This window comes from Pantoea sp. alder81 (genome assembly GCF_020179835.1).
GTDB lineage: Bacteria > Pseudomonadota > Gammaproteobacteria > Enterobacterales > Enterobacteriaceae > Pantoea.
Genome location: NZ_JAIUDA010000003.1, coordinates 173015 through 230685, shown reverse-complemented (window position 1 = coordinate 230685; position 57671 = coordinate 173015). Strand labels below are relative to the sequence as shown.

At 56.3% G+C, this 57671-nt stretch carries 50 protein-coding genes, 3 tRNA genes and 1 other annotated feature (2 of these 54 running past the window's edge); of the genes, 32 read left to right on the top strand and 21 right to left on the bottom strand.

The annotated features are described in order from the left end of the window. From LBW88_RS10585 to LBW88_RS10575, 3 genes are all read left to right on the top strand, one after another. Positions 1-575, top strand: the 3' portion of a protein-coding gene (locus LBW88_RS10585; RefSeq protein WP_224932553.1) for a LacI family DNA-binding transcriptional regulator. It extends 448 nt beyond the left edge of the window; the window shows 575 of its 1023 coding nt (coding positions 449-1023); its start codon lies beyond the left edge, outside the window; its stop codon occupies positions 573-575. A 12-nt stretch (positions 576-587) separates the two neighbouring features. Beyond that, positions 588-1571, top strand: coding sequence for a nucleoside hydrolase (locus tag LBW88_RS10580; RefSeq protein WP_224932391.1), 984 nt, complete (start codon positions 588-590; stop codon positions 1569-1571). Between the two features lie 253 nt (positions 1572-1824). Next, entirely contained in the window at positions 1825-3078 is a 1254-nt protein-coding gene (locus LBW88_RS10575) for an MFS transporter (protein ID WP_224932392.1), read from the top strand. On the opposite strand, the gene LBW88_RS10570 is transcribed toward LBW88_RS10575, so the two are convergent. The 3 genes from LBW88_RS10570 to LBW88_RS10560 form a co-directional block, all read right to left on the bottom strand. Then, positions 3075-3539: a YbaK/EbsC family protein gene (locus LBW88_RS10570; RefSeq protein WP_224932393.1), complete on the bottom strand. Its 465-nt coding sequence runs from the start codon at positions 3537-3539 to the stop codon at positions 3075-3077. The genes LBW88_RS10575 and LBW88_RS10570 overlap by 4 nt on opposite strands. A 95-nt stretch (positions 3540-3634) precedes the next feature. Continuing rightward, positions 3635-4429, bottom strand: coding sequence for a siderophore-iron reductase FhuF (fhuF, locus tag LBW88_RS10565; protein ID WP_224932394.1), 795 nt, complete (start codon positions 4427-4429; stop codon positions 3635-3637). A gap of 153 nt (positions 4430-4582) precedes the next feature. Further along, positions 4583-5677, bottom strand: coding sequence for a GGDEF domain-containing protein (locus LBW88_RS10560; protein WP_224932395.1), 1095 nt, complete (start codon positions 5675-5677; stop codon positions 4583-4585). Between the two features lie 229 nt (positions 5678-5906). Here LBW88_RS10560 and LBW88_RS10555 point away from each other — a divergent pair, with 229 nt between their 5' ends. After that, positions 5907-6191: a DUF1435 domain-containing protein gene (locus LBW88_RS10555; RefSeq protein ID WP_224932396.1), complete on the top strand. Its 285-nt coding sequence runs from the start codon at positions 5907-5909 to the stop codon at positions 6189-6191. A gap of 109 nt (positions 6192-6300) precedes the next feature. Here the strand turns inward: LBW88_RS10555 and LBW88_RS10550 are convergent. From LBW88_RS10550 to rsmC, 4 genes are all read right to left on the bottom strand, one after another. Next, positions 6301-6387 (bottom strand) — tRNA-Leu (locus LBW88_RS10550). A 39-nt stretch (positions 6388-6426) separates the two neighbouring features. Next, positions 6427-6513 (bottom strand) — tRNA-Leu (locus LBW88_RS10545). Positions 6514-6543: 30 nt separating this feature from the next. Then, positions 6544-6630, bottom strand: a tRNA-Leu gene (locus LBW88_RS10540). A gap of 141 nt (positions 6631-6771) precedes the next feature. After that, complete coding sequence (rsmC, locus tag LBW88_RS10535; protein WP_224932397.1) at positions 6772-7806, bottom strand: 16S rRNA (guanine(1207)-N(2))-methyltransferase RsmC; 1035 nt, start codon at positions 7804-7806, stop codon at positions 6772-6774. 106 nt (positions 7807-7912) lie between these two features. On the opposite strand from rsmC, the gene LBW88_RS10530 reads away from it, so the two are divergent. From LBW88_RS10530 to yjjJ, 4 genes are all read left to right on the top strand, one after another. After that, positions 7913-8323, top strand: coding sequence for a DNA polymerase III subunit psi (locus tag LBW88_RS10530; protein ID WP_224932398.1), 411 nt, complete (start codon positions 7913-7915; stop codon positions 8321-8323). After that, positions 8295-8735, top strand: a complete 441-nt coding sequence (rimI, locus tag LBW88_RS10525; RefSeq protein WP_224932399.1) for a ribosomal protein S18-alanine N-acetyltransferase — start codon at positions 8295-8297, stop codon at positions 8733-8735. The genes LBW88_RS10530 and rimI overlap by 29 nt, the downstream gene beginning before the upstream one ends. 11 nt (positions 8736-8746) lie before the next feature. Then, positions 8747-9430, top strand: coding sequence for a pyrimidine 5'-nucleotidase (yjjG, locus tag LBW88_RS10520; RefSeq protein ID WP_224932400.1), 684 nt, complete (start codon positions 8747-8749; stop codon positions 9428-9430). A gap of 128 nt (positions 9431-9558) precedes the next feature. Then, positions 9559-10881, top strand: a complete 1323-nt coding sequence (gene yjjJ / locus LBW88_RS10515) for a type II toxin-antitoxin system HipA family toxin YjjJ (protein ID WP_224932401.1) — start codon at positions 9559-9561, stop codon at positions 10879-10881. Here yjjJ and LBW88_RS10510 read toward each other — a convergent pair. Continuing rightward, complete coding sequence (locus LBW88_RS10510; RefSeq protein WP_224932402.1) at positions 10878-11555, bottom strand: YtjB family periplasmic protein; 678 nt, start codon at positions 11553-11555, stop codon at positions 10878-10880. The two genes, yjjJ and LBW88_RS10510, sit on opposite strands and share 4 nt — an antisense overlap. Positions 11556-11662: 107 nt before the next feature. Between LBW88_RS10510 and serB the strand changes: the two genes are divergently transcribed. The 3 genes from serB to nadR are packed head-to-tail and all read left to right on the top strand — an operon-like array spanning position 11663 to position 15300. Then, entirely contained in the window at positions 11663-12640 is a 978-nt protein-coding gene (gene serB / locus LBW88_RS10505) for a phosphoserine phosphatase (RefSeq protein WP_224932403.1), read from the top strand. Positions 12641-12653: 13 nt separating this feature from the next. Then, positions 12654-14036: a DNA repair protein RadA gene (radA, locus tag LBW88_RS10500; RefSeq protein ID WP_224932404.1), complete on the top strand. Its 1383-nt coding sequence runs from the start codon at positions 12654-12656 to the stop codon at positions 14034-14036. Positions 14037-14073: 37 nt separating this feature from the next. After that, the gene (gene nadR, locus LBW88_RS10495) at positions 14074-15300 is read left to right on the top strand and encodes a multifunctional transcriptional regulator/nicotinamide-nucleotide adenylyltransferase/ribosylnicotinamide kinase NadR (protein WP_224932405.1); all 1227 of its coding nucleotides are present in this window, start codon (positions 14074-14076) and stop codon (positions 15298-15300) included. A 51-nt stretch (positions 15301-15351) separates the two neighbouring features. Here the strand turns inward: nadR and ettA are convergent, their stop codons facing one another. Beyond that, positions 15352-17019 (bottom strand): energy-dependent translational throttle protein EttA, encoded by a 1668-nt coding sequence (ettA, locus tag LBW88_RS10490; RefSeq protein ID WP_224932406.1) that lies wholly within the window; start codon positions 17017-17019, stop codon positions 15352-15354. Between the two features lie 185 nt (positions 17020-17204). Here ettA and LBW88_RS10485 point away from each other — a divergent pair, with 185 nt between their 5' ends. Then, positions 17205-18152 carry a 2-hydroxyacid dehydrogenase gene (locus LBW88_RS10485; RefSeq protein WP_224932407.1) on the top strand — a complete coding sequence of 316 codons (948 nt, stop codon included), beginning with the start codon at positions 17205-17207 and terminating at the stop codon, positions 18150-18152. A 2-nt stretch (positions 18153-18154) separates the two neighbouring features. Here LBW88_RS10485 and deoR read toward each other — a convergent pair whose 3' ends face one another. Then, complete coding sequence (deoR, locus tag LBW88_RS10480; protein WP_224932408.1) at positions 18155-18919, bottom strand: DNA-binding transcriptional repressor DeoR; 765 nt, start codon at positions 18917-18919, stop codon at positions 18155-18157. A gap of 362 nt (positions 18920-19281) precedes the next feature. Here deoR and rbsK point away from each other — a divergent pair, with 362 nt between their 5' ends. From rbsK to LBW88_RS10460, 4 genes are all read left to right on the top strand, one after another. Continuing rightward, complete coding sequence (gene rbsK, locus LBW88_RS10475) at positions 19282-20199, top strand: ribokinase (RefSeq protein ID WP_224932409.1); 918 nt, start codon at positions 19282-19284, stop codon at positions 20197-20199. 9 nt (positions 20200-20208) lie between these two features. Beyond that, entirely contained in the window at positions 20209-21534 is a 1326-nt protein-coding gene (fucP, locus tag LBW88_RS10470) for an L-fucose:H+ symporter permease (protein WP_224932410.1), read from the top strand. After that, a complete protein-coding gene (locus LBW88_RS10465) occupies positions 21531-22544 on the top strand; it encodes an aldose 1-epimerase family protein (RefSeq protein WP_224932411.1) in 1014 nt (337 codons plus the stop codon). Before fucP ends, LBW88_RS10465 begins: the two co-directional genes overlap by 4 nt. Before the next feature lie 164 nt (positions 22545-22708). Continuing rightward, entirely contained in the window at positions 22709-24295 is a 1587-nt protein-coding gene (locus tag LBW88_RS10460) for a methyl-accepting chemotaxis protein (RefSeq protein WP_224932412.1), read from the top strand. 673 nt (positions 24296-24968) lie between these two features. Here LBW88_RS10460 and urtE read toward each other — a convergent pair. From urtE to atzF, 8 genes are all read right to left on the bottom strand, one after another. Next, positions 24969-25667: an urea ABC transporter ATP-binding subunit UrtE gene (gene urtE / locus LBW88_RS10455; protein WP_224932413.1), complete on the bottom strand. Its 699-nt coding sequence runs from the start codon at positions 25665-25667 to the stop codon at positions 24969-24971. A 1-nt stretch (position 25668) separates the two neighbouring features. Then, positions 25669-26460, bottom strand: coding sequence for an urea ABC transporter ATP-binding protein UrtD (gene urtD / locus LBW88_RS10450; protein WP_224932414.1), 792 nt, complete (start codon positions 26458-26460; stop codon positions 25669-25671). Beyond that, positions 26453-27529, bottom strand: coding sequence for an urea ABC transporter permease subunit UrtC (urtC, locus tag LBW88_RS10445; protein ID WP_224932415.1), 1077 nt, complete (start codon positions 27527-27529; stop codon positions 26453-26455). The genes urtD and urtC overlap by 8 nt, the downstream gene beginning before the upstream one ends. After that, positions 27529-29094 (bottom strand): urea ABC transporter permease subunit UrtB, encoded by a 1566-nt coding sequence (gene urtB / locus LBW88_RS10440; RefSeq protein WP_224932416.1) that lies wholly within the window; start codon positions 29092-29094, stop codon positions 27529-27531. Before urtB ends, urtC begins: the two co-directional genes overlap by 1 nt. Positions 29095-29308: 214 nt before the next feature. Then, complete coding sequence (gene urtA, locus LBW88_RS10435; protein ID WP_224932417.1) at positions 29309-30577, bottom strand: urea ABC transporter substrate-binding protein; 1269 nt, start codon at positions 30575-30577, stop codon at positions 29309-29311. 28 nt (positions 30578-30605) lie between these two features. Next, positions 30606-31304 (bottom strand): GntR family transcriptional regulator, encoded by a 699-nt coding sequence (locus LBW88_RS10430; protein ID WP_224932418.1) that lies wholly within the window; start codon positions 31302-31304, stop codon positions 30606-30608. Positions 31305-31313: 9 nt separating this feature from the next. Further along, positions 31314-34931: an urea carboxylase gene (gene uca / locus LBW88_RS10425; protein WP_224932419.1), complete on the bottom strand. Its 3618-nt coding sequence runs from the start codon at positions 34929-34931 to the stop codon at positions 31314-31316. Between the two features lie 2 nt (positions 34932-34933). Beyond that, positions 34934-36730 (bottom strand): allophanate hydrolase, encoded by a 1797-nt coding sequence (gene atzF, locus LBW88_RS10420; protein WP_224932420.1) that lies wholly within the window; start codon positions 36728-36730, stop codon positions 34934-34936. Between the two features lie 256 nt (positions 36731-36986). On the opposite strand from atzF, the gene sltY reads away from it, so the two are divergent. Together sltY and trpR are read left to right on the top strand one after the other, a co-directional pair. Next, positions 36987-38906 carry a murein transglycosylase gene (gene sltY, locus LBW88_RS10415; RefSeq protein WP_224932421.1) on the top strand — a complete coding sequence of 640 codons (1920 nt, stop codon included), beginning with the start codon at positions 36987-36989 and terminating at the stop codon, positions 38904-38906. A gap of 44 nt (positions 38907-38950) precedes the next feature. Beyond that, complete coding sequence (trpR, locus tag LBW88_RS10410) at positions 38951-39274, top strand: trp operon repressor (protein WP_224932422.1); 324 nt, start codon at positions 38951-38953, stop codon at positions 39272-39274. Here trpR and yjjX read toward each other — a convergent pair whose 3' ends face one another. After that, positions 39275-39793: an inosine/xanthosine triphosphatase gene (yjjX, locus tag LBW88_RS10405; protein WP_224932423.1), complete on the bottom strand. Its 519-nt coding sequence runs from the start codon at positions 39791-39793 to the stop codon at positions 39275-39277. A 51-nt stretch (positions 39794-39844) separates the two neighbouring features. On the opposite strand from yjjX, the gene gpmB reads away from it, so the two are divergent. Further along, positions 39845-40492: a 2,3-diphosphoglycerate-dependent phosphoglycerate mutase GpmB gene (gene gpmB / locus LBW88_RS10400; protein ID WP_224932424.1), complete on the top strand. Its 648-nt coding sequence runs from the start codon at positions 39845-39847 to the stop codon at positions 40490-40492. A gap of 187 nt (positions 40493-40679) precedes the next feature. Here the strand turns inward: gpmB and robA are convergent, their stop codons facing one another. Continuing rightward, positions 40680-41561, bottom strand: a complete 882-nt coding sequence (gene robA, locus LBW88_RS10395; protein WP_038649179.1) for an MDR efflux pump AcrAB transcriptional activator RobA — start codon at positions 41559-41561, stop codon at positions 40680-40682. A gap of 194 nt (positions 41562-41755) precedes the next feature. Between robA and creA the strand changes: the two genes are divergently transcribed. Further along, complete coding sequence (gene creA / locus LBW88_RS10390) at positions 41756-42229, top strand: protein CreA (protein WP_224932425.1); 474 nt, start codon at positions 41756-41758, stop codon at positions 42227-42229. 49 nt (positions 42230-42278) lie between these two features. Here creA and arcA read toward each other — a convergent pair whose 3' ends face one another. Continuing rightward, the gene (gene arcA / locus LBW88_RS10385; RefSeq protein WP_224932426.1) at positions 42279-42995 is read right to left on the bottom strand and encodes a two-component system response regulator ArcA; all 717 of its coding nucleotides are present in this window, start codon (positions 42993-42995) and stop codon (positions 42279-42281) included. 609 nt (positions 42996-43604) lie between these two features. Here arcA and LBW88_RS10380 point away from each other — a divergent pair. The 12 genes from LBW88_RS10380 to tssH all read left to right on the top strand — a co-directional run. Then, on the top strand, positions 43605-44294 hold the full coding sequence (locus LBW88_RS10380) for a tRNA/rRNA methyltransferase (RefSeq protein WP_224932427.1): 690 nt from the start codon (positions 43605-43607) through the stop codon (positions 44292-44294). Between the two features lie 201 nt (positions 44295-44495). Beyond that, positions 44496-44567, top strand: coding sequence for a thr operon leader peptide (thrL, locus tag LBW88_RS26610; RefSeq protein ID WP_200537469.1), 72 nt, complete (start codon positions 44496-44498; stop codon positions 44565-44567). Next, positions 44503-44625: a sequence feature (Thr leader region), on the top strand. (Overlaps the previous gene by 65 nt.) A 26-nt stretch (positions 44626-44651) precedes the next feature. Next, complete coding sequence (thrA, locus tag LBW88_RS10370; RefSeq protein WP_224932428.1) at positions 44652-47114, top strand: bifunctional aspartate kinase/homoserine dehydrogenase I; 2463 nt, start codon at positions 44652-44654, stop codon at positions 47112-47114. A gap of 2 nt (positions 47115-47116) precedes the next feature. Further along, on the top strand, positions 47117-48046 hold the full coding sequence (thrB, locus tag LBW88_RS10365; protein ID WP_224932554.1) for a homoserine kinase: 930 nt from the start codon (positions 47117-47119) through the stop codon (positions 48044-48046). Between the two features lie 3 nt (positions 48047-48049). Further along, the gene (gene thrC / locus LBW88_RS10360; protein WP_224932429.1) at positions 48050-49336 is read left to right on the top strand and encodes a threonine synthase; all 1287 of its coding nucleotides are present in this window, start codon (positions 48050-48052) and stop codon (positions 49334-49336) included. A gap of 768 nt (positions 49337-50104) precedes the next feature. Then, positions 50105-50599 (top strand): type VI secretion system contractile sheath small subunit, encoded by a 495-nt coding sequence (tssB, locus tag LBW88_RS10355; protein WP_034826176.1) that lies wholly within the window; start codon positions 50105-50107, stop codon positions 50597-50599. Positions 50600-50626: 27 nt separating this feature from the next. Further along, complete coding sequence (gene tssC, locus LBW88_RS10350) at positions 50627-52159, top strand: type VI secretion system contractile sheath large subunit (RefSeq protein ID WP_224932430.1); 1533 nt, start codon at positions 50627-50629, stop codon at positions 52157-52159. Between the two features lie 14 nt (positions 52160-52173). Then, positions 52174-53523: a type VI secretion system baseplate subunit TssK gene (gene tssK / locus LBW88_RS10345; protein WP_224932431.1), complete on the top strand. Its 1350-nt coding sequence runs from the start codon at positions 52174-52176 to the stop codon at positions 53521-53523. Next, positions 53520-54182 carry a type VI secretion system protein TssL, short form gene (gene tssL / locus LBW88_RS10340; protein WP_200574640.1) on the top strand — a complete coding sequence of 221 codons (663 nt, stop codon included), beginning with the start codon at positions 53520-53522 and terminating at the stop codon, positions 54180-54182. Before tssK ends, tssL begins: the two co-directional genes overlap by 4 nt. 10 nt (positions 54183-54192) lie before the next feature. Further along, positions 54193-55890: an OmpA family protein gene (locus tag LBW88_RS10335; protein ID WP_224932432.1), complete on the top strand. Its 1698-nt coding sequence runs from the start codon at positions 54193-54195 to the stop codon at positions 55888-55890. 16 nt (positions 55891-55906) lie between these two features. Then, positions 55907-56398 carry an Hcp family type VI secretion system effector gene (locus LBW88_RS10330; RefSeq protein WP_034826164.1) on the top strand — a complete coding sequence of 164 codons (492 nt, stop codon included), beginning with the start codon at positions 55907-55909 and terminating at the stop codon, positions 56396-56398. Between the two features lie 199 nt (positions 56399-56597). Then, on the top strand, positions 56598-57671 hold the 5' end (the start) of the coding sequence (gene tssH, locus LBW88_RS10325; RefSeq protein ID WP_224932433.1) for a type VI secretion system ATPase TssH. 1572 nt of this gene lie beyond the right edge of the window; the window shows 1074 of its 2646 coding nt (coding positions 1-1074); it begins with the start codon at positions 56598-56600; its stop codon lies beyond the right edge, outside the window.

The following is a 57671-nucleotide window of genomic DNA, read 5'->3' as shown; positions in this document are numbered from 1 at the left end:
TGCTGGATCGCGTTGAACCGCGTCCTGGCGTGAGCATGTTGCGGGTGAATGAGCGCGAGGCGTCGCGTCAGGTTACCGAACATCTGCTCAGCCACGGTTATCAGCAGGTTGGCATGATTAGCGGTCCGCTGGAGATGCTGAATGCGCAGGATCGTATTCAGGGCTGGCGCGATGCCATGGCAGAGAAAGGTTTACCGGTAGATGAAGCTCTGATTTTCCCTGCCAGCTACTCGCGACAAGGCGGTTATGACGCCGCAAAACGTATGCTTGTCAGCGGAAAGGTGCCTCGCGCGCTGTTTACCAGCAATGAAGGCCAGGCAATTGGCTGTATCCGTGCGTTCTCTGAGCACGGCTTACGTGTGCCGCAGGATGTCGCACTGGTGTGTTTTAACGGCACCGATCAATCCGCATTCCATGTGCCGACATTAACCACGGTACGTCAACCGCTGCGTGAAATGGCACATAGCGCTATCGCCATGCTGAAAAATTGGGATGGCGAAGCCCAACTGGCGGAGTTTCCTCACCATCTTGAAATCGGTGAGTCCTGTGGCTGCCCGCTTACTCAACAAAAATAAACCTATAACATTATGAAAAGACTGATTATTGATTGTGATCCGGGAAATGGAATTGCAGGGGCGAACACCGATGACGGCCTGGCGCTGGCACTGGCGTTGGCATCACCTTCGCTGTCGGTTGAACTGATTACCACCGTCACCGGCAACACGCCGAGTGCGGTAGGGGCGCAGGTTGCCAAAGATTTACTCCAGCGATTAGGCCTCAATATTCCCGTGGTACAGGGCGCGTTGCAGGCGCTCCGCGAAGATCCTGCCCCCTGGCGCGCGCGCCTTGATGGTGTGAAGGACGCAACCCTCGGTGAGCTGTGGCGGGGCGTGCGGAAACCGCAACTGCTGGCTGCAGATGGTAACGATGCCGCTGGCGTGATGGGCCAATTGATTTGCGATAATCCCGGCGAGTTTACCCTGGTGGCGATCGGCCCCCTGACCAATGTGGCGCAGGCGCTGCAGCGTTATCCGCAAATGGCCGAGTCCGTGGCGGAGATTGTGATCATGGGCGGGGTATTCGCTTTGGATGATTACATTAAAGACACCAACTTTGGTCTGGATCCCGAAGCCGCGCATCAGGTGCTGCACAGCGGAGCGGCCATCACGCTGGTGCCGATGGACGCCACCACACAAACATTGATGACCCATCAGGATCTCAATCGTTTGACAACCAACGACCATCCACTGCCTCAATTTGTCCGCGAAACGCTGCGGCCCTGGATTGATTACTCGATCCGCACCCGTCATCTGCCTGGCTGCTGGATCCATGATGCGCTGGTGGTTGCCTGGTTATTGAATCAGCGCGTGGCGGATGGGGTGGATTACTTTGTCGATATTGAGTTACGTGCGGGCGCGACACGCGGCAAGAGCTGGCGTTATCGTTCGCCACTGCGTCTGGATATTGGCGTGCCGGAGCATACCGGGGCGCTGGTGCATGTGATGCAGAACGTCAACAATCCATTGCTGCTGGAGATGATGGAGAAGGCGTTTAATCAGTTGCAGCGCTGATTGCTTATCACGGAGTGCGGCCCAGATTGTCACACCGGCCGTCCTTCAATGGCACATTCATCACGCCGCATGACATTGCACTGCTGCTCAGCGGTGCAATGTTTCACTTCACGACACGCTTCCTTACACCGCGAATCACTCCCTGACAATTCCCCGCCGCAGCCCGCCTTTCTGACATGCTATATACAAATAGTTAACACAATAATAACCAGCGAAATCATTCGCTGGATAACGTTCCAATAAATTCTGGTCAATGAACCGGAAGTTAATCAGACAGGATACCCCTATGTTCAACTGGACTGCGACCCAGCGAAACGTGGCGTTTGCCAGTTTCGCCAGCTGGACGCTGGATGCGTTCGACTTCTTTATCCTGGTGTTTGTACTCAGCGATCTTGCCCAGTATTTCAACACCAGCGTCTCCGATGTTTCTGTTGCCATCATGCTCACCCTGGCGGTTCGACCGATTGGCGCACTGATATTTGGTCGTCTGGCTGAGAAGTATGGCCGCCGCCCGATTCTGATGCTCAATATCGTGATGTTCTCGCTGTTTGAGCTGCTCTCAGCCTGGTCACCGAACTTCACCGCGTTCCTCGCTTTCCGCGTGATTTACGGCGTGGCGATGGGCGGTATCTGGGGCGTGGCCTCGTCGCTGGCGATGGAAACCATCCCGGATCGTTCGCGCGGGCTAATGTCCGGCATCTTCCAGGCGGGCTACCCTTGCGGCTACCTGCTGGCATCGATCATTTTCGGGCTGTTTTTCGAGACGGTGGGCTGGCGCGGCATGTTCCTGATTGGGGCATTGCCGATTCTGCTGCTGCCATTTATCTATTTTAAAGTGCCGGAATCCCCGGTCTGGCTGGCCGCGCGTGAGCGCAAAGAGAGTACGGCGCTGCTGCCGATTATTCGTCAGCACTGGAAAATCTGTATCTATATGGTGCTGCTGATGGCGTGCTTTAACTTCTTCAGCCATGGCACCCAGGATCTCTATCCCACCTTCCTGAAAGTGCAGCATCAGTTCGATCCGCGCACCGTCAGCATTATCGCGATTAGCTATAACATTGCGGCAATGCTGGGCGGGATTACCTTTGGTGCGCTGTCAGAACGGATTGGCCGTAAGAAAGCGATCATCCTCGCTTCGTTCCTTGCGCTGCCGATCTTGCCGCTGTGGGCATTCTCCAGCGGATCCTGGATGATTGGGATTGGCGCGTTCCTGATGCAGTTTATGGTGCAGGGCGCGTGGGGCGTGGTGCCGACCTATCTCACCGAACTGGTGCCTTCGAATGCGCGCGCAGTGTTGCCAGGCTTTGTTTATCAGTTGGGTAATCTGATTGCCTCGGTCAATGCGACGTTGCAGTCACGCATTGCCGAGGCGCACGGCGGCAACTACGGCCTGGGGATGGCGATTGTTGCCGGTACGGTGGCGGTGCTGATTTGCGTGTTTGTCGCCTTTGGGCGAGAGACGCGGGGTATTGAAATATCCGGTGCCGTGGCGCGCGAACAGCGTTAAAGCGCCTCGCAGACGTCGACCCATTTCGCCGCAGTCAGTTCAGCCATGCGCTGCGGCGAAATGCGCACTGCGCTGTGAATCGAACCTGCCGCGGGCAGCACTTCTTCAAAGCCGCGCAGGGTGACATCACAATAAACAGTCAGCGGATTTTCCAGTCCAAAGGGGCAGACGCCGCCCACCGGATGTCCGGTCCAGTTCACTACCTCATCGACACTTAACATGCGTGCCTTGGCGCCGAGCGCGGCTTTCAGCTTGCGGTTGTCGAGGCGGGCATCACCACGTGTGACGATCAGCACAATGGCATCTTTCACTTTCAGCGACAGGGTTTTGGCGATTTGTCCCGGCGTCACGCCATGTACGCGTGCGGCCAGTTCTACCGTGGCGGTGCTCTCCGGCATCTCGATGATGTCGATATCCGGTGCATGTTCGGCAAAGAAGTGCCGTACCGACTCCAGGCTCATTTTTTTCTCCGGTAAAAACAGAGCCTAAAAGCTGCCACAAGGGGGGGAAAGTGTAAACGGGATAAAAAGAGAATCTGTAACAGAATGCGCGCAGGTTAAACCACTTTTAACGTGCAGTTACCGCAGCGCTCGACGTCCGGAATGCGATAGCGCTGGCAGCAGCTGCGGCGTTCCATCTCGCCATTTCGCGGGATCATGGTGCGATAAAGCGGGTTGTCGCTGCCATCCAGCAGTGTCTGGGTGAAGAACAGCGCCTGTTCCAGCTGAGAGATGACGGGTGCGGGCAACTGGCTTTTCAGTTCACCGAGGAACCAGTAAAACGAATACCCCATGTTGTTCCAGATGAGTTTGGCGTTGATATCACCATGTTGCGTCATGCCGTTGACGGCAGGGATCAGGCATTGCTGAACCAGGCGGTCAATACGCTGCTGTGCGCTGAGATGGCGCGCCTCTTCATCTTCCTGCACATCAATCCAGAAAGCACAGGGATGGCCGTTCTCATGAAATTCTACATGGATTAGATGTGGCACACATTTCAGCGCCCGCGGTTCCTGCAGCAACATCAACATCAGCGGGGCTAACAGCAAACCAAAATACCATTGCGCCCACAGTGACTGCAGCGGTTTGGCTTCTTGCTGCATATCAGGGTGATTGCGATAAAGGTAATCGCTGTAGCGCTGCGTCAGGCGACGATAGTGCAGCGGTGTGGACCAATCTGCCAGCGTTAACGTCCCTGCTGGTGCGGCCTGGCCAAGCTTGACGTTATCCAGCATGTAGCTGCGTTGCTCACGCATCAGATCTTCCAGTGCGTTCGCTAAGCTGCGGTCGCTCTGCATAAAGATCAGAGGATGGTCGCTAAAGCGATGATCCTGACGCGTGATGATGGGCATGCCAATCCTGAGTGATAACGGGAATCGTGAAGCAAATGATAATCGTTACCGTCAGTGTGAACAAGATGTCATCAAGTTGAGAAGGGGGCGGCGGCATTTTTCGGCCCTGCACCGCCATTGGAAAGCGTGAAAATCGCGTCGCGACGACATCCGCTAGATCAAGTCATTGGTGACTTGCGTCAGCTTCGGCAAATCTTCCCAGGCGAGGATGGTGTTACGCCCCTGATTCTTCGCGACGTATAGCGCGCGGTCTGCATTGGCCACCGCCTGGTCAAAGTCATCGCCAAAAATGGGGGCGATACCGGCACTGATGGTGACGTGGGTGGAGACCTTTTCATTAAAGCGATGCGGAATTTCAAGATCCACCACGTACTGACGGATGCGCTCCGCCAGTTTCATAGCAATCGACGCGTTAACGTTGGTCATCAGCACCAGAAACTCTTCACCACCATAACGCGTGACCACATCGCGCGAACGCACCGCATCACGAATCGCGACCGATACCCGCGCCAGTGCCTGATCGCCCATCGCGTGACCGTAGTTGTCGTTATAGGCTTTGAAATGGTCGATATCCAGCAGCAGCACGTAATGACTGCCTGCATGGTTTTCCAGAATAGTGTCGAGGCGATTTTTCAGGCCGCGGCGGTTATACAAACCGGTAAGCGGATCCAGCATACTCAAATCGCTAAAACTCTCCTTTTCCTCATACAGCTGGCTCACCAGCCGCCGGGTAAAGGTATCAAAACGGCGCCGCATTAAATGATGCAGCGAGAAACCAATCAACGGCAAAGTAATCGTAAAAATGATCATCATTAAATGCTGACCATCATCTAATAACAGTACGGTTAATACTGGCGGCGTGATGTGTAAACAAAATGCGATCAAATAATCACTCAGTGCAATAGCACTCACAAAGAATACGCTTAACAGACTGATTATTAAAAAACTGCCATCAAAATAAAAAACCTGATGGTATCTGTGGTTAATGTGCCATGCCCACAGTGCGCCTAATATCATGGCGACAGGATTTAATAGCGGTAATTTCCGTTTTGGCATCATCAGGCAAACAGTCAGCAAAGTCAGGCTGAAAGCCGCGACAATCCCCACTGGCAGCGAGCTTACCGGGCTATCTGTGCCTAAAAAAGGTAACAGGCAAAAAAGCGAAACGGCGACATTTAAAAACAAAAAGAGCATCAGCGAAAGCCGATATTTGCTGTGTTTCAACTCATCATAAGATTGTAATTTCATTATTATTACTCTTCACAGCCCTGAAATATCAAAGCGCTACCCGTGGGAAATACTCCCGCAAATCGGATAGTGAGCACGTTATTGACGTGTTATCGAAATAGTTATCGGCGGCAATTTAGCATTTTCCAGTAAATCTGTCATCCAACGCGTCCCGCAATAAAAAATTCGCTGCAAGATGAGAAATATTGTCATATGATAATACGAATATTTATCATTTGAGGGTTGCGCGATGATCATGGCGATGTTGGCTGCCTGCGGCTTGTGGGGTGTGAGCTGGATGATGGGTAAACGTCTGGACAGTGGCTGGGGGGTATTGCTGCCCTGTGCCGCCTTACCGATATTTGCGCTGTGGGAACCGAGTTTCAGCCAGTGGCGCGTCGTGATGATTGTTGCGCTGTTAATGACCGTGGTGATGTTGTTCCATCATCGTCTGCGTCACTACTTGCTGCTGCCTTCATGTCTGGCATTGGCGGGTGGGGCGGCGGCGGTCACCGTGAATTTCCATATCGTCTGATCCTGTTTTCAGGATGACAGAAACGACAACATCACGCTGAGTGCGTGATATTTTCTTTTGGTTCAAATTGGGATTTTACAACCAGAAGGGTCAGGCAATTCAGACAACGTGGTGCGAAGGGAGGGACTTGAACCCTCACGTCCGTAAGAACACTAACACCTGAAGCTAGCGCGTCTACCAATTCCGCCACCATCGCATTGTGTTGTCTTTACTTGTCTTGTTTATACCATCGCATTGGTGCGAAGGGAGGGACTTGAACCCTCACGTCCGTAAGAACACTAACACCTGAAGCTAGCGCGTCTACCAATTCCGCCACCATCGCTCAGTGCTATGATATAAACTTTGTGATTATTGGTGCGAGGGGAGGGACTTGAACCCTCACGTCCGTAAGGACACTAACACCTGAAGCTAGCGCGTCTACCAATTCCGCCACCGTCGCGTACCATGCAACACCCTAAAGTATTGCTAACCACGGAGGCGCATTCTAGAGATTTTACTCTTTGCGTCAATACATATTTCACGACGATGAAACGATTGCTGCAAAAAACAACATTTTCACCGTCATGAAGATCAAAATGCATTATTTACGCGTTTTAGCACCGCGACCGTACACCGCACGGTACACCTTAAAGCGCCCGGTCTGTGCCAGCACTTCGTGGTTACCGAAGGTTTCATCCAGAATCTGCGGATAAGGCAGGAAGGCGTTGGCGACAATACGCAATTCGCCGCCGCTGTTCAGATGCTTCAGCGCGCCACGGATCAGCGTGTTGGCTGCATCGAGGCTGGTTTGCAGACCATCATGGAACGGCGGGTTAGAGATGATCATATCGAAGCGGCCGGTGACATCGGAGAAGACGTTACTGGCAAACACTTCACCTTCCAGTTCGTTAGCGGCCAGCGTCAGTTTACTGGCTTCAATTGCTGCGGCATGCACATCACACAGCCACAAACGGATGCGTGGGGAAATTTGCGCCATCACGGTGGCGAGCACGCCGCTGCCACAGCCGATATCCAGCACTTTGCCACGGAAGTGCGGCTCCAGCGTGGAGAGCAGCAGATCGCTACCGATATCCAGTCCATCGCGGCTGAAGACGCCCGGCAGCGTGTGGATGGTGAGATGTTCGATCATGTAAGTATTGCCGTAGCTGCTGGCATCAAAGGTTGGCTGTGTATCCAGACGACCATGATAAAGACCGCAACGACGAGCGCTGTCGACTTTTTCCAGTTTAGCCCACTCTTCCAGCATGCCTTCTGCACTGCGCACGCCGCTGCGGTTTTCACCGACCACGAAGATATCGCAGCCAACCGGCATCAGTGACAGCAGGTTTTGCAGCTGATACTGCGCTTCCGGCTTGTTCTTCGACCAGAAGTAAACCAGCGTATCGCAGCCTTCAACATCAGCGGCAGTGGCCACCATGCTGTAAACCGCACGTTCACCGAGGCGACGGCTCAGGTTCTGCCAGTGATGGTACTGCTGGGTGTGCACGCGCGTTGATGCGGTTTCCAGCTGGGCGGGCAGGTCATCCTGCAGGTCGCCAGCAAACAAAACATGGCGGGCGGTAAATTCATCACTGTGGCGCAGAATGACTTCGCTGGCCGGGGTAAAAGCAGACATGGAACGCTCCTGTTAAATCAGAGCGGGGATTATAGTGCTTTGTTGGCGCATGTTCGATGGGTTTGCTAGCATAGCGTCGCATTCTGGCAGCATAACGGGTAATAGCATGAGTACAAGGCGCGACTGGCTTCTACAGCAAATGGGGATTACGCAGTATCAATTGCGGCGCCCGCGCGTGCTGCAGGGCGAAATAGCCGTTACGCTGGCACCGGATACCCGTCTGGTGATGGTGGCGGAACATGCCCCCGCGCTGCAGGAACCTTTGATTCGCGATGTGCTGCGTGCCCTGAGTATTCAGCCTTCGCAGGTGATGACGCTAACACCTGAACAGCTGCCGATGCTGCCCGAACAGGTCGATTGTGCGGGCTGGCTACTGGGCGTCGAGAGCGAATACACCTTTAACGGCATTACCTTTTCCACCGCCGTTTTCAACGAATTAATCAGCAGCGGCGCCGCAAAACGCGCCCTGTGGCAACAGATGTGTAACCATGACAGCCATCTCTTTAGTCACCCCTGAAGACCAGCCGCAGCTGCTGGCCATTGAACGTCGCAGCCACGCGTTTCCGTGGAGCGAGCAGACGTTTGCCAGCAATCAGGGCGAACGTTTTGTGAATTATCGTCTGGAAGCCGAGGGTAAACTGGCGGGATTCGCCATTACACAGGTGGTATTGGACGAAGCCTCGCTGTTCAACATTGCGGTCGACCCGGATTTCCAGCGCCGCGGATTTGCGCGTCAGCTGTTGCAACATTTGATTGCAGAGCTGGAAAAGCGCGATGTGATGACATTGTGGCTGGAAGTGCGTGCCTCGAATCACCCGGCGATTGCCCTGTACGAACAGCTCGATTTTCATCAGGTCAGCGTTCGTCCTAACTACTATCCCACCGCCAACGGCCGTGAAGATGCCATTATCATGGCGCTAACACTGTAAAAAGGGACACTATGTTAAACGACTGGGACTGCATCCTGTTCGATGCAGATGACACACTTTTCCATTTTGATGCCTATGCTGGCCTTCAGCGCATGTTTGCCAGTTATGACGTGCACTTTAACGATCAGGATTACGCTGACTACCAGGCGATCAACAAACCGCTGTGGGTCGATTATCAAAACGGCACCATTTCGGCATTACAGCTGCAGACGCGTCGTTTCACCTTGTGGGGTGAGAAACTCAGCGTAGCGCCTGAAGTGCTGAACAGCGATTTCCTCAGCGCGATGGCGGAGATCTGCCTGCCGCTGGAGGGCGCTGCTGAGCTGCTGAATACGCTAAAAGGCAAAGTGAAGATCGCCATCATCACCAACGGTTTTACCGCCTTGCAGCAGGCGCGTCTGGAACGTACCGGTTTCCGCGAGTTTTTTGATGAGCTGGTGATCTCTGAGCAGGTCGGCGTACCGAAGCCGGACGTGGCGATTTTCGACCACACGCTGGCGTTGCTCGGCAATCCGGATCGCAGCCGCGTGTTAATGGTCGGCGATACGCCTGAATCTGACATTCTTGGCGGAATGAACGCGGGAGTGAAAACCTGCTGGATTGATCACGGTACACGCCCGTTGCCGGAACACATTACGCCAACCTGGCAGGTGAAGACGCTGGCAGAGCTGCAAGCATTGCTGACTGAACGCTAAAAGTATCTATTCACCGTTGCCGTTGTAATGATATGAAGAAGCCCGCTGCGCGGGCTTTTTTTATGATAAAATCTATGCATAAATCTATTCACGAATCTATTCATCAGGCGCTGATAGGGTGAACGACAATGGTCGATCTGCAAAGTTTGCTGCTGGCGGGACCGCTCAGTGCAGCCGATTTACTGCAACGCTCTGGCATCAGTCAGGCGACGTTGTCGCGGCAATTACGGCAGCAGCCTCAAATCGAGAAATGGGGCAGAGCACGCGCAACGCGTTATGCCTTACTCCGTCCGATTCGCGGCGAAGACCGCTTTCCACTGTATCGCATTTCAGCACAAGGGCAGGCACAGCCCGCTGGCACGCTGTTACCCACCTGGCCGCAGGGCAGTTGCCTGCATCAGGATGAGCAAGGGCGAGGGCTCTTTTACGAAGGGTTGCCGTGGTTTTTACAGGATATGCGCCCGCAAGGCTTTATTGGCCGCCAATGGGGCAGAGAGAATGCCCACCCATTGGGTTTGCATGATGACATTCGCCTGTGGAGTGACGATCAGTGCTTAATGGCGCTGGCAAGCGGTGGCGTCGACATGCCGGGCGCGTTCATTATCGGCGAGCGCACGTATCAGCGCTGGTTACAGCAGGAAGCACCGCGCGCCATCGGCGAAGAAGAGAAAGCGTTAACCTATCCGCAGCGAGCACAGCATGCGCTAAGTGGCGATGAGCCCGGGTCATCAGCGGGTGGCGAGCAACCTAAATTCCTCTGCTATGCCACAACATCCAATGGCGATCGTCACTGTCTGGTGAAATTCACTGTGGCGCGCCACAGTGATAATGCGCAGCGCTGGCGCGATTTGCTACGTGCTGAACATCTGGCATTAAAGCATCTGCACGCTACAGGCGTGGCTGCGGCACAAAGCCAACTGATTGAAGGTGCAGAGCAGTTATTTCTCGAAGTGCAGCGTTTTGATCGCATTGGTGAGCGTGGCCGACGTGAGATGAGTTCGCTTGAGGCCGTCAGCGCAGAGTTTGTTGGTCATCAACAACACTGGCCTGCTGCGCTGCGTGAACTGCGCCATCAGCAGCGCATTGATGATGTCACGCTACAGCGTGGCACCTTGCAATGGGCATTTGGTCGCCTGATTGGTAACAGTGATATGCATGCAGGAAATTTATCTTTCTTCACCGACCAGGAAAAATTCATTCTGACACCTGCCTACGACATGCTGCCGATGGCACTGGCACCTAACTCGCAAGGGCATATGCGTGATGAACTGGCATTAATGCTGGATATCTCAGTACAGGGTGAAGTGTGGCGAACAGCTTGTGGAATGGCGAAAACATACTGGCAGGCGATTGCGGATGACGAAACGTTCAGCGCAAACTTCCAGCGTATCGCCACGCAATCATTGCAGCAGTTGGATACGCTGGATGAGACCATCCGCAAAATGGCTTAGCGGCTTTTTTCATTCTCTGAGGTGGTGGCCGCTTCTTCTTCCTCACGTTCCTTATCCTCTTTCACCGCGCGACTGGCGGTGAGCAGGAACGGCGATTGCTGCCAGCGGGTGCGGCGGTCGCGCAGCAGGGTGCGGGTCAGGATGATGCCAATCGCCAGCGCCAGCAGCATCATCAAGCGCAAGATGTTGGTGGTGTTGTCCACCTGGCGCGATTCGGTGACCAATACGTGGGTGTCCAGCGTCACGCGCAAGAAACCTTGCGGTCCCTCTTTGCCTTCCAGCGGCTGCACGATTTGGTGGTTGAAGTAGCTGCCGGCGCGTTTGCCATCCAGCGCCAGCCGATCGCGCACGTTGATACTCTCACCACTGTGCGCCACCAGGCTGCCGTCGTCGGCATACACCGAGGCATCGAGGATGCGGCTGTTGTCCGTCATCTGATTGAGGATGGCAGCGATTTGCGTGCGGTTATCGTCGCTGTTATCCATCAGCGGTTTCAGGCTAAACGCTACCTGACGCGTCAAGGTATGCGCGAGTTCTTCCACCTGTTCAGAACGGGCCATTTGATGGCCGAGACTGAACCAGGATGCCCCTTGCATCAGCACCACTAACAGGGCCAGCGAGATAAGAACAATCACCGTGCGATGCAGGCGAAATTTCAGTGCGGTTTTAACCATCAGAAACCCGTGTGACGTAACAGCAGAAAGGCTGGCAATTATGTTGCCAGAACCCGCGCAGACAAGGTAGCCTCTTGCGTGGTTTTGTTGTCCCTACAGGAGCTGTAATGCCAAATCGTCTTACCTGGTGCGATCTGCCCGCCGATGTTTCACTCTGGCCGGGTCTACCCCTTTCTCTCAGCGGTGATGAAGTGATGCCGCTGGATTACCGTGCCGGTCGGACTGGCTGGTTGCTGTATGGGCGCGGACTCGATAAACAAAAACTGACCGATTATCAGCATCTGCTGGGTGCGGCGATGGTGATCGTGAGTGCCTGGAATGTCGATGAGTATCAGGTGGTTCGTCTGGCCGGTTCACTGACGCCGCGTGCGACCAAACTGGCGCACGACGCGGGATTTGACGTGGCGCCGCTCGGCAAGATCCCGCATCTGAAAACTCCGGGATTGCTGGTGATGGACATGGATTCCACCGCCATTCAGATCGAATGCATCGATGAGATCGCCAAACTGGCGGGCTGCGGCGAGCAGGTTTCAGAAGTGACCGAACGCGCCATGCGCGGCGAGCTGGACTTCAAAGCCAGCCTGCGTGAGCGCGTAGGTAAATTGGCGGGTGCCGACGCTAACATCCTTAAGCAGGTGCGCGACACGCTGCCGCTGATGCCGGGTCTGACCACGCTGGTGCATAAATTACAGGCGCTGGGCTGGCAGGTGGCGATTGCCTCCGGTGGATTTACTTACTACGCCGATTATCTGCGTCAGACACTGCATCTGGCCGCGGCCGTCGCCAACGAGCTGGAAATGCGCGATGGTAAGCTGACGGGCGAAGTGATAGGGCAGATTGTTGATGCGCAATTTAAAGCCGATACCCTGAAAAATCTCGCTGAACGTCATGAAATCGCGCCAGAACAAACGGTTGCGATCGGCGATGGTGCCAACGATCTGCCGATGATTAAGGCAGCAGGATTAGGCATCGCTTACCATGCTAAACCGAAAGTGAATGAGCAGGCGTCGATCATTATCCGCCATGCCGATTTGATGGGTGTGTTCTGCATCCTGACCGGTAGCCTGATTCACGAAGAGCGTTAACAGAGGATTTGATTTGGCCAAAGCGGCAAAGCGCGCCTTCGTTTGTAACGAGTGCGGCGCAGATTATCCACGCTGGCAGGGGCAATGCAGCGCCTGCAACGCGTGGAACACCATCACCGAGGTGCGGATTGCCGCCTCGCCTGCGGCAGCGCGTAACGAGCGTCTGAGTGGTTATGCGGGCAGCGCTGGACCCAGCCGGGTGCAGAAGCTGTCCGAAATCAGCCTCGAAGCCGTGCCGCGTTTCTCCACCAGTTTCAAAGAGTTCGATCGCGTGCTCGGCGGCGGTGTGGTGCCAGGCAGTGCGATTTTGATCGGTGGTAACCCCGGTGCCGGTAAATCGACGCTGCTGTTACAGGTGATGTGTCAGCTGGCGGAAGGGATGAAAACCCTGTACGTCACTGGCGAAGAATCACTGCAACAGGTCGCGATGCGCGCCCACCGTCTGGGATTACCCACTGAAAACCTGAATATGTTGTCGGAAACCAGCATCGAGCAGATCTGCCTGATCGCCGAGCAGGAACAGCCGAAATTGATGGTGATCGACTCGATCCAGGTGATGCACATGGCGGATATTCAATCTTCGCCCGGCAGTGTGGCGCAGGTGCGTGAAACCGCCGCTTACCTGACGCGCTTCGCTAAAACGCGCGGCGTGGCGATTGTGATGGTGGGTCACGTCACCAAAGACGGCTCGCTGGCGGGGCCCAAAGTACTGGAGCACTGCATCGACTGTTCAGTGATGCTGGATGGCGATGCCGATTCGCGCTTCCGCACGCTGCGCAGCCACAAAAACCGCTTTGGTGCGGTGAATGAGCTGGGCGTGTTCGCCATGACCGAGCAGGGCATGCGTGAGATCAGTAACCCATCGGCGATTTTCCTGTCGCGCGGTGATGAAGTCACTGCCGGTAGTTCGGTGATGGTGGTGTGGGAAGGTTCGCGACCGCTGCTGGTAGAGATTCAGGCGCTGGTGGATCACTCGATGATGGGCAACCCGCGTCGTGTGGCCGTGGGTCTGGAGCAGAACCGCCTGGCGATTCTGCTGGCCGTGCTGCACCGTCACGGTGGCTTGCAGATGGCGGATCAGGATGTGTTCGTCAACGTGGTGGGTGGCGTCAAAGTCACTGAGACCAGTGCTGACTTGGCGCTGCTGCTGGCGATGGTCTCCAGCTTGCGTAATCGTCCGCTGCCGCAGGATTTAGTGATCTTCGGTGAAGTGGGACTGGCGGGGGAGATTCGTCCGGTGCCGAGCGGGCAGGAACGTATTTCAGAAGCAGCCAAGCACGGTTTCAAACGCGCGATTGTGCCCGCGGGCAATGCACCGAAGAAGGCCATTGAGGGCATGAAGGTGTATAGCGCGAAAAAGCTGTCGGATGCGTTGGCGATTTTTGACGAGCTGTAATACCGCACCCCATTATTTCCCATGCAGGAGGCACTAAATGTCATCGTTCGACTACCTGAAAACTGCCATACGCCAGCAGGGCCATACGCTGCAGCAGGTTGCAGATGCCAGCGGGATGACCAAAGGCTACTTAAGCCAGTTGCTGAATGCCAAAATCAAAAGCCCGAGCGCGCAGAAGCTGGAAGCGCTGCACCGTTTTCTTGGGCTGGAATTTCCGCGCCGCAACAAAACCGTTGGCGTGGTGTTTGGTAAGTTTTACCCTCTGCACACCGGCCATATCTATCTGATCCAGCGCGCCTGTAGCCAGGTGGATGAGCTGCACATCATCATGGGCCATGACGATCCGCGCGATCGTGAACTGTTTGAAAACAGTGCCATGTCGCAGCAGCCGACTGTCAGCGATCGTCTGCGCTGGTTATTGCAGACTTTCAAATATCAGAAAAACATCCGCATCCACTCGTTTGATGAAGAAGGGATCGAACCTTATCCGCACGGCTGGGATGTGTGGAGCGAAGGGGTAAAGAAATTCCTTTCAGAGCAGGGCATTGAGCCGGATTGCATTTACACCAGCGAAGAGCCTGATGCGGCGATGTACCAACAGCATCTCGGCATTTCGACGGTGGTGATCGATCCTAATCGATCCTTTATGAACATCAGCGGCGGGCAGATTCGTCAGGATCCGTTCCGTTACTGGGAATACATTCCCACCGAAGTGAAGCCGTTCTTTGTGCGCACCGTGGCGATCCTTGGCGGGGAATCGAGCGGAAAATCGACGCTGGTCAATAAGCTGGCGAATATCTTCAACACCACCAGTGCGTGGGAGTATGGCCGCGATTATGTCTTCTCGCACCTCGGTGGCGATGAGATGGCGCTGCAGTATTCCGACTACGACAAGATTGCCTTGGGGCAGGCGCAGTACATCGATTTTGCCGTCAAATACGCCAGTAAAGTGGCCTTTATCGATACCGACTTTGTCACCACGCAGGCGTTTTGCCTCAAGTATGAGGGGCGCGAGCACCCGTTTGTTCAGGCGCTAATCGACGAGTATCGTTTTGATTTGGTGATCCTGCTGGAGAACAACGTGCCATGGGTGGCCGACGGCTTGCGCAGTCTCGGCAGCTCAATGGATCGTCGTGAGTTTCAGTCGATGCTGGTGACGATGCTGCGTGAGAACAATATCGAGTTCGTGCACGTGAAAGAGGATGACTACGATACGCGCTTCCTGCGCTGCGTTGAGTTAGTGAAAGAGATGTTGGGCGCCTGATCGCCAGACATAAAAAAGGCGCCGATTGGCGCCTTTTTCACGTAATGGCAATTACTTCGTCATACGCTTGTACTTGATACGCTTCGGCTCCAGCGCGTCTGCGCCGAGGGTGCGTTTCTTGTACTCTTCGTACTCAGTAAAGTTACCTTCGAAGAACTCCACCTTACCTTCATCCTGATAATCGATGATGTGGGTGGCGATACGGTCGAGGAACCAACGGTCATGCGAGATCACCATGGCACAGCCAGGGAATTCCAGCAGGGCGTTTTCCAGCGCGCGCAGGGTTTCGATGTCGAGGTCGTTGGTTGGTTCATCGAGCAGCAACAGGTTGCCGCCAACCTGCAGCAGTTTCGCGAGGTGCAGACGACCACGCTCACCACCGGACAGCTCGCCAACGCGTTTGCCCTGATCGGTGCCTTTGAAGTTGAAGCGACCGACATAGGCACGGCTTGGCATCTCAGTGTTGCCGACGCGCATAATGTCCTGGCCGCCAGACACTTCTTCGAACACGGTTTTGGAGTTATCCATCGCATCACGGAACTGATCCACTGACGCCAGCTTGACGGTTTCGCCCACCTCGATGGTGCCGGAATCCGGCTGCTCCTGACCTGACATCATGCGGAACAGCGTGGATTTACCCGCACCGTTCGGACCGATGATGCCGACAATCGCGCCCTTCGGTACCGAGAAGGTTAGATCGTCGATCAGCACACGATCGCCATACGATTTGCTCAGGTTGGTGACTTCCAACACTTTGTCACCGAGGCGTGCGCCTGGTGGAATGAACAATTCGTTGGTTTCGTTACGCTTCTGGTAATCGGTACTGTTCAGCTCTTCAAAGCGTGCCAGACGGGCTTTGCCCTTGGACTGACGGCCTTTCGCGCCCTGACGTACCCATTCCAGCTCTTTTTCAATCGACTTGCGACGCGCTGCTTCAGATGAAGCTTCCTGCGCCAGACGCTGATCTTTCTGCTCCAGCCAGGAAGAGTAGTTACCTTCCCACGGAATACCTTCGCCACGGTCCAGCTCCAGAATCCAACCGGCAACGTTGTCGAGGAAGTAACGGTCATGCGTGATCGCCACTACCGTGCCTTCGAAGTCGTGCAGGAAGCGTTCCAGCCAGGCCACGGATTCTGCATCCAGGTGGTTGGTTGGTTCATCGAGCAGCAGCATGTCTGGCTTTTCCAGCAGCAGACGGCACAGCGCGACGCGGCGGCGTTCACCACCGGACAGGGTCTCGATTTTGGCATCCCAGTCTGGCAGACGCATGGCATCAGCAGCACGGTTCAGCTGGGTATCGAGGTTGTGACCGTCGTGGGCCTGGATCACTTCTTCCAGACGGCCCTGCTCGGCAGCCAGCTTGTCGAAATCGGCATCCGGATCGGCATACAGTGCGTACACTTCGTCGAGACGCTTGAGCGCGCCAACCACTTCAAATACCGCTTCTTCCACAGATTCACGCACGGTGTGCTCTGGGTTCAGTTTTGGTTCCTGTGGCAGGTAGCCGACTTTAATGCCCGGCTGCGGACGTGCTTCCCCTTCGATATCGGTGTCGATGCCCGCCATGATGCGCAGCAAAGTGGATTTACCCGAGCCGTTCAGGCCGAGTACGCCGATTTTGGCACCAGGGAAGAAGCTAAGAGAGATATTCTTCAGGATGTGACGCTTCGGCGGAACGACTTTGCCGACGCGATGCATGCTATAGACGAATTGAGCCACGTTGTATTGAGCCTCTTGGTCAGTGAGTGGTGAACGTCAGATGCTGAAGTTTAGCCGTTTTCACCCTGCAATCACAGCCACATGGCGTTGAATCTTCTGAAGCCGGGCTCACAAACCGATAACTGATTGATTCTCACTCAACGGCCGGACTATGCTGCCTTTTTGCCTGAAACGGGAGGGGTTCGATGAGAGTGCTGATTGCGGCCGATGAACATGCCTGGGGCGGATTGATTCCTTCAATTCGTCAGACGTTACCCGATGTGGAGTTTGTCGCCTCTGCGGGTCATGCGGCGGAAAGCCTGGCGGGATTCGATGCGCTGATCCCCGGTATGTGCCGTGTGGATGCGCGCTTGCTGGCCACCGCCGATCGCCTGAAGCTGGTACAGCAGGCGGGCGTAGGACTGGAAGGCGTGGATATTGATGCCGCCAGAAAGGCTGGGATCATGGTCGCAAACGTGCCTTCCGATCATTCAGGTAATGCGGATTCGGTTGCCGAGTTGGGCATCTGGATGATGATTGGCCTGGCGCGGCGCCAGCATGAGATCGCGGATTGCCTGGCGCAGCAGAAACTCGGTCAACCGATTGGCATGGGCTTGATGGGCAAAACGGTTGGGCTGGTAGGGTTAGGCGGTATCGGCAAAGCCTTAGCCAAACGTCTGACGCCTTTTGGCATGCGCATGATCGGCGTAAAGCGCGAAGCGGATGAGGCTTTTGCACGTCAGCATCAGCTCGACTGGCTGGGAACCATGGCGCAGTTGCCCGAACTTTTGCAGCAGTCCGACTTTGTGGTGCTGAGCCTGCCGGACAACCCAGACACCCATAACATTATTGATGCCGTTGCACTGGCGCAGATGAAGCAGAACAGCTTTCTGATTAACCTCGGACGCGGTGGATTAATTGAGAAGCAGGCATTTCTCGCGGCGCTGGAAAGCAAAAAACTGGCCGGTGCCGGGCTGGATGTGTTCTGGCAGGAGCCACCCAATCCGCAGGATCCGGTGTTCGACTATAACGTGATCGCCACGCCACACATTGGCGGCGTAACGGATATCTCACTGGCGGGCAATATCAAAGGGATCTGTGATAACCTGCGGCGTCTGCGCGATGGCGAAGCGGTTATCGATCGCTGGGCCTAACGTTACGGCAGGCGCAGCGGAATCTTCTGTTGCGTCAGCCAATCCTTCAGCGCCGCATCCGGCGCGCTGTCACTCACCAGCATGTCAAAACGACGCAGCTCGCCAATACGCGCGGGCAGTACTTTGCCATATTTGCTGCTGTCGGCCACCAATACCCGAGTACGCGCCCGCAGCATCGCGTGGTGCTTCATCGCCAACTCATTAAGGTTATAGCAGGTTGCGCCCTGTTCCTGATCGATACCGGCCGCCGAGATAAACGCCAGCGTCGGGCAGAGATCGTCGAGGATCGAGTGCGCGCCAATCGGCGTGAACAGGGCGTTATCAGCATGAAACTCGCCGCCGCTGAGGATCACATTGCAGGCCGGTTTCTCTTTCAGTGCGAGGAAGGTGTTCATGGCACAGCAAATGGCGGTAAACGTCAGCGTTTCGGGAATCGCATCCACGATATAGGGCAGCGTCGTGCCGCAGTCGAAAAACACCGTGTCGTTTTCGCTAATCAAGCTTGCGGCAGCCTGTGCCAGGCGTTGCTTGCGTGCGGCATTTTGCCCGTGCTGATCGGAGACGAAATAGTGTCCGGCATGGCTTTTCGGATCGCTGACGATGTAGCCCCCGAGCAGGACCACCGTAGAGGCGGGTTCAGTCAGATCGCGACGAATAGTCATCTCTGAGACGCCCAACAGTTGCGCCGCATCTTTCAGGTGCAGCTTATCGGTGCGCTTCAGTGCTTGCGCCAGCTTGTGAATGCGTTCTTCGCGCCGGGTTTCCATGAGCATCTCTGTGTAATGGCTATCCTGAGGGTGAAAGGTTTTACCCATCGGCGCAGCAGAAGCGCTACCGAAAAATCGTGGTAAATCTCTCATATTTTAATGATTTGCGACTTATCCAGCCGGCAATTTTTCAATCTTACCCGTAATGAGATCGCCCCGCAAACTTCCCACACCGCGCTGAAAGCGTCAACAGCGCTGATGTTGTTTTGTTAAAATAATAACATCCAGGCTGGCCTTATTGTCAGATAAATCGTTTTCATACGCTGCTCAGGATGTGAATTTTGTCACATCGATCACTTTGTATACCTGCTAGTGTGATTTAAATAACATTTAAATGCTAAAAATTCACCGGGGAGTAAACAATGGATATCGCGGTTATTGGGTCAAATATGGTGGACCTCATTACCTACACTAACCAAATGCCGAAGGCGGGCGAAACGCTGGAAGCGCCTGATTTCGCCATCGGCTGTGGTGGCAAAGGCGCAAATCAGGCGGTGGCCGCGGCGAAAATGGGCGGCAGCGTGATGATGGTGAGTAAAGTGGGTGACGATCTGTTTGCGCCGAACACCGTGGCGAACCTGAAACAGCAGGGCGTCGATACCCAATTTGTCACCACCGCGCCGGGCACTTCCAGCGGCGTGGCACCGATCTTCGTTGATGACCAATCGCAGAACCGCATTCTGATCATTAAAGGCGCCAACCAGCAGCTCAAACCGGCCGATATTGATGCGGCTGCCGAGGCGCTGAAAGCGTGCCAGTTGATTATCCTGCAGCTCGAGATCCCGCTGGAAACGGTCTATTACGCGATTGATTTTGCCCGTCAGCACGACATCAAAGTGATCCTCAATCCGGCACCGGCGGTGGCGAATCTGGATATCGATTACGCCTGCAAGTGCGACTTCTTTATGCCCAACGAAACCGAACTGGAGATCCTCACCGGCATGCCGGTCGGAACCGATGATGAGGTAAAACGGGCGGGCCAGACGCTGCTTAAGCGTGGCCTCAAAAACCTGATTATCACTTTGGGTGCACGCGGTTCACTGTGGATGGCGGGCGATGCGCTGCATCAGGTCGCGCCTACCTCAGTAAAAGCCGTCGATACCAGCGGTGCCGGTGATGCCTTCATCGGTTGCTTTGCACATGTGCTGGTGAAGACCGGCGATATCCCCACGGCGATGGCGCAAGCCTCGGCCTATGCCGCTTGCAGCGTCACTGGACGCGGCACGCAACGTTCCTACCCGGACGCGGACACCTTCCAGCGTTTTCTCAACGTAAACTGAGGTCGAGCTATGCAACCGAACATTGTTCAGCAACCTGACGGCTATCTGAATAAGACGCCGCTGTTCCAGTTCATTCTGCTCTCATGCCTGTTCCCGTTGTGGGGCTGCGCAGCGAGCTTGAACGACATCTTGATCACCCAGTTTAAAAGTGTGTTTGCGTTGAGTGACTTCGCCAGTGCGCTGGTACAGAGTGCGTTTTATGGCGGTTACTTCCTGATTGCCATTCCGGCTTCGCTGGTGATCCGCAAAGCCACCTACAAGCTGGCGATCCTGATGGGATTGGTGTTGTACATCGTGGGCTGCGTGCTGTTCTATCCCGCTTCGCACATGGCGACTTACACCATGTTCCTCGCGGCAATTTTTGCCATCGCGATTGGTTTAAGCTTCCTCGAAACCGCTGCGAATACCTATAGCTCGATGATAGGTCATCGCGATCACGCCACGCTGCGTCTTAACATCAGCCAGACGTTCTACCCGATCGGCGCGCTGATGGGCATCGTGCTGGGCAAATATCTGGTGTTCCAGGACGGTGAAAGTCTGCATACGCAGATGGCGACCATGAACGCCGAGCAGGCGCATGCCTTCCGCCTCACCATGCTGGAACACACGCTGGAGCCGTACAAATATCTGGTGATGGTGTTAGTGGTGGTGATGCTGCTGTTCCTGTTTACCCGTTATCCGCGTTGCAAACCGGCGTCGAGCGAAAAGTCGCTGCCATCGCTTGGGGAAACCTTCCGCTATCTGGCCGGTAACCGCCACTTCAAACGCGGCATCGTGGCGCAGTTCCTGTATGTCGGCATGCAGGTGGCGGTGTGGTCCTTCACCATTCGTCTGGCACTGACGCTGGGCGCGACGAATGAGCGTCACGCCTCTAACTTTATGATTTACAGCTTTATCTGCTTCTTTATCGGCAAGTTTGTCGCCAACTTCCTGATGACACGCTTCCGCGCGGAAAAAGTGCTGATTGCCTACTCGGTACTGGGCGTGATCACTCTGGCGTGGGTGATGTTTGTGCCTAACTTTACCGCCGTGTACGCGGCAGTGTTTGTCAGCGTGCTGTTCGGACCCTGCTGGGCGACGATTTACGCGGGTACGCTGGCCACGGTGGATAACAAGTACACTGAAGTGGCAGGCGCGTTTATCGTCATGTCGATTGTTGGCGCGGCGTTTATCCCGGCGATTCAGGGCTTCGTCTCCGATCATCTGGGATCAATGCAGCTGGCCTTTGGTGTATCGCTGTTGTGCTTCGCCTGGGTCGGATTCTACTTCTGGGGCGAGCTGCGCCATAAAAATCAGGCGGTGCAGGCTGGTCGTCTGGTTGAGGAGATGCCATGAAAACCCGATTACCGTTACGTCGTGAACAGTTTCAGGAAACGCCCAGTACGCTGCTGCACAATGACTATTTCCACGTTGAGTTGTTTCGCTATCCGGCGGGCGTGGAAGCGGTGCGCATCCGTAACCAACGCGGCACGGTGATTGTGCTGCCGTTTTACGGTCAGATGGTGTGGGACGCCACGTTCGATGGCCACTCGCTGACCATGGGGCACAGCTTCAAACAGCCGCTGCTGGGCAGTTCGATTATCGATACTTACGGCTGTTTTGCCTTCCACTCCGGCCTGCTGGCGAACGGCTGTCCGGCACCGGATGACGACCATCCGCTACACGGTGAAATGGCCTGTGCGCGTATGGACAGCGCATGGATCGTGCTGGAGCAGGATCGCGTGTCGCTGGAAGGAGAGACCGAGTATGTGAAAGGTTTTGGCCATCACTATCTGGCCTCTCCAGCGGTGCGTTTGCACGCTAACTCGCCGCGTCTGCACATCGAAATGAACGTCACCAATCTGGCGGGCGCGCCAATGCCGCTGCAGTACATGTGCCATTTGAACAGTGCCTGGCTGGCCAATGGCCGCTTTAAGCAGTCGATCCCGCAGGATGCTTTCAAGCTGCGTACTTCGATCCCGGCGCATGTGAAACCGACGCCGCAGTGGACCGCGTATACCGATCAGCTGGCACGCGATCCGCAGCCCTTGCAGCAGTTGGATCAGCCAGAAATGTGCGATCCGGAGATCGTGTTCTTTGCCGACGATCTGCCGCAGTACGGCAACGAAGTGCAGTTCGAACTGCATGCACCGGAAGGCTATGCGTTGATGACGCGCTTCGACAGTCGACAGTTCCCGCACGCCACGCGCTGGCTGCTGCACAATCACGATCAGCAGGTGGCGGCTTATGTGCTGCCCTCTACCTGTCGGCCGGAAGGGTTTAAGGCGGCGCAGCGCGCTGGCACCCTGGTTGAGCTGGCACCCGGCGAGAAACGCCACTTCAGCGTGGAGACCGGCATTCTGTAAATACCGGCGGCCCTTGTGCCGCCTGGATTCCTACCGCTTCGCTATTCACAAAACTGTCACGTAATCTCCTCGCCAATCGTATAAAGCTCAACGCCCTGTTGGACGATAACCCCTGCGACATTCGTCACATTGGTTCTCCTCTCTCTTTACCAGGGTTCAGATTTATGAAGCTCAATCAGTTTAAAATTGGCCAGCGGCTGGGTTTTCTCGCCACGCTGCTGTTGCTTGCCACATTGTTGATGGGACTGCACGGACTGCAAGTCAATATGCAGGCGCTGGACAACAATCAGGACGTGATGGCGCGTGAAGTCCTGATTGCCGACAGCATCGACACCGCGCGCAGTGCGCAGGTGCAGTTCAAGATTCAGGTGCAGGAGTGGAAAAATACTCTGCTGCGTGGCACCCAAGGGCAGGAGACCTTCGATAAGTACAAAAAGGCGTTTTTGAAAGAGAGCCAGCAGACGCAGGCGTTGCTGAGCAAGTTGAGCCAGATTCAGACGGCGCTAGGGTTACCTGTTGCACCGGTTGAACAGGCGCGTGCGGTGCATGCCGGGCTGGAGAGTAAGTATCTGGCGGCCCTGGAAAACTACAGCATCAGTGATATCAACAGCGCGGCGCGCGTTGACCACCTGGTCACCGGTATTGACCGCGCCCCGACGCAGCAAATCGACGATCTGGTGGCTGCCACGCTGAAGCGCGCGCAGCAGATGCATCAGGAGATCGAAGCGAATAACCTCGCGCACTACCAGAAAACCCGCACGCTGTTGTTAATCGCCATGAGCTGTATTTTGCTGGTGGGTATCTGCATTACCGCCTGGCTGATCCAGAGTATTACGCGTCCGCTGAAGCAGGCGATCAACGTAGCGAAAACCGTGGCAGCGGGTGACCTGCGCACGCAGATTGAGGTTTCAGGACGCGACGAAACGGCGCAGCTGATGGCCGCACTGCGTGATATGAACCACAACCTGACGCGCATTGTCACCGGCGTGCGCAGCGGCACTGAAGCCATTGCTGATACCACCGACCAGGTGGCGCACGGCAGCCGTGAACTCTCGGCGCGTAACGAGGCGCAGGCCAGCGCGCTGGAAGAGACCGCCGCCTCAATGGAACAGCTGACGTCAGTGGTGAAAAACAACGCCGAAAACGCGCGTCATGCGAGTGATATCGCGCGTGATACTCGCCAGCGCGCCGGAGACGGCGGCGAGGTGGTAGACAAAGTGGTAGTGGCGATGAGCGAGATCCATCAGTTCTCCCGTGAGATCAATGAGATCGTCACGGTGATTGATGGCATTGCGTTCCAGACCAACATTCTGGCACTGAATGCGGCGGTCGAAGCCGCGCGAGCCGGGAATGATGGCCGTGGTTTTGCAGTGGTGGCGTCGGAAGTGCGCGCGCTGGCACAGCGTTCCGCATCGGCGGCACGTGACATTCGTGGCCTGACAGATCGTTCGGTGAGTTTGATTGCGCAGGGCAATACGCTGGTGAAGGGCGCGGGATCGTCGATGCAGGAGATCGTCGAGAGCGTGAAGCAGTTGTGTGAGCTGATGGAGAACATCTCATCCGCCAGCGCGGAGCAGAGCGTGGGCATCGAGCAGGTGAATCTGGCAGTGACCCATCTGGATGCCGCCACCCAGCAGAACGCCACGCTGTCGCAGCAGTCCGCCCAGTCGGCGCGCGCGCTGAATCAGCAGGTTGGTTCGCTGGTGGAGAATATCAGTGTGTTCCAGTTGGAGTCGAAACCGGCTCAGTAACGTCGCGTAGCAAACTGCGCCGATTCAGCGGCAGGCAACGGCCAGTAAGGGCGCGATTTATGGCATAAAATGGTTCGATTAAGCGCATATTCGCAAAGGCTGGCACTGTTAAAAGTGTCAGCCTTTTTCGTTTGGGTAAGCTTCCGGAGTGCGGGCCCGAGCGCCTCTGCTGCTGCCGGGCCCTCCTCGCGCCGCTGACGCGGTGCCTTCGTCTTCCACGTCGTGCCTACGGACCGTTCGGGTAAGGCCGTCCTGGCCAACCCGAACTGCCAGTCGCATCCCTGCGCCTGGCTCCTGGCCCAACGTAAAAGCCTCAGCGCTGCGGATAGCCCTTGCAGCAGCAGAGGCGCTCTGGCCTCTACCATCGTGCCGTTTTTGACAATACGCACTGAAGCTTTAGAGCAGGCTGGTGCCGTTCCGGGGCAGGCAATCCGCAGCGCTGAACGGAATGAGTCTGCCAGGAGAGCACGCATGGATGCGGGCGAAAGGCTGGCGGCACACGATGAGCCATCCCAGCCGGTCCCGTCAGGCAAACGAATGAAGTGAAGGTACCGCGCTAGCGGCGTGAGGAGCGCCAGCCCCGGAACGGCACCAGACTGCGTTATCATCCGCCACCTAACTGACAAGTATTGCGCCATTTATGGCGCTCTGTATCCCTGTGTGCAGACGACCTCTAAATCGCCACCAACACGCGCACGCCTTCCGCTTCCATATTGGATCCCGCACCGCGTTGCACGATCTCTCCGCGCGACATCACCAGATACTGATCGGCCAGCTCGGCGGCAAAATCGTAAAACTGCTCCACCAGCAGGATCGCCATATCACCGCGCTGGGCTAACTGACGGATCACTGCGCCAATCTCCTTGATCACCGATGGCTGGATCCCTTCGGTGGGCTCATCCAGGATCAACAGTTGTGGCTTGCATGCCAGCGCCCGGCCGATCGCCAGCTGCTGCTGTTGCCCGCCGGAGAGATCGCCGCCGCGCCGGGCTTTCATCTCGCGCAGCACCGGGAACAGATGGTAAATCTCGTCGGGCACCGTTTTGGATTGTGACCCCGAGAAGCGTGCCAGCCCCATCAGCAGATTCTCTTCCACCGTCAGGCGCGGAAAGATTTCACGGCCCTGCGGCACATAGGCAATACCCGACTGCACACGCTGGTGCGGCTTACGGCTGTTGATCACCTTGTCCTGCCAGCGAATCTCGCCGGATTTCGCCGGGATCAATCCCATTAAACATTTCAGCAGCGTGGTTTTACCCACGCCGTTGCGCCCCAGCAAGCAGGTGATTTCACCCGGTTTGGTTTCAAAAGAGAGGCCGCGCAAAATGTGGCTGCCGCCGTAATATTGATTCAGTTCGGAAACCTGCAACATGTTAGCGCCCCAGATAAACGTCGATGACCCGATCGTTCGCCTGCACTTCGCGTAACGATCCCTCAGCCAGCACCTGGCCCTGATGCAGCACCGTAACGTGATCGGCGATGGTCTCGACAAACCCCATATCATGCTCGACCACCATCAGCGAATGCTTGCCCGCCAGGCTGCGAAACAGCTCGGCGGTGTACTCGGTTTCCGCATCGGTCATGCCTGCAGCCGGTTCGTCGAGCAGCAGCAGGTGCGGGTCCTGCACTAACAGCATGCCGATTTCGAGAAATTGCTTCTGCCCGTGCGACAGCAGCCCGGCCAGGCGCTGACGTTCGCCGCCCAGCCGCAGCAGTTTCAGCACCTCATCAATGCGATCTCGCTGCTCGCCGTTCAGCCTGGCGCGCAAACTGGCCCACACCGATTTGTCGTTTTTCAGCGCGATTTCCAGATTCTCGAAGACCGTGAGCGCCTCAAACACCGTGGGTTTCTGGAACTTGCGGCCAATGCCGGCGCGCGCGATCTCCACCGGCGACATGCAGCTGAGATCGGTGTCCTGGTCGTAGATCACTTGCCCGTTATCGGGACGGGTTTTGCCGGTGATCACATCCATCAACGTGGTTTTGCCCGCGCCGTTAGGGCCGATCACACAGCGCAGTTCGCCTACGCCGATCTTCAGCGACAGATCGGTGAGCGCGCGGAAGCCATCGAATGAGACGTTGATCTTCTCCAGTTGCAGTACCGGATCGCTCTGATCGCGATGACGGTCCGCTGGATGAGGTTGGGTAAACAGTTGTTCAGTCATCACGCCTCCGGCGCAGCAGGCCAATCACACCACGCGGCAGGAACAGCGTGACGAGGATAAACATCAGGCCGAGGAAGAACAGCCAGTATTCGGGGAAGGCCACGGTGAACCAGCTTTTGGCCCCGTTCACAATCGCCGCGCCGAGCAGTGGACCAATCAAGGTGCCACGCCCGCCGAGAGCCACCCAGATAGCCGCCTCAATCGAGTTGGTCGGTGACATCTCGCTGGGGTTGATAATGCCGACCTGCGGCACATATAGCGCACCGGCGAGTCCACACAGCACCGCCGACAGCGTCCAGACAAACAGCTTGAAGCCTTTAGGGTCGTAACCGACAAACATCAGGCGGTTTTCGGCATCGCGCACCGCTGTCAGCACCCGGCCAAATTTGCTGCGCGCCAGCGCGAAGCCAATGCCAAGGCTGATTAACAACAGCAGCACAGTGGCGACGAACAGCCCAATGCGCGTACCGGTGGCGGTGACATTAAAGCCGAGCAGGGTGGTGAAGCCGGTAAAGCCGTTGTTGCCGCCAAAGCCGGTTTCATTGCGGAAGAACAGCAGCATGCCCGCGTAGGTCAGCGCCTGCGTCATGATCGAGAAGTAAACGCCTTTGATTTTTGAGCGGAAGGCGAAGAAGCCAAACACCAGCGCCAGCACGCCCGGCACCAGCATGATCAGGCACAGTGCCCAGGCAAAGTGCTGCGTGCCCGCCCAGAACCACGGCAGTTCGTTCCACGACAGGAACGACATAAACGCCGGTAAGCCATCGCCGGAAGCCTGTCGCATCAGGTACATGCCCATCGCATAGCCACCCAACGCGAAAAACAAACCGTGACCGAGCGACAGCAACCCGGCGTAGCCCCACACCAGATCCAACGCCACGGCGACCGTGGCATAGCAGAGGATTTTCCCCACCAGCGTGAGCGTGTAAGTGGAGATCGCCAGCGGATGCGTGGCGGGCAGCAGGGCGCAGAACGGCAGCACCAGCAGCAGCACGGTGATGACGATGCCGAGGCTGATACTCAGACGCGGCGCTTTGCGCGTCAGGGTTAAGGTTAGGGGTTGGCTCATCAGTCTATTACCCTCCCTTTGAAGGCAAACAGTCCCTGTGGACGTTTCTGGATGAACAAGATGATCAGCACGAGGATGAGGATTTTGCCCAGCACCGCACCAATCTGCGGCTCCAGCACTTTGTTGAGGATGCCTAAGCCAAAGGCCGCCACCACGGTGCCCGCCAGTTGACCAACGCCACCGAGTACCACCACCAGGAAGGAGTCGATGATGTAACCCTGGCCGAGTTCCGGCCCGACGTTGCCGAGCTGCGACAGCGCCACGCCGCCCAGTCCGGCAATGCCAGAACCCAGACCAAACGCCAGCATATCGATGCGTCCGGTCGGCACACCGCAGCAATCGGCCATAGCGCGGTTTTGCGTCACGGCGCGCACGCTGAGGCCAAGACGCGTTTTGTTCAGCAGCAGCCAGGTGAGGCCGAGCACGGCAAACACAAACAGGATCACCGCAATACGGTTGTACGGCAGTACCAAGTTAGGCAATACCTGCAAACCGCCGGAGAGCCAGCCTGGGTTGGCCACTTCCAGGTTCTGTGCGCCAAACAGCATACGTACCAGCTGGATCAGCATCAGGCTGATGCCCCAGGTGGCGAGCAGGGTTTCCAGTGGGCGGCCGTATAAATGGCGAATGATGGTGCGCTCCAGCAGCATGCCAATACCGGCGGTGACCAGGAACGCAATGGGCAGCGCCAGCAGCGGATACCACGCCAGCCACTGCGGTGCGAACTGCTGGAACAGGTTCTGCACGAACCAGGTGGCGTAGGCACCGAGCATCAGCATCTCGCCGTGCGCCATATTGATCACGCCAAGCAGACCGTAAGTAATGGCCAGGCCAAGCGCGGCCAGCAGCAGGATCGAGCCAAGTGACAGGCCGGTAAACGCCTGACCTAAAATATCGCCCCACATCAAGCGATGTTTAATCTGTTGCAGGCTGGCAGCAGCAGCGGCGCGCACCTGCGCATCGGGTTCATTGCTGGTCTGAGTTAAGCGATTGAGGCTGGCCTGCATATTGGGATCGCTGGATTCACCGAGCAGCGTGACGGCTTTGAGACGCACGCTGGCATCCGGGCTGGCGAGTTGCAGGTTGGCCGCCGCCATGGCGAGCACCGCGTGAACCTGAGTGTCTTTTTCCACCGCGAGGCGTTGCTCAATCAGCGGCAGTTGATCGGCGGCACCGTCGTTTTGCAGTTGTTGTGCAGCGCGCAGACGAATGGCGGGATCGTCGCTCACCAGCTGGTGGGCAGCGAGGGCGCTGGCAATTAACACGCGCAGGCGGTTGTTCATAAACAGCTTTTTGGTGTCACCCGTCGGCTGTTGTGCGCTGTCCAGCGGGATGAGTTTGTCATCCTGTTTGCTGAACGGCTGTTTGTTCTGGTCGATGACCATGCTTTCGTTGCGCAGTGCCTGCAGCAGCGGCAGGCGGCTGGCCTGCGGTGCGGCGGCCCACTGCTGCAGCAGATTGGCCTGCTCAGTGCGGCTGGCGGCGGCGAAATCAGCGCCATCGCCCGCCTGGGCGAGCCACGGCAGCAGAAGCAACAGACAGCAGAGATAACGGCAGATTGTCATGGTTATCGTCCTGTTGAAGGTGGTGCAGTGTTGAAAACGGGCGCCATGAATGACGCCCCTACGTTGCCCGATGCGATTTTCGTAGGGTACGCATTCATGCGTATCGGGTTAAATACGCACTTATTGGCTTAAGTGAGCGTCATTACGGCATCAATGACGCCCCCACATTGTCCGAGCGAAGTCTGTAGGGTCGCCCTTCAGGGCGACCACGGCATCACTTGGTCGACTTCACCGGATAATCCGGCTTCTTATCGTTACCGGCGATGTACGGGCTCCACGGCTGGGCACGCACCGTTTTATCGGTCTGCCACACCACGTTGAACTGACCGTTCTCTTCCACTTCGCCAATCATCACCGGCTTGTGCAGATGGTGGTTGGTGTTATCCATGGTCAGGGTAAAACCGTCTGGCGCTTTAAAGCTCTGTCCGGCCATTGCCGCACGCACTTTGTCGACATCGGTGGTGCCGGCTTTCTCGACCGCCTGCGCCCACATGTGAATGCCGACGTAAGTCGCTTCCATCGGGTCGTTGGTGACCACGGTGCCCGCGTTCGGCAGGTTGTGCGCTTTGGCATAGGCTCGGTAATCTGCCACGAATTTGGTGTTGGTTGGGTTATCCACCGACTCGAAGTAGTTCCATGCCGCTAACTGTCCGACCAGCGGTTTGGTATCGATACCGCGAAGCTCTTCCTCGCCAACGGAGAAGGCGATCACCGGGATATCGGTGGCTTTGATGCCCTGATTGGCCAGCTCTTTGTAGAACGGCACGTTTGAGTCACCGTTGATGGTGGAGATCACTGCGGTTTTGCCACCGGCAGAGAACTTCTTGATGTTAGAAACGATGGTCTGATAATCGCTGTAACCAAACGGCGTGTAGACCTCTTCAATATCTTTATCCTGAATGCCTTTGGTGTGCAGGAAGGCGCGCAGGATCTTGTTGGTGGTGCGTGGGTAGACGTAATCGGTACCCAGCAGGAAGAAGCGTTTGGCGCTGCCGCCGTCTTCGCTCATCAGGTACTCCACCGCCGGAATCGCCTGCTGGTTGGGCGCCGCGCCGGTGTAGAACACGTTTGGCGACATCTCTTCGCCTTCATACTGCACCGGATAGAACAGCAGCCCGTTCAGCTCTTCAAACACCGGCAGCACTGATTTACGTGAGACCGAGGTCCAGCAGCCAAACACCGCCGCCACTTTATCCTGCGTCAACAGCTGGCGCGCTTTCTCCGCGAACAGCGGCCAGTTAGACGCCGGATCGACCACTACCGGCTCCAGCTTCTTGCCCAATACGCCGCCTTTGGCGTTGATCTCATCAATGGTCATCAGGGCCACGTCTTTCAGCGGTGTTTCAGAGATCGCCATGGTGCCGGAAAGCGACGACATGATGCCGACTTTGATGGTATCAGCGGCCTGGGCACCAAAGGTAAAGCCCAAACTGGCTACGGTGGCGGAGAGCGCAAAAGCTTTTAGCAACGAACGTCTTTTCATCGTTAACCCTCTAAATGTGTTAGTGTTTTTATTCAATGGGTTGAAGCCGGGCCTGCTGTAACATATGCAATGTGATCTTTCTGACCTCTGCCTTACTGACGGCGATGTGGTCGGTTAAAATGCGTTGTGCCTCCTCGGTGTGTTGCTGGAAAATCGCCCGTAAAATCTGAGCGTGTTCGCGGTATGTCGCATCCACCCGGTCGTCACGCGTAAAGTCGAGACGGCGGATAATGCGGATCTTTTCGGTTAATTCGGCGTGGATGCGTGCCATCTCCTGATTGCCCGCAGCGGCCACCAGCGCCATGTGAAAGGCTTCGTCGTGCGCTGACACCGCTTTGCCATCCTCCAGGCGAGGCGCATCGATCCAGAAGCTCTTCAGTTCGGTCAGAATCTCCGCACAGGCCAGCGGCGGTAGCGCGCACAGACGGCGCACTGCTTCGCGCTCGAGCACGGTGCGAAAGTCGTACAGCTCTTCGAAATACTCGAAGTCGAACGGCTTCACCTGCCAGCCGCTGCGGAACCACACTTCGACAAAGCCCTCGCGCTCCAGCCAGAACAGCGCCTGACGCACCGGCGTGCGGCTCACTTCGAGCCGATCGGCGATTTCGTTTTCGCTAAAGCGGTCACCGGGCATTAAACGGAACTCAAAAATGTCCTGTTTCAGCGCCTGATACACCTTCTCCGCCAGGGCTTCCGGACGGCCTTTGCTACGTGGGCTTTGATTCATGCGCGCTCCTTATTCCAGCCACAGCAGAGTGTCGCCCGGACTGACCGGACGTCCTGCCTGGCAGGCAATGCGTTTCACCGTGCCGGCTTGCGGCGCGACAATCGCCAGTTCCATTTTCATCGCTTCGACGATGATCAGCGTTTGACCGGCTTCCACCACATCACCCGGCTGCACCAGCACTTTCCAGATGTTGCCGTTCATATCGGCGCAAACCGCCAGCGCATCCTCATCGGCTTCCGCCACCATCAGCGTCTCTTCGCTGGTGAGCGGCGCGTTTTGTTCTTCCTGCGCCCACAGCGTCACTTCCTGTTCGAAAGCGGCTGACTGGCGCTGACGGAATTCGGCAATCGAGTCGGCGTGCTCCGCGAGGAATTGCCCATGAGCGGCGAAATCAAACAGGGTTTCTTCGATACGTACCGTGGCGCGGCCTTCACGGAAGTCATCACGCAACTGGGTGAGTTCGTCCTCGGTTACCGGATAGAAGCGCACCTGATCGAAGAAGTGCAGCAGCCACGGCTCATCTGCCGCGAACTGATCGTTCTTGAGGAATTTGTTCCAGATCGGCAGCGTGCGGCCCACCAGTTGATAGCCACCAGGGGAATCCATGCCGTAGATGCACATGTACATGCCGCCGATGCCGACCGTGCCTTCAGCGGTGAAGGTACGCGCCGGGCTGTATTTGGAACTGAGCAGACGATGGCGCGGATCGATGGGTACTGCGCACGGTGCGCCGAGGTAGACATCGCCCAGGCCGAGGATCAGATAGCTGGCATCGAAAAGGGTGTCACGTACCGCTTCACGACTCTCCAGACCGTTGATGCGCTGAATAAAATCAACGTTGTTCGGCAGCCATGGCGCGGTAGCGCGCACGGTTTCCTGGTAACGTTCGACGGCACCAAGCGTGGCGCTGTCTTCAAACGCCATCGGCATCCAGACTATGCGCGAAGGCACCTTCAGCTGGCTGACATCACCGAGCCCGGCTTCTAATTCCAGCAGCAGATTCATCAGCTGTTTCTGGCTGAGGATCAGGCTGTCATAGCGTACCTGCAGAGAACGCACACCAGGCGACAGCTCTTCGACGCCGGGCACTGCACGTTCACGCAGCGCATTCATCAACAGGTGTACGCGCAGACGCAGTGCCAGATCCAGCACGTTGTCGCCGTACTCAATCAGCACATATTTATCACCGGCCTGGCGGTAAACCGCTGCAGGTGTGGCAGCCGTAGCCGGTAAGGCGGCTAGCAAGGTGGCGGAGCCAATATCGCTGGCGGCCAGTGATGGCACCTCGAAGGCTGGCGCATGGGTGCTGCGCAAGGTTTCCACGCTGTGCGCCTGAGCTTTCTCCAGCGCCACCGCTTCGTCGGCGCTGATCGGATGGAAGCGAATGCTATCGCCCGGTTTCACCTGACCGACTTTCCATAGCTCGGCCTTAGCGATGGTCACCGGACAGACAAAGCCGCCGAGGCTCGGGCCGTCATGGGTCAGGATCACCGGGAAGTCGCCGGTGAAGTTCACCGCGCCAATGGCGTATTCGCAGTCGTGTACGTTGGACGGGTGCAGCCCGGCTTCACCACCGTTGGCGCGTGTCCAGGTCGGTTTTGGTCCGACTAAACGCACCCCAAGACGGTTGGAGTTGTAGTGCACCTGCCAGTCGCTGGCAAAGAACTCATCGATAGCCGCCTGAGTGAAGAAATCCGGTGCGCCATGCGGGCCGTACAGCACGCCAATGCGCCACTCGGTGCCGTAGTGCGGCACCAGTGCACGATCCAGTGCTTGCGGTTCACTGACTGGCGCGGGCGTGGTGCAGGCCGCCAGCAGTGGCTGGGAGATCGGCAGCATGTCGGCGACGCGCAGAGTGCGTCCGGCATGACCACCAAACTGGCCGAGTGAGAAGGTGGAGCGGCTGCCAAGGTATTCCGGCACATCGAAGCCGTTGCGCACCGCTAAATAGGTACGACAGCCGCTTTGGGCGCGGCCTAACGTCAGCGTCTGGCCCGCTTTCACGCTGATCGGCTGCCAGTAATCGAGACTTGCGCCATCCAGCGCTGCCGGGCAATCCGCTCCGGTCAGGGCAATCACCGCATCGCTGTGAAAACGCAGCGTCGGGCCTTGCAGGGTGAATTCCAGCCCGGCGGCGCTGTCGTGGTTGCCGACGATGCGGTTAGCGAGGCGGAAAGCAAAGTCATCCATCGGGCCAGAAGGCGGCACGCCGATATCCCAATAGCCGAGGCGGCCGGGGAAATCCTGAATGCTGCTGAAGGTACCGGGTTGCAGCACTTCAATCACGCTGGCAGACGGCGTAAAGCTGTCGAGGAAACGTGTCCAGACTTTGCCGCTGCTGAACGCTTCGGTGGCAACAATCTGGCGCAGATAGTCGAGGTTGGTGGCGATGCCGTGCAGCTGCGTAGCATCAAGCGCCTGCTGCATTTTCGCCAGCGCCGCTGTACGCGTGTCGGCATGAACGATCAGTTTGGCGATCATCGGATCGTAGAACGCTGAGACTTCGGTACCGGTATCGATCCAGCCATCGACGCGCACGTCATCCGGGAAAAGGACGCCAGTCAGGGTGCCGGGACTCGGCTGGAAGTTTTTCAGCGGATCTTCCGCGTAGATACGCACTTCGATCGATGCGCCTTTGGGGGCCTGTTGCAGACGCGCCCAGTCGATGGCATCACCTGCTGCGACTTGCAGCATGCATTCGACCAGATCCAGCCCGGTCACGCACTCCGTCACCGGATGCTCCACCTGCAGGCGGGTGTTCACTTCGAGGAAGTAAAACGCGTCCTGTGCGGCGTCGTAGATGTATTCCACGGTGCCCGCGCTGCGGTAACTCACTAACTCACCGAGACGCACGGCGGATGACAACAGCGCTTCACGCGTCGCCTGCGGCAGGTTCGGTGCTGGAGTCTCCTCCACCACTTTCTGGTTACGGCGTTGCAACGAACAGTCGCGCTCACCCAGCGCAATCACCTTGCCGGTGCCATCGCCAAAAATCTGCACTTCGACGTGGCGTGCGCGGTCGATAAAGCGCTCCAGGAAAACGCCTGCATCGCTGAAGAATTGTTTACCGAGACGACGCACGCTCTCCCACGCATTGCGCAGCGTATCGGCGTCGTCGCAGCGGGTTAAGCCAATGCCGCCGCCGCCCGCGGTGCTTTTCAGCATCACCGGATAACCGATGTTTTCCGCCGCGCTGAGCGCCTCTTCCAGCGAATTCAGTAACGGCGTGCCGGGTGTCATCGGCACTCCTGCACTGTCCGCCAGTTCACGCGCGCGGTGCTTCAGGCCGAACTCGCCAATCTGCTGCGCGGTCGGGCCGACAAACGCAATGCCCGCTTTTTCACAGGCGGCAGCAAACGGCAGGCTTTCGGAGAGGAAACCGTAGCCCGGCCAGATGGCTTCTGCGCCGGTCTCTTTGGCGGCGGCCAGAATTTTATCGATACGCAAATAGCTGTCGCTGGCTTTGTCGCCGCCGAGCGCGATCGCCACATCGGCTTCTTTAACATGGCGCGCGTTACGGTCGGCATCGGAATAGACGGCGACGCTTTTCACGCCGAGGCGCTTCAGGGTGCGAATCGCGCGGCAGGCAATTTCGCCACGGTTAGCGATCAGTACGGTGCTGAACATGATTATTTACTCCCCTGAGAGGCTAGCCAGTTGCGCCAGCCGCCAAATTCGGTAATTTCCAGCGCCTGCGACAGCACCGCCGGTTCACAGATAAAGCCTTTCACCACGCGACCGTCAGCCAGCATCAGAGATCCAATGCCGAGCGGTGCCGGGATCTCGGCCACGAACTCACCAAAGCGCGCCAGTGGGATATCCCACAGCTCCACGGTGATGGCGGCACCGCTGTCGCCACGCAGCAGGCCGGGCTTTTTGATCGGGCCATCGAGCAGCGCAAACAGGCGGTAGTTGCTGGCGGTTTGTGTCTCTTCCACCAGCACCGCATCGCGGGTGGTGAGCTGGAAATTGAGCGGCATACCGGTGAGATGCGCACCCACTACCGCCACGCGCACGTGATCGGCAGAAACCGGGAAGGCGGTGTGTTGAGCGGGCTGAGCTTTGCCGGTGGCGCCTAAGGTCAGCGCCATCTGCTGCTGCCACTGAATGCCAAAGCCCGCGAGCGCGCGATCCTGCCAGGCAGACGCAATCAATGTGATGCCCGCAGGCAGACCATCGGCGCGGAACGGACCAGGCAGCGCCAGTGCGCTGAGGTCAGCGAGATTGGTGAAGTTGGTGTAGGTGCCGAACTGCGAGTTGTAGCGCACCGGCTCCTGTTTCATCTCTTCCAGCGTGTGAATAGTTGGAGAGGTCGGCACCACGAGCGCATCGAACTGCGCCAGGGTTTGCTGGATTTGGCGCGTTAGCTCGGCGCGCAGGTATTCCGCCTGGTAAGCCTCGACGGCGGTGTATTTCAGGCCGCTGCTGACAATGCCGTACACCACCGGATCCATCTCTTCCGGGCGGTTAATCATCTCGCCCACCGCTACGGTACGCTCGGCAACCCATGGGCCGTAATAGAGTTGTTCCGCCAGTTGGTGGAACACGCCGAAGTCGATCGGGTGCAGCGTCGCACCACCCGCTTGCAGTTGCTCCAGGGCACTTAACCACGCCGCTTCTGCCTGCTTATCATCAAAGAATTCTGGCGTGGCGGGAATAGCGAAATCAGGCTGGGCTTTGAAGCTTGCCGGTGCGGTGTGCGGGTTGCTGCGTGAATAGGCATCTCCGGCGTCGTAACCGCCTGCCGCTGTCGCCACGGCGAAGGCATCTTCCACCGTCAGCGCAAATACGGAGATGGTGTCATTTAGGCGGCAGGCAGGCACCACGCCGCTGGCCGAGAACCAGCCTTTCGTCGGCTTGAGGCCGACGATGTTGTTAAAGCCCGCTGGAACACGACCGGAACCGGCGGTATCGGTGCCCAGCGAGAAGCCCACCAGCCCGCGCGCCAGCACCGAAGCAGAACCAGAACTGGAACCGCCGCTGACATAGTCAGGATTAAAAGTGTTACTTACCGCGCCAAACGGCGAGCGCGTGCCGACTAAACCGGTGGCGTATTGGTCGAGGTTGGTTTTGCCGATCACCACCGCGCCGGCCGCTTTTAACTGTGCGACGACAAAAGCATCGGCTTCTGCGGTGTAGGTAAAGGCCGGGCAGGCGGCGCTGGTGGGCCACCCTGTGACATCAATATTGTCTTTCACCGCAAACGGCACGCCAAAAAGCGGCAGCGCAGCGGGATTGCGCAAGTAGCTGGCCAGCAAAGGTTCGATTTGCGCCTGCAATTGCGCGGGCGTCGCCACATACAGCCAGGCATTATCCTGTTGATCGATAGCGTTGAGGTGCGCTGCCAACAGCGCGCTAATGCACTGCGGATCCTGCTGATAGCGGTGCTGCCAATCCTGAAGCGTGTATCCGAAGGTTGCTGCCATGAGTGAATTCCAACTGGTATACAAGATGGAATTCAACAGAGCAAAGCGCGTGCCATTTTTGTAAGTGAATGAATAGCTGTAGCTAATTGATATACCATAAGTTTTTGTGATGATAATTTGCACAGCCACGGCGCAGACGGTGTGCAATCACGGTGCGCCTGAGTAAATTTTGTGAAGAACATGGCAAGAGACCGTTGGCCTGGTTAGCATGAGTTAAGTCTGGCATGAGCTGGATCGCAGCGAAGAGGAGAGCAGAGTGGAGAAGTGGCGTAACTGGATGATAGGGATCTGTCTGGTCAGCACGGCCGGCAGCGTGTGGGCCGACTCGCTGGATCAACAACGACAGCGCTATGCGCAAATCAAACAAGCCTGGGATAATAACCAAATGGACCAGGTCTCGCAGCTGATGCCAACGCTGCAGGATTATCCGCTCTATCCTTATCTGCAATACCGTTTGCTGGCGCAGGATCTCGATCAAGAGACGCCGCTGGCGGTGAAGAACTTTATTCAGCAATACCCGACGCTGCCACCGGCGCGTTCGCTTTCAACCCGTTTCGTCAATGTGCTGGCACACCGTCAGGATTGGCCGGGCGTGCTGAGCTTCAGTTCGGATGAACCGAAACCGGTGCAAGCGCGCTGTAACTGGTATTACGCCAAGTGGGCCACCGGTCAGCAGCAGGCGGCGTTTGATGGCGCGAAATCGATCTGGCTGCGCGGTTCCGCGCTGCCGAATGACTGCGATCAGTTGTTCTCGGTGTGGCAAGCCTCCGGGCAAATGTCACCAATCACCATCCTCGAACGTATTCGTCTGGCGATGAAAGCCGGTAACGACAGCCTGGTGAATTATCTGGCCAAAACGCTGCCGGCGGATTACCAGACCACCTCCAGCGCGCTGATTGCGCTGCAGCAGAATCCGCAGACCGTGACCACGTTTGCCAGTAGCCTCGGTCCGACCGATTTCACCCGGATGGCCACCAGCTATGCCTTTGCCCGCGTGGCGCGTGAAGATATGGATAATGCGCGCATGATGATCCCGCAGCTGGTGCAGGCACAGAAAATGAGCCAGGCCGAAGAGCAGGATCTGAAGGAAACCGTGGTGTGGCGCATGATGGGCGCGGATCTGACCTCCGAGCAGGCGCGCTGGCGTGATGCGGTGGTGATGAACAGCGAATCCACCGCGCTGGTGGAACGTCGTGTGCGTCTGGCGCTGAGTCAGAACGATCGTCGTGGGCTGAACACCTGGATTGCCCGTTTACCGGTAGAAGCCAAAGAGAAAGATGAGTGGCAATACTGGCAGGCTGATTTGTTGATTTCCCAGGGACGTAAAGACGAGGCTGACGAGATCCTGCGTAAGCTGATGCAGGCGCGTGGCTTCTATCCGATGGTCGCGGCGCAGCGTCTTGGCGTGGAGTATCCGTTGCAGGTCGATCAGGCTCCGGCGGCGGACAACGCGGTGGTACAGGGGCCCGAACTGGCTCGCGTGCGTGAACTGATGTACTGGGGACTGGATAATCTGGCGCGCAGCGAATGGGCCAATCTGATCTCAAGCAAAACCCATTCACAGCAGCAGATGCTGGCCCGTTACGCCAACGAGCAGGACTGGTGGGATCTTAGCGTGCAGGCGACCATTACCGCCAAAATGTGGGATAGCCTGAAAGAGCGCTTCCCGCTGGCGTGGCGTAATCTCTATCAGCAATACACCAGCGATAAAGGCATTCCGCAGAGCTATGCCATGGCGATCTCTCGCCAGGAAAGTGCGTGGAATCCGAAGGCGCGCTCACCGGTCGGTGCCAGCGGTTTGATGCAGGTGATGCCGGCGACTGCGGCGCACACCGTGAAGATGTATAACATCCCTGGCTATGTGAACAGCAGCCAGCTGCTGGATCCGCAGACCAATATCCAGATTGGTACGCAGTATCTGGAGTACGTTTATCAGCAGTTCGATCAGAACCGCATCTTCTCCTCGGCGGCGTATAATGCCGGGCCGGGCAGGGTGCGCAGCTGGTTGAACAACAGCGGCGGCAAACTGGATGCGGTGGCGTTTATCGAAACCATCCCGTTCTCTGAAACGCGCGGCTACGTGAAAAACGTACTGGCCTATGATGCCTACTACCGTTACTTCATGGGCAAGCCGGATAAGATTCTCGCTGATGGTGAGTGGAATCGCCGTTACTAGCTGTGTTATGCTTCCGTACTCGTCAATGAGTACGGAAGCCCTTCATGAGCCAACCCCTTTCCTCCCAGCCAGATTCGGCTGAGCCTGTTGAAGATAACTGGCTGCGTTTTATCGAGTTAATGCAAAACGCTTTCGCGGATGGCGTGTCGTTGCCATTGTTGCAACTGATGATGACGCCCGATGAACGTGAAGCGTTTGGCACACGCCTGCGCATTATCGAAGAGCTAATGAACGGCGACATGAGTCAGCGCGAGCTGAAGAATGAGTTGGGCGTCGGTATCGCCACGATTACGCGTGGATCTAACAGCTTGAAAGAAGCGCCTCCCGAGCTGAAACGCTGGCTGGAAGCGCGCTTAGGCCGCCATTAACTACTGCTGATACAGCGGATGGGTGAACGGGCAGAGTGCCAGAATCAGTGCCTGATGGTAAACGCTGGAGCGGCTCAACAGACCGTTGGTAAACGCGCCGATAGCGCCGCCTTTCTGTTTGATATTATCAACGCCGGTTAAGCGTGCCATTTCGTGACCGAGTTCGTGCCCGGCGGCTAAGCCTGTTAACACCACCGGCGGCAAGGTAAAACTGGCAGAGCGGGATTCTCCGCGCTGCTGAGCGTTTTCAATCACCATCCACGCAAAGGCGCAATCGCCTTCAATACCGGCTTCGATCGCCACCCAAAAATCCGACGCTGGGCGGAGCAGACGCGCGTTCGCCACGCGGGTACGTGCGCCAGTTCGCGTTTCGACATCGCTTAACGGTTGAGCAGCAACGCCGCTCTCGACCTCGACCCCTTCAATGTGGCAGGATCCTTCGCCAAAGACGTCGTTGAACGCCTGAGCAATCGCGCGAATTTTTGCCGGGTTGATGGTGGCTGCGACAACGTGGTACATAATTGTTTGAACCCTCAAGGCAAATTTGTCGCAGTATAACGGAAATTAAGCATGCTACAGGTCTATCTTGTTCGTCACGGTGAAACGGTATGGAATGCGGCCCGACGCATTCAAGGGCAATCCGACAGTCCGCTGACGGAAAAAGGTGAGCAACAGGCTCAGCAAGTCGGTGAACGGATGAAATCGCAGGGCATCACGCATGTGATTGCCAGCGATTTAGGCCGTACGCGCCGCACCGCAGAGATTATCGCAGATGCGTGCGGCTGTACGGTCACGGTTGATGCGCGTTTGCGTGAGCTGAATATGGGCTGTCTGGAACAGCGTCCCCTTGATGGCTTAACGCCGGAAGAGGAGAGCTGGCGTAAAACGCTGGTGGATGGCACCGAAGGCGGTCGTATTCCCGGCGGTGAATCGATGCTGGAGATGGCGACGCGTATGCACGAAGCGCTGAACGCGTTGCTGGAACTGCCAGCGGGCAGCCGTCCGCTGATTGTCAGTCACGGTATGGCGCTGGGCGTGTTAGTCAGCACGCTGCTCGGTTTACCGGCGCATGCGGAACGTCGTTTGCGTCTGCGCAACTGCTCCATATCACGCGTGGATCATCAACAGAGCGCGTGGCTGGCAGCGGGATGGGTGGTAGAGACGGCAGGCGATGTGTCGCATCTGGACGCGCCTGCGCTGGATGAATTACAGCGTTAATTGTTATCTGGTATCGGTGCGCATGAATGCGCACCCTACGAATTCGTGGGGTCGTGACAAACGCGCACCCTGTCAAATTGCGGGTTCGTGATAAATGCGCACGCTGTGAAATCGTAGGGTCGTCATTTATGACGACCGGCCGTTATTGAGGCCAAAAAAATGCCGTCATCGTGACGGCATTTTCATATCAGCGACTCTGCTGCGGGCGAATCGGAATCAGATATTCGCAACGGATTTCCGTTGGCGGCTCGCTGCGTTTCTTACCGCCGTGGGTAAAGAAGCGCTCGATATCCTGACCCTGACGACGCACCAGCCCCAGCGTTGGCATACAGGTGCCGTACAGCAGCAGAATAAATTCACCTAACGCGCTACGGGCGCCGTTATAGGTGAACTGCACGTAATCTCCGGCTTCGAGAATCACATTCTGATTTGACTGCATGCTCAGTGCTTGTTGATCGGCAGGCACCGCAGTGGTGTAGAGGATCTCCTGCTCATCATCCTTTTCATGGCTGGCACGTACCTGATGCAAACCATACAGCACCGGTGGCACGGTATCGGTTTCCAGCAGGAACTGCTTCCAAAAGTGGATACGCATTTCGTCACGGTAACTGGAAATCTGCTCCAGCGTACAGGTGTAACTTTGCGTTTGTCCGACCAGCACCGTTTCTGGCAGCGTAACAAACGTGGCCTCTGGCATGTGGTGATCGTCAAGACGAATCGGCGGGCGAATGCCGAACGAGTTCCACTCCGATGAGCGACGATACCAGGCGGGCGTTTGATTGAACTGCTTTTTAAACGCGCGGGTAAACGTCTGCTGCGAATCGAAGCGATATTGTAAAGCGATGTCGAGGATCGGGCGGCTGGTCAGGCGCAGTGCCACAGCGGCTTTCGACAGACGACGCGCGCGGATGTAAGCACCGATGGCGTGGCTCGTCACTTCCTTGAACATGCGCTGCAGGTGCCATTTGGAGTAGCCCGCTTTCAGAGCAACATTATCGAGTGAAAGGGGTTGGTCCAGATGGCTCTCCAGCCAGACAAGCAAATCGCGAATGATACCGGCTTGGTCCATAAAACATCCTCATAACTCTCTGGTGGCGCAACTATGAAGTCGTCGAATAATAGCACGAAATGCACAAACGCGTGGGGGCTGATGATTAATCTGCTGTGCTAAATCAATGCGGGTTATCACCCGTTTAGGTTTGGTTCCGGGTTCGATTGACAGTACATTACATTCTCATCTATTCGATTGCCAATGGTAACTCAATGACAATAACTCGCTTTCTTATAATCACGCTTGCAACTTCTATCTTCAGCGCGGGCGTACAGGCCGAGGAGATCGGCTCAGTAGACACGGTTTTCAAGATGTTTGGCCCCGACCATAAGATCGTGGTGGAAGCCTTCGACGACCCCGACGTAAAAAATGTAACCTGTTATATCAGCCGGGCGAAAACCGGTGGGATTAAGGGTGGATTAGGTCTGGCGGAAGATACTTCCGACGCGGCCATCTCCTGCCAGCAGGTTGGGCCTGTAGAGCTTAGCGATAAAATTTCACAAGGCAAGGCGCAGGGTGAAGTTGTGTTCCAAAAGCGCACTTCTTTGGTGTTTAAAAAATTGCAGGTGGTGCGCTTCTTTGATCAGAAACGCCATGCGCTGATTTACTTAAGCTACTCAGATAAAGTGGTGGACGGTTCGCCGAAGAATGCGCTGAGCGCGGTGCCGATCATGCCGTGGCATTAAGCCATAAAAAAAACGCCCTGATGGGCGTTTTTCTTTTACTGCAGCAAACTTAATCCTGCAATTCACCACAGAAGCGGTAACCTTCACCGTGAATGGTGGCGATGATTTCTGGCGTGTCCGGAGTGGATTCGAAATGCTTACGGATGCGGCGGATAGTGACATCCACGGTACGGTCATGCGGCTTCAGCTCGCGACCGGTCATCTTCTTCAGCAAATCGCCACGGGTTTGAATCTTGCCCGGGTTTTCGCAGAAGTGCAGCATCGCGCGGAACTCACTGCGCGGCAGTTTGTATTGGTCGCCGTTCGGGCTGATCAATGAGCGGCTGTTAATATCCAGCTCCCAGCCGTTAAAGCGATAGCTTTCAACCGCGCGACGTTCTTCACTCGGCATCGCCAGATTCATGGTGCGCGATAACAGGTTGCGCGCACGAATCGTCAGCTCACGTGGGTTGAAAGGCTTGGTGATGTAATCATCGGCGCCAATTTCCAGGCCGAGGATTTTATCCACTTCATTATCACGACCCGTCAGGAACATCAGCGCAACGTTTGCTTGTTCACGCAATTCGCGTGCCAGCAGCAAACCGTTTTTGCCTGGCAGGTTGATATCCATGATCACCAGATTGACGTCATTTTCCGTCAAAACCTGATGCATCTCGGCGCCGTCGGTGGCTTCATAGACCACGTAACCTTCCGCCTCAAAAATACTTTTGAGGGTGTTACGCGTGACCAGTTCGTCTTCAACGATAAGAATGTGCGGGGTCTGCATGTTTCGCTACCTAAAATTTGCCAACAAATCGAAAACAGGGCGTACGATGGCTGCGTTTACTGTTCATCAAAACAGCGTGCCTTACGCAACCGGTGTACGAAATAATCTTCGGAATACACCATCCATCTATGTCAACTTCAGTGTTAGCTCAGCCAGTCAGGATGAATATTTGCGTGCCCCGTGGGTATCGGAATGGCGCTTATCCTAACCGTATTAACAGCAACCTAACAGCACCAACAACAACCGATAAGCATAAAAACAACGCTTCGTTGACTTATATCAAATGCAAGTGTAGCACGTTAACACTTTTATGAAAAACTTCTCCAGGAATGCCAGCTTAGCTCACAAAAAGCAGCATTTTTGCTACATTTTGGCTGCATAACGGTAAAACTAAAACCTGCAGGAAATAATATTTTAATAATATGAAAAACAATAGATTTATATTAAATAAGCGTGGAAATTTTAGTTATATCCCACAATATCTTCTCCCCATGGCTTTTATCCTCTTTTAACATCCTTAACATCTTATTTTCTCTTGCCCCTGCGGTTGGTATTTTTGCCACTGCATGCCAACATAGGGCGAGTTGTTAACAGTTCGATGGAAAAATCATGCATTTCCCCCTGATCCTAGTCTCACCCGCCCGTCCGGAAAATATCGGCGCGGCCGCTCGTGCCATGAAAACCATGGGTTTTAGCGAACTGCGCATTGTCGCCAGTGACGCCTGGCAAGACCCGGCTGCGCGTCGCGTTGCACACGGTGCCGGGGAGATTCTTGATAACGTCAAAACCTACGCCACGCTGAGTGAGGCGCTGGCCGATGTCGATTTCTCGGTCGCCACCACGGCACGCAGTCGTGCGAAGTTTCGCTACTACGCCACGCCCGAACAGGTAGAAACCATCCTGCAGGAGAAACGTCAGTGGCTGAGTCGTATCGCGCTGGTGTTTGGACGTGAGGACAGTGGCTTAACCAATGAAGAGCTGGATCAGGTCGATTTACTGACCGGCATTCCGATGGCCAATGATTACCCTTCGCTCAACCTGGGGCAGGCAGTGATGGTGTACTGCTATCAGCTGTCGGCGCTGAATCAGGTGGCGGCAGAAGTGAAAGAAGTGGCCAACGAACATCAGCTGCAGGCGCTGCGCGAACGCTTCCATCAACTACTGGTGAAGCTGGATGTCAGCGATGATGCCAAAATGGCGGACTGGATCGATCAGCGTATCGGCCTGCTTGAGCAGCGCGATAGCGCCATGCTGCATCGCCTGCTGCACGACGTAGAAAAAAAACTTATAGATAAATAATCGGTGAATATCGGTTTTAATAGTGACAGATCGGGAAACAGGGCGATCTGTCGAACGATCCCGATATGATTTGTGCGCAGAAACCGAACTCTGCGCAGCAGTGGCTAAACTGTGGCTAAGACAAATTCGTTGACTTAACGTGCCCTTTGCTTTAATTCTGGAAGGCAGACGGACAAGACAAAGACAGACAGAAAAATCTAAATGCGTAATCTCAGCCTGAACACCACAATTATTATTACCACCACCATTACCACAGGTAACGGTGCGGGCTGACGCATACAGGAAAAACAAAGAAAAAAGCCCGCACCTAAACAGTGCGGGCTTTTTTTTCGGCAAAAATTCAGGAGAGCTTCAATCATGCGAGTGCTGAAATTCGGCGGAACCTCAGTAGCCAATGCGGAACGTTTTCTCCGCGTGGCAGATATTCTGGAAAGCAACGCGCAACAGGGACAGGTTGCCACGGTGCTCTCTGCGCCAGCGAAAATCACCAATCATCTGGTGGCGATGATTGAGAAAACCATCAGCGGTCAGGACGCACTGACGAATATCAGCGATGCCGAACGTATTTTTGCCGATCTGCTGCAGGGCCTGGCGGAGGCTCAGCCGGGCTTCGATTATGATGGACTAAAAACCCGCATCGAGCTGGAATTTGCCCAGCTGAAACAAGTGCTGCACGGCATCAGCCTGCTGGGCCAGTGCCCGGATGCGGTGAATGCCGCCATCATCTGCCGTGGTGAGAAGCTCTCTATCGCCATTATGGAAGCGCTGCTGCAGGCGCGCGGCCATAAAGTCACGGTGATCGATCCGGTGGAGAAACTGCTGGCCGTTGGTCACTACCTCGAATCCACGGTCGATATCGCCGAATCCACCCGCCGCATTGCCGCCAGCCAGATCCCTGCCGATCACATGATCCTGATGGCCGGTTTCACAGCCGGTAACGAGAAGGGCGAACTGGTGGTGCTGGGCCGTAATGGCTCTGACTACTCGGCAGCGGTGCTGGCAGCCTGCTTGCGTGCGGACTGCTGTGAAATCTGGACTGATGTTGACGGTGTTTATACCTGCGATCCACGCCAGGTGCCGGATGCACGACTGCTGAAGTCGATGTCCTATCAGGAAGCGATGGAGCTCTCTTACTTCGGTGCGAAAGTGTTGCATCCACGTACCATCGCGCCGATTGCCCAGTTCCAGATTCCTTGCCTGATCAAAAATACCGCCAACCCGCAAGCGCCCGGCACCTTAATCGGTGGCGAGGGCGAGCTGGATGAGAACCCGGTTAAAGGCATCACTAACCTCAACAACATGGCGATGTTCAACGTCTCCGGCCCTGGCATGAAAGGCATGGTCGGCATGGCGGCGCGTGTGTTTGCCGCGATGTCGCGCACCGGTATCTCGGTGGTGCTGATCACCCAATCCTCTTCCGAATACAGCATCAGCTTCTGCGTACCGCAAAGCGAGCAGGCTCGTGCCCGCCGCGTATTAGAAGAAGAGTTCTATCTGGAGTTAAAAGATGGCCTGCTGGATCCGCTCGATGTGCTGGAGCAGCTGGCGGTGATTTCTGTGGTCGGCGATGGCATGCGCACCTTGCGCGGTATCTCCGCCAAATTCTTCTCGGCGCTGGCGCGTGCCAACATCAATATCGTGGCGATTGCACAGGGTTCCTCTGAGCGTTCCATCTCTGTGGTGGTGAGCAATGATGAAGTCACCACCGGCGTGCGCGTGGTACATCAGATGTTGTTCGCCACCGATCAGGTGATCGAAGTGTTCGTGGTCGGTGTCGGCGGTGTCGGCGCGGCGTTGCTGGAGCAGCTGCATCGTCAACAAGCGTGGCTGAAAGAGAAGCATATCGACCTGCGCGTGTGCGGCATCGCCAATTCGCGCGCGCTGTTAACCAACGTGCACGGCATCGATCTCAGCAACTGGAAAGGCGCGCTGAGTGAAGCTAAAGACCCGTTTAATCTGGGCCGTCTGATGCGTCTGGTGAAAGAGTATCACCTGCTGAACCCGGTGATTGTGGACTGTACCTCCAGCCAGGCGGTTGCCGATCAGTATGCCGATTTCCTTGCCGAAGGCTTCCACGTGGTGACGCCGAACAAAAAGGCCAACACCTCGTCGTGGAATTACTATCAGCAGATGCGTGCGGCCGCGGCCAAGTCGCGTCGTAAGTTCCTTTATGACACCAACGTCGGTGCTGGCCTGCCGGTGATCGAAAACCTGCAAAATCTGCTGAATGCCGGTGACGAGCTGATCAAATTCTCCGGTATCCTCTCCGGTTCGCTCTCCTTTATTTTCGGCAAGCTCGATGAAGGCGTTTCGCTGTCGGAAGCCACCAAAACGGCGCGTGAGATGGGCTTCACCGAGCCGGATCCGCGAGACGATCTTTCGGGCACCGACGTGGCGCGCAAGCTGCTGATTCTGGCGCGTGAAGCGGGCCATCAGCTGGAGCTGAGCGATATCGAGATTGAGCCGCTGCTGCCCGCTGAACTCACTGACATCGCCGACGTTGAGCAGTTTATGGCGCGCCTGCCGGAACTGGACGATGCCTTTGCCGCCCGCGTTGCCAAAGCGCGTGATGAAGGTAAAGTGTTACGCTTCGTGGGCGCCATTGAAGAAGGCGGCGTCTGCAAAGTGAAAATCGATGCGGTGGACGGTAACGATCCGCTGTACAAAGTGAAGAACGGCGAGAACGCGCTGGCGTTTTACAGCCGCTATTATCAGCCGATCCCGCTGGTTCTGCGTGGATACGGCGCGGGGAATGATGTCACAGCGGCCGGCGTATTTGCTGACTTGCTGCGTACACTGTCGTGGAAGTTGGGAGTTTGATGATGGTAAAAATTTATGCACCGGCCTCGATAGGTAACGTCAGCGTCGGCTTTGATGTGCTGGGCGCGGCGGTTTCGCCGGTGGATGGCACCCTGTTGGGTGACTGCGTATCAGTCGAAGCGGCCGACAGCTTCAGCCTGGTGAACACCGGGCGCTTTGTCAGCAAGCTGCCCACCAATCCGCAAGAGAACATCGTTTATCAGTGCTGGGAACGTTTCTGCCAGGCGATTGGTAAACAGGTTCCGGTGGCGATGACGCTGGAAAAGAACATGCCGATCGGTTCAGGCCTGGGTTCCAGCGCCTGCTCGGTGGTGGCCGGTTTGATGGCGATGAACGAGTTCTGCGGCAAGCCGTTGAGCGATACCGAACTGTTGGCCTTGATGGGCGAACTGGAAGGGCGTATCTCCGGCAGCGTGCACTTTGATAACGTCGCGCCATGCTTCCTCGGCGGTGTGCAGCTGATGATTGAAGAGAACGGGATCATCAGTCAGGAGGTGCCGTGCTTTGAAGACTGGCTGTGGGTGATGGCGTATCCGGGCATCAAAGTCTCGACCGCAGAAGCGCGCGCGATTCTGCCTGCACAGTACCGCAAAGAAGATGCCATCAAGCATGGCCGCCTGTTATCCGGCTTTATTCACGCCTGTCATACCCGTCAGCCGCTGCTGGCAGCTAAACTGATGCAGGATGTGATTGCCGAACCTTACCGCACCAAGCTGCTGCCAGGCTTTGCCGACGCGCGTAAAGCGGCGGCCGATATCGGCGCACTGGCTTGCGGTATTTCGGGCTCCGGCCCGACACTTTTCGCCGTTTGCAACGAGATGGCAACGGCACAGCGGATGGCAGACTGGCTGAGCCAGCACTATCTGCAGAACGATGAAGGCTTCGTCCATATCTGCCGTCTTGATACGGCTGGCGCACGTAACTTGGGATAACGCATGAAACTCTACAACCTTAAGGATCACAACGAGCAGGTTAGTTTTGCTCAGGCCGTTAAACAGGGCCTCGGCTCGCAGCAAGGGCTGTTCTTCCCGCTCGAACTGCCGGAATTCGAACTGACCGACATCGATGCGATGCTGGAGATGGATTTCGTCAGCCGCAGCAGCAAAATCCTCTCTGCCTATATTGGTGATGAAGTGGCTGCACACCAGCTGGCTGAGCGCGTGAAAAACGCCTTTGCTTTCCCGGCGCCGGTGGCGAAAGTCAGTGCTGATGTGGCCTGCCTCGAACTGTTCCATGGCCCAACCCTGGCGTTCAAAGACTTCGGCGGCCGTTTTATGGCGCAGATGCTCTCTTATGTGTCGGGTGCCGATGAGCAGATCACCATTCTGACCGCGACCTCAGGCGACACCGGTGCAGCCGTGGCCCATGCGTTCTACGGCATGGAAAACGTGCGCGTGGTGATTCTCTATCCGCAGGGCAAAATCAGCCCGCTGCAGGAGAAACTGTTCTGTACGCTGGGCGGCAATATTGAAACCATCGCAGTGGAAGGCGATTTCGATGCCTGCCAGGCGCTGGTGAAGCAGGCGTTTGACGATGAAGAGCTGAAGAAGGCGATTGGCCTGAACTCAGCGAACTCAATCAACATCAGCCGTCTGCTGGCGCAGATCTGCTATTACTTCGAAGCGGTGGCGCAGCTGCCGCAAGAGCAGCGTAATCAGCTGGTGGTGTCAGTACCAAGCGGTAACTTTGGCGACCTGACAGCTGGCCTGCTGGCGAAATCCCTCGGCTTGCCGATCAAGCGTTTTATCGCTGCCACCAACGCTAACGACACCGTGCCACGCTTCCTTGATAAGGGCGAATGGCTGCCAAATGCGACAGTGGCAACCCTGTCGAACGCCATGGACGTTAGCCAGCCTAACAATTGGCCGCGCGTCGAAGAGCTGTTCCGTCGTAAAACCTGGCGCCTGACCGATCTGGTGTCGGGTGCGGTATCGGATGAGACCACCAAAGCCACCATGCGTGAGCTGGCAGAAATTGGCTACATCTCTGAGCCGCACGCGGCGATTGCCTATCGCATGCTGCGTGACAATCTGCAGGAAGGCGAGTTCGGCCTGTTCCTCGGCACCGCGCATCCGGCCAAGTTCAAAGAGAGCGTGGACGAGATTCTGGGTCAGGAACTGCCGCTGCCGCCAGAGCTGGCAGAGCGCGCTGAGCTGCCACTGCTGTCGCATAATATGACGGCGGACTTTGCTGAACTGCGTAAGTTCTTGATGAAAGCTTAATCCCCGTTCCGTTTGCTGCAAAAAGCCTGCTGATTTATTTCGGCGGGCTTTTTTTTGTATTTCTTTCAATCACAACGACGAGAATTAGCGGAGTTACATGTTTATTTACATTATCAGACTGGAAATTGGCTTAGCATGATCGCTTTAGTTAATCTTAACTATTGCTCTATTTGCAGGTAGCCACACGTGCAAATAAGGACAAAAATCATTTTTAGTAACTAAAGAAACTATCGGGCAAGCAGAGCATAAGTGAAATTTTGATTAGTAAATCTTAATATAAGGGCCATTAAATGCGTGCTTCAGAACGCTTTTTTGTTATGGAATGCAGATAAATCCTAATGTTTATTCTAATGTTAAATCGCTTTCACTTAGTGATTATATATAGACTAATATTACAATGATCTCATTTTTAAGGGTTTTTTCCATATCTGACTAGAATGTTACTAAATGTAAAAATGATTTCTTGTGTTTTTGCCGTTTCGTTTCTAATGGATCTCTCGTTATCCTTGGCGCTACGACAAATTAATTAAGAAAACCTGTTACTTATTTTTTTTCACATTCTGTAACAGGTCGTCCTCCTCCGACCACAGACAGCATCCTTCAATCTGGTTAAAGTTCACCCCTCAACGATTTCGGCTATCACCGCTAGGTCATAGCATTACCTGCTCACTCTAACGGTAGAGCCGGATACTTTTTCTTTCTTCAATGACATGGCGACTTAATTCCGTCAGGGACGCGCTCGGTCAAAAGACAAAATTAGGTATTCACATGGCTAATAGCTTTCAGGACGAAGTACCCGCAGCACGCGTCAATATCAAACTGGATCTGCACACCGGTGGTGCGCAGAAAAAAGTGGAATTGCCATTAAAGCTGATGGTGGTGGGGGATTACAGCAACGGTCAGGACGATCGCGCCGTTTCAGAACGTGAAAAAATCTCGATTAACAAAAACAACTTCAACCAGGTACTGGCGGAGTACAACCCGAAGGTGAATCTCACCGTTGCCGATACGCTGGCGGCTGATGGCAGTGAAGCGTCAGTCAAGCTGGATTTTAAAGAGATGGCTGATTTTGAACCCGAGCAGGTTGCCCGCCAAATTCCTCAACTGCGTGCGCTGCTCTCGATGCGCAATCTGCTACGCGATTTGAAATCCAACCTGTTGGATAACGCCACGTTCCGCCGCGAGCTGGAAAACATTCTCAAAGACGAAGCACTCAGTGATGAGCTGCGCGCAGAGCTGGCCGCACTGGCACCGAAAGCGTAAACGTCCGTTATCAGCAAGGAGCTAACTATGTCACAACGAGAAACTCAGGCGACCGCCAGTCCAGGCCATGAAACGCTGGAGGGTGGTGTCTATCAGTCGCTTTTCGAGAAGATCAACCTCAACCCTGTCAGCCAGCTGAACGGCATTGACGCATTCCAGGATAATGATGCGCTGGCAGATACCTCTGCCGATGAGCGCGTGACCGCCGCCGTCAGCGTCTTCCTCAATCTGCTCAAGCAGTCATCGCAGAAAGTCGAACGTCTGGATAAGACGCTGCTCGATAATCACATCAGCGAACTGGATAACCAAATTAGCCGCCAGCTGGATGCGGTAATGCATCATCCGGAATTCCAGAAAGTGGAATCTGCGTGGCGCGGTTTGAAGTTCCTGGTGGACCGTACTGACTTCCGTCAGAACGTGAAGATTGAAGTGCTGGATGTCTCGAAAGACGACTTGCGTCTGGACTTTGAAGACGCGCCAGAGATCGTGCAGAGCGGTTTCTATCACCATACCTACACCCAGGAATACGACACGCCGGGCGGCGAGCCGATTGGTTCTACCATCGCCAACTATGAGTTTGATCGTAGCCCGCAGGATATTGCGCTGTTGCGTAACATCTCCAAAGTGGCGGCATCGGCGCATATGCCGTTTGTGGCGTCGGTGGGTGCTGCCTTCTTCGGCAAAGCGACCATGGAAGAAGTGGCGGGCATCAAAGATATCGCTAACTACTTTGACCGTGCGGAATACATCAAGTGGAAGTCATTCCGTGACAGCGACGATGCGCGCTACATCGGTCTGACCCTGCCACGCGTGTTAGGGCGCCTGCCTTATGGCCCGGATACTGTGCCCGTGCGCAGTTTCAACTACGTGGAAGAGGTGAAAGGCCCGGATCACGACAGCTACCTGTGGAGCAACGCCTCTTTTGCGTTTGCCGCTAACATGGTGAAAAGTTTTGTGAATAACGGCTGGTGTGTACAGATTCGCGGTCCACAAGCGGGCGGCGCGGTGACGGATTTGCCGATTCACCTTTACGACCTCGGCACCGGCAATCAGGTGAAGATCCCTTCCGAAGTGATGATTCCGGAAACGCGCGAATTTGAGTTCGCTAATCTCGGCTTTATCCCGCTGTCGTATTACAAAAACCGCGATTACGCCTGCTTCTTCTCGGCAAACTCGGCGCAGAAACCGGCGCTGTATGACACCGATGAAGCCACGGCTAACAGCCGCATCAATGCGCGTCTGCCATACATTTTCCTGCTGTCGCGCATCGCGCACTATCTCAAGCTGCTGCAACGGGAAAACATCGGCACCACCAAAGATCGCCGCATGCTGGAGCTGGAGCTGAATAACTGGATTAACACCCTGGTCACGGAGATGACCGATCCCTCGGACGATCTGCAGGCATCGCATCCGCTGCGTGAAGCCCGGGTGACGGTGGAAGACATCGAAGATAACCCCGGTTTCTTCCGCGTCAAACTGTACGCAGTACCGCATTTCCAGGTTGAAGGATTGGATGTCAACTTGTCGCTGGTTTCTCAAATGCCGAAGGCGAAAGCGTAAGTCAGGGAGCAACAATGAAGGTTTCACGCCCGCTGTGGATTGAAGGCGCATTTCTTGCGCCGCATCAGTTCCAGCAACAGGCGCGCTGGGAAGCGCTCACCAACCAGTGCATTGCACAGTTGAGTCTGACACACCCGTGGGGCGTGCTGAATGCGCGCTTCGATGGGGAGGCGCTGCGCGTTAATCGCCTGAATGCACAACATCTGGCGGTGCGTTTGCAGGATGGCACCCTGATTGACAGCGATCGTGCCGATTCGCTGCCTGCGGCGGTGGATCTGCAGCGGGCGATTCCCGCGGACTGCAATCAGGTCACGGTGCTGCTGGCGCTGCCACTGGAACACGCTAATGGCGGCAACTGCCAGACCGGTACGCAAGCTTCCGAGCGCCCGCTGCGTTACCAGCAGGAGTGGGTATCGGTGCAGGATGTGTTCGGCAATGAGCAAGAGTCGATTGCCGTTGAGCGTTACGCACTCTCGCTGCGTTTTGACATCGATAACAATGACGAATACTTCACCTGTCCACTGGTGCGTTTGCAGCGTGATGGCCAGAACGGATGGCAGATCGACAACGCGTTTATCCCGCCACTGCTGGCGTTTGGTGGCAGTGAGCTATTGCAGGATCAACTGAGTCTGCGCGTCGCGCAATTGCGTGCCAAACGCATGCGCTTGATGGGCATGCGCCGCGAGAATAATCAGCGCATGGCTGATTTTGCCGTGGCGGATGTTTCCCTGTTCTGGCTGTTGAATGCGCTCAATACTTACGAACCGGTACTGGTGGATTTTGAAGCCTCACCGATGATCCATCCTGAACTGGTTTATCGCGAACTGGTCAAGCTGGCGGGCAGCATGCTGACCTTTTCGCTGGAGCACGACATGGATGCCATCCCGCGTTATGACCACGCCAGGCCAGCCGAAGTCTTTCCCCCGCTGTTTACCCTGATCAGCACGTTGCTGGAAGCGAGCCTGCCATCCCGCGTGGTGGCCGTGGAGCTGGAGCTGGTGCGTGAGAATCAGTGGCGCGCCCAGCTGACCGATAGTCGCCTGCGTGAAGAGGCTGATTTCTACCTCTCCGTGCGTTCCGACTTGCCTGCGCATCAGCTGCAGAGCCAGTTCCCGCCGCTGTGCAAGATCGGTACGCCAGATGAAGTGAACAACATCATCAATGGCGCACTGAACGGTGTACCGCTCATTCCGCTTAGCCACGTGCCAGCAGCGATTCCACTGCGGCTGGAGAATCAATACTTTGCGCTGGATCTGGCGCATCCCTCTGCGGTCGCGATGCTCACGGCCGGCAGTTGTGCCATTTACGTTCCGGGCGTGCTGCCGGGCGTTAAATTAGAACTCTATGCGGTGCTGCGCTCATGAAACAACCACTCTCCATTGATGAACTGCTGCGCGACAGCTGGCTGCTGGTGGTTGCCCTGCGTAACGGCGATGTGGCGGAAGAGGGCGAAGCGCTCTATCAGCGCGGCGTTGAACTGGTTGAACAGACACGCCAGCGTCTGGCCGGGCAGGGGATTGCCAGCGAAGACAGCGACCACATTGCCTACGCGCAATGCGTGCTGCTGGATGAGACGGTGCTCAATCGCCCGCTAAACGACAACGGCTATGCCTTTTGGATGCGGACACCACTGCAGGCGCGTTTCTTCAATACGCTGCAAGGTGGCGAGCTGCTCTATCAGCGTATGCGGCAGGTGCTGGCGCAGCCCGCGCCAAACCCACTGGTGCTGAGCTGCTTCCATCGCGTGCTAATGCTCGGCTTTCAGGGGCGCTATCGGAATCAGCCGCAGCAGGAGCGTCAGGCGCTGATCGCCGAACTTGCTGCGCGAGTGCCGCCGTTTGATGTAGCAGAAGAGACCCCGATCCTCGTCCACGTTGGCCGCCGTTCTACAGGACTGTGGCGTGGCCGTTCGCTATGGTTCTGGGCAGCGAGCGCGGTGGTCATCGTTGCCGTGGTGTGGTTTGGCCTGCATTACCAGCTTCAACAGTCATTGAGTGACTGGTTACAGGAATCACAGGGCTAAGGAGCAGCCGTTGAGTATCCTCTTGAAACGCACGCTATGGCTGATGAGCTGCCTGGCTGCGTTGATTATCTGCGTGGTTTTCCTGCCTGTGAGCCGAAGTGCGGCCTGGGCAGGTGCGGTGGCGGCCGGGCTGGTCGCGGCCATTGCCTGGTGGCGCACAGGTCGTGCCGCTCAGGCATTGCGTCATGCGCCTTTGGGAGAACAACTGGTCGCTGCACTGCCGGATGCAGACTATCGTCTGCCGGTGGTGCTCACCGTGGGCGAAGGCGCAGAGGCGCTGTTTGCTCGCGAACCGGTGCGTGAAACCGCGCAGGGATGCTACATCCTCATTCCTCAGCCGGATCAACTGGCGCACTACAGCGAGATGCTGCTGGCGATACGTCCCGGCTGGAGCACACAACTGAGCGCGCTGCTGGTGCTGCAACCCGAGCAGCATCATGACCATCCGGTACTGGCGGCACAGCTGCGAGAATTTCGTTTTCAGGTACAACGCTGTGCACAACACAGTGGCCATGCGCTACCCGCGATGCTGGCTTGTCTGCTACAGGGCGCGCCTTCGCCGTGGTTTAGCGTGGAGGCCGCAGAACCGGGCGTGCGCGTGTGGGATGAGCAGCAACAGGGTACGTCACTTAGCCGCTGGGTAGCGAATGCAGATGACAGTGAAAAAGCCTCGCGACTGGCACAGGGCGTGATGCTAAGCAGCCAGATCGCCTGGCTGCGTGAGCAGGTTCTGCCGCAGTTCAGTGGCACTGAGCAAGCCAGTGCGCCACTGCATCTGCACGCGATGGCGATGAGCTGGCAGCCCGAGGTGGCAGCGGTTCCGCGTAACTTGTGGCAGCAGTGGTTGCAGCAACGCACCACGCTGCGGGCGCTGGCAACCGATACGGCTTCCCGCCATGGCCGCTTCCCCGACTTTCTCCTGGCTCAACTGCCAGTGCGTCGTGGCTACTCACCCCCTCAGCGCGCCGCCGTGTATGCCCTGGCGTTGGTGACGCTGTTTAGCGTGATCGCGCTGGCGTGCTCATCGTGGAATAACCATCGTCTGCTACGCGCCATCGCCAGTGACGTCGCGCGTTATCGTGCAATTGCCATGACCAATACGGCGATAAAAGTCCCGGCATTAAACCAGTTACAGACCGATGCACGGCTGCTGGAGAAATTTCAGCGTAATGGCGCACCTCTGCACTTAGCCCTGGGGCTCTATCCCGGAGAGCAGCTCTATCCGCCGGTTATGGCAGAGATTCGCGGCTACGTTCCCCCGGCTAAACCTGCCGTAAAAGAGGCGCCACGTCTGGTGCGTCTGGACAGCATGTCGCTGTTCGAGGTGGGGAAATCCGCATTGAAAACGGGATCGACCAAAGTGCTGGTGGATGCCCTGATGGATGTTAAAGCGAAGCCCGGTTGGATGGTGTTAGTCACCGGGCATACCGACAGTACCGGCGATACGCGCGCTAACCAGCAACTTTCGCTGGCGCGTGCGGCCGCCGTGCGCGACTGGATGATCGCCACCAGCGATATCCCTGAAACCTGTTTTGCGATTCAGGGATATGGTGCAACGCGGCCGGTCGCCACCAATACAACCTCTGCGGGGCGGGCTGCTAACCGCAGGGTTGAGATCAGTCTGGTACCGAACGCAGCGGCCTGCCAGCCAGCTGCACGGCAATCAGACTTATCACTCTCGTCGCCATCAGGTGACAAAAACCCATAAACAACAGGAGTTAATCATGGCTATTCCAGCATACCTTTGGCTGAAGGACGACGGCGGTGCTGATATCAAAGGTTCCGTTACTGTACAGAACCGTGAAGGCAGCGTCGAAGTCGTGGCACTGGACCATGCGCTGTACATCCCAACGGACAACAACACTGGCAAGCTGACCGGAACCCGCGTGCACGCGCCGTTAGTGTTTACTAAAGAAGTCGATTCTTCAACCCCGTATCTCTATAAGGCGGTGACCTCAGGCCAGACCCTGAAATCGGCTGAATTCAAATGGTACAAAATCGACGATGCCGGTCAGGAAAAAGAGTATTTCAACACCAAGCTGGAAAACGTGAAGGTGGTGAAAGTGGCTCCGCTGATGCATGACATCAAAGATCCCGCCAAAGAGAAGCACAACCACCTGGAAGTGGTTGAGCTGCGCTATGAAAAAGTTATCTGGACTTACAAAGACGGCAACATCATTCACTCCGATTCCTGGAATGAGCGCGCACAGGCGTAATGCCGCTGCGTGAGTAATCTCAGTGCGCCCTGCGTGGGGCGCCTGTTCTGCTGTTACGTACCTCATTGACATCAATGCGTCAGTGACTGGATTCATCGCACAACTAGCTGTTCTACCCCAACGAACGATCCTCGGTCGTGCGGTAGCCATGGCGCAACACGATGAATGCCCCGATTTTTTGCCATAGGACGGGACTATTATGGATATCTCTTCACCTGCTTTACTTCGCCGACTAAACCCCTTTTGCGCCCGGGCGCTGGACGCCGCCGCCGCGCTCTGCCAAACCCGCGCACACCGGGAAATTACCGTGGAGCACTGGCTGTTGAAACTGCTGGAAAGCGGTGAAGGCGATATCGTCACCGTAGCCCGCCGCTATGAGTGGGATCTGGATGGGCTGTGGCAATCGCTGCTCAGCCATCTTGAGACCTTGCCGCACAGCGTCACTCAGCGTCCTCAGCTCTCTTCCGCGCTCAGTGGTTTGCTGCAATCCGCCTGGCTGGTGGCCTCGCTGGAAGAGAATGCGACATCGATTCGCTCTGCACATCTGTTGCAGGCGTTGATCACCCAACCGGCCTGGCTGCACGCGCAACAGGCCTGGCCGCTGCTCAGTTTGAGCGCTACCCAACTGCAGCGACTGCGTCCACTGCTGGATGCCCAGTCAGAAGAGCGTCCCGAACAGCAGGCGCTGGCAGAGAATGACCGGGTGCTGGCGGATGACCGTGCTCAACCCGCGCTGAACGGCAAACAGACCTTATCTGAAGCGCTGCAGCAGGTACTGAACAAGTTTACCCACGACCTCACCGCACAGGCGCGCGCGGGCAACATCGATCCGGTTCTGGGCCGCGATAATGAAATCCGCCAGATGATCGATATCCTCTCTCGCCGCCGCAAAAACAATCCGATTATGGTCGGCGAGCCGGGTGTGGGTAAAACCGCGTTGGTAGAAGGACTGGCGCTGCGCATTGCCGAGGGCAACGTGCCGGAAAGCCTGAAGCGGGTCTCGCTGCGCACCCTCGACCTGGGTATTTTGCAGGCAGGCGCGGGGGTGAAAGGGGAGTTTGAGCAGCGCCTGAAGAGCGTGATTGATGCCGTCCAGCAGTCACCTGAACCGGTGCTGCTGTTTATTGATGAAGCCCACACCATTATTGGAGCGGGCAACCAGGCGGGCGGCGCGGATGCCGCTAACCTGCTGAAACCTGCGCTGGCGCGAGGCGAACTGCGTACCATCGCCGCCACCACCTGGTCAGAGTACAAACAGTATTTCGAACGCGAT

Bases quoted from the DNA above. Each gene is read 5' to 3' on its own strand.
- LBW88_RS10580 (WP_224932391.1), top strand. From the start codon at position 588: ATGAAAAGACTGATTATTGATTGTGATCCGGGAAATGGAATTGCAGGG.
- LBW88_RS10575 (WP_224932392.1), top strand. From the start codon at position 1,825: ATGAACCGGAAGTTAATCAGACAGGATACCCCTATGTTCAACTGGACT.
- LBW88_RS10570 (WP_224932393.1), bottom strand. From the start codon at position 3,539: ATGAGCCTGGAGTCGGTACGGCACTTCTTTGCCGAACATGCACCGGAT.
- fhuF (WP_224932394.1), bottom strand. From the start codon at position 4,429: ATGCCCATCATCACGCGTCAGGATCATCGCTTTAGCGACCATCCTCTG.
- LBW88_RS10560 (WP_224932395.1), bottom strand. From the start codon at position 5,677: ATGAAATTACAATCTTATGATGAGTTGAAACACAGCAAATATCGGCTT.
- LBW88_RS10555 (WP_224932396.1), top strand. From the start codon at position 5,907: ATGATCATGGCGATGTTGGCTGCCTGCGGCTTGTGGGGTGTGAGCTGG.
- rsmC (WP_224932397.1), bottom strand. From the start codon at position 7,806: ATGTCTGCTTTTACCCCGGCCAGCGAAGTCATTCTGCGCCACAGTGAT.
- LBW88_RS10530 (WP_224932398.1), top strand. From the start codon at position 7,913: ATGAGTACAAGGCGCGACTGGCTTCTACAGCAAATGGGGATTACGCAG.
- rimI (WP_224932399.1), top strand. From the start codon at position 8,295: ATGACAGCCATCTCTTTAGTCACCCCTGAAGACCAGCCGCAGCTGCTG.
- yjjG (WP_224932400.1), top strand. From the start codon at position 8,747: ATGTTAAACGACTGGGACTGCATCCTGTTCGATGCAGATGACACACTT.
- yjjJ (WP_224932401.1), top strand. From the start codon at position 9,559: ATGGTCGATCTGCAAAGTTTGCTGCTGGCGGGACCGCTCAGTGCAGCC.
- LBW88_RS10510 (WP_224932402.1), bottom strand. From the start codon at position 11,555: ATGGTTAAAACCGCACTGAAATTTCGCCTGCATCGCACGGTGATTGTT.
- serB (WP_224932403.1), top strand. From the start codon at position 11,663: ATGCCAAATCGTCTTACCTGGTGCGATCTGCCCGCCGATGTTTCACTC.
- nadR (WP_224932405.1), top strand. From the start codon at position 14,074: ATGTCATCGTTCGACTACCTGAAAACTGCCATACGCCAGCAGGGCCAT.
- LBW88_RS10485 (WP_224932407.1), top strand. From the start codon at position 17,205: ATGAGAGTGCTGATTGCGGCCGATGAACATGCCTGGGGCGGATTGATT.
- deoR (WP_224932408.1), bottom strand. From the start codon at position 18,919: ATGGAAACCCGGCGCGAAGAACGCATTCACAAGCTGGCGCAAGCACTG.
- rbsK (WP_224932409.1), top strand. From the start codon at position 19,282: ATGGATATCGCGGTTATTGGGTCAAATATGGTGGACCTCATTACCTAC.
- fucP (WP_224932410.1), top strand. From the start codon at position 20,209: ATGCAACCGAACATTGTTCAGCAACCTGACGGCTATCTGAATAAGACG.
- LBW88_RS10465 (WP_224932411.1), top strand. From the start codon at position 21,531: ATGAAAACCCGATTACCGTTACGTCGTGAACAGTTTCAGGAAACGCCC.
- LBW88_RS10460 (WP_224932412.1), top strand. From the start codon at position 22,709: ATGAAGCTCAATCAGTTTAAAATTGGCCAGCGGCTGGGTTTTCTCGCC.
- urtE (WP_224932413.1), bottom strand. From the start codon at position 25,667: ATGTTGCAGGTTTCCGAACTGAATCAATATTACGGCGGCAGCCACATT.
- urtD (WP_224932414.1), bottom strand. From the start codon at position 26,460: ATGACTGAACAACTGTTTACCCAACCTCATCCAGCGGACCGTCATCGC.
- urtC (WP_224932415.1), bottom strand. From the start codon at position 27,529: ATGAGCCAACCCCTAACCTTAACCCTGACGCGCAAAGCGCCGCGTCTG.
- urtB (WP_224932416.1), bottom strand. From the start codon at position 29,094: ATGACAATCTGCCGTTATCTCTGCTGTCTGTTGCTTCTGCTGCCGTGG.
- urtA (WP_224932417.1), bottom strand. From the start codon at position 30,577: ATGAAAAGACGTTCGTTGCTAAAAGCTTTTGCGCTCTCCGCCACCGTA.
- LBW88_RS10430 (WP_224932418.1), bottom strand. From the start codon at position 31,304: ATGAATCAAAGCCCACGTAGCAAAGGCCGTCCGGAAGCCCTGGCGGAG.
- uca (WP_224932419.1), bottom strand. From the start codon at position 34,931: ATGTTCAGCACCGTACTGATCGCTAACCGTGGCGAAATTGCCTGCCGC.
- atzF (WP_224932420.1), bottom strand. From the start codon at position 36,730: ATGGCAGCAACCTTCGGATACACGCTTCAGGATTGGCAGCACCGCTAT.
- trpR (WP_224932422.1), top strand. From the start codon at position 38,951: ATGAGCCAACCCCTTTCCTCCCAGCCAGATTCGGCTGAGCCTGTTGAA.
- yjjX (WP_224932423.1), bottom strand. From the start codon at position 39,793: ATGTACCACGTTGTCGCAGCCACCATCAACCCGGCAAAAATTCGCGCG.
- gpmB (WP_224932424.1), top strand. From the start codon at position 39,845: ATGCTACAGGTCTATCTTGTTCGTCACGGTGAAACGGTATGGAATGCG.
- robA (WP_038649179.1), bottom strand. From the start codon at position 41,561: ATGGACCAAGCCGGTATCATTCGCGATTTGCTTGTCTGGCTGGAGAGC.
- creA (WP_224932425.1), top strand. From the start codon at position 41,756: ATGACAATAACTCGCTTTCTTATAATCACGCTTGCAACTTCTATCTTC.
- arcA (WP_224932426.1), bottom strand. From the start codon at position 42,995: ATGCAGACCCCGCACATTCTTATCGTTGAAGACGAACTGGTCACGCGT.
- LBW88_RS10380 (WP_224932427.1), top strand. From the start codon at position 43,605: ATGCATTTCCCCCTGATCCTAGTCTCACCCGCCCGTCCGGAAAATATC.
- thrA (WP_224932428.1), top strand. From the start codon at position 44,652: ATGCGAGTGCTGAAATTCGGCGGAACCTCAGTAGCCAATGCGGAACGT.
- thrB (WP_224932554.1), top strand. From the start codon at position 47,117: ATGGTAAAAATTTATGCACCGGCCTCGATAGGTAACGTCAGCGTCGGC.
- thrC (WP_224932429.1), top strand. From the start codon at position 48,050: ATGAAACTCTACAACCTTAAGGATCACAACGAGCAGGTTAGTTTTGCT.
- tssB (WP_034826176.1), top strand. From the start codon at position 50,105: ATGGCTAATAGCTTTCAGGACGAAGTACCCGCAGCACGCGTCAATATC.
- tssC (WP_224932430.1), top strand. From the start codon at position 50,627: ATGTCACAACGAGAAACTCAGGCGACCGCCAGTCCAGGCCATGAAACG.
- tssK (WP_224932431.1), top strand. From the start codon at position 52,174: ATGAAGGTTTCACGCCCGCTGTGGATTGAAGGCGCATTTCTTGCGCCG.
- tssL (WP_200574640.1), top strand. From the start codon at position 53,520: ATGAAACAACCACTCTCCATTGATGAACTGCTGCGCGACAGCTGGCTG.
- LBW88_RS10330 (WP_034826164.1), top strand. From the start codon at position 55,907: ATGGCTATTCCAGCATACCTTTGGCTGAAGGACGACGGCGGTGCTGAT.